The organism is Mucilaginibacter sp. dw_454 (genome assembly GCF_018449775.1).
Classification (GTDB): domain Bacteria; phylum Bacteroidota; class Bacteroidia; order Sphingobacteriales; family Sphingobacteriaceae; genus Mucilaginibacter.
In genome coordinates, this window is the sequence record NZ_JAAVVB010000002.1 from 114,278 (window position 1) to 171,948 (window position 57,671).

The 57,671-nt window shown below is 43.4% G+C and carries 45 protein-coding genes and 1 tRNA gene (2 of these 46 running past the window's edge); 28 read left to right on the forward strand and 18 right to left on the reverse strand.

Going from position 1 to position 57,671, the window contains the following annotated elements; all coding sequences use genetic code 11:
- The 4 genes from HB679_RS07695 to HB679_RS07710 all read right to left on the reverse strand — a co-directional run.
- Window positions 1–2,147, reverse strand: partial view of a DUF5686 and carboxypeptidase regulatory-like domain-containing protein gene (locus HB679_RS07695; RefSeq protein WP_214071382.1) — the 5' portion only. 298 nt of this gene lie to the left of the window's left edge; only the first 2,147 of its 2,445 coding nucleotides appear in the window; its start codon is at window positions 2,145–2,147; the stop codon falls past the left edge of the window.
- 150 nt (window positions 2,148–2,297) lie between these two features.
- Window positions 2,298–3,176 (reverse strand): succinate--CoA ligase subunit alpha, encoded by an 879-nt coding sequence (gene sucD, locus HB679_RS07700; protein WP_214071383.1) that lies wholly within the window; start codon window positions 3,174–3,176, stop codon window positions 2,298–2,300.
- Window positions 3,177–4,008: 832 nt separating this feature from the next.
- Window positions 4,009–5,235 carry a C4-dicarboxylate transporter DctA gene (gene dctA / locus HB679_RS07705; protein WP_214071384.1) on the reverse strand — a complete coding sequence of 409 codons (1,227 nt, stop codon included), beginning with the start codon at window positions 5,233–5,235 and terminating at the stop codon, window positions 4,009–4,011.
- 425 nt (window positions 5,236–5,660) lie between these two features.
- Window positions 5,661–5,963 carry a YXWGXW repeat-containing protein gene (locus tag HB679_RS07710; protein WP_214071385.1) on the reverse strand — a complete coding sequence of 101 codons (303 nt, stop codon included), beginning with the start codon at window positions 5,961–5,963 and terminating at the stop codon, window positions 5,661–5,663.
- A 165-nt stretch (window positions 5,964–6,128) separates the two neighbouring features.
- On the opposite strand from HB679_RS07710, the gene ligA reads away from it, so the two are divergent.
- The 8 genes from ligA (at window position 6,129) to HB679_RS07750 (ending at window position 15,739) form a co-directional block, all read left to right on the forward strand.
- Window positions 6,129–8,144 carry an NAD-dependent DNA ligase LigA gene (gene ligA, locus HB679_RS07715; RefSeq protein WP_214071386.1) on the forward strand — a complete coding sequence of 672 codons (2,016 nt, stop codon included), beginning with the start codon at window positions 6,129–6,131 and terminating at the stop codon, window positions 8,142–8,144.
- Between the two features lie 279 nt (window positions 8,145–8,423).
- Complete coding sequence (locus HB679_RS07720) at window positions 8,424–8,786, forward strand: methionine-R-sulfoxide reductase (protein ID WP_214071387.1); 363 nt, start codon at window positions 8,424–8,426, stop codon at window positions 8,784–8,786.
- A 423-nt stretch (window positions 8,787–9,209) separates the two neighbouring features.
- On the forward strand, window positions 9,210–10,184 hold the full coding sequence (locus tag HB679_RS07725; RefSeq protein WP_214071388.1) for a ribonucleoside-diphosphate reductase small subunit: 975 nt from the start codon (window positions 9,210–9,212) through the stop codon (window positions 10,182–10,184).
- 84 nt (window positions 10,185–10,268) lie between these two features.
- On the forward strand, window positions 10,269–12,647 hold the full coding sequence (locus HB679_RS07730; RefSeq protein WP_214071389.1) for a ribonucleoside-diphosphate reductase subunit alpha: 2,379 nt from the start codon (window positions 10,269–10,271) through the stop codon (window positions 12,645–12,647).
- 211 nt (window positions 12,648–12,858) lie between these two features.
- Window positions 12,859–13,068: a cysteine-rich CWC family protein gene (locus tag HB679_RS07735; protein WP_214071390.1), complete on the forward strand. Its 210-nt coding sequence runs from the start codon at window positions 12,859–12,861 to the stop codon at window positions 13,066–13,068.
- 124 nt (window positions 13,069–13,192) lie between these two features.
- Window positions 13,193–13,594 (forward strand): hypothetical protein, encoded by a 402-nt coding sequence (locus HB679_RS07740; protein ID WP_214071391.1) that lies wholly within the window; start codon window positions 13,193–13,195, stop codon window positions 13,592–13,594.
- 397 nt (window positions 13,595–13,991) lie between these two features.
- A complete protein-coding gene (locus HB679_RS07745) occupies window positions 13,992–14,603 on the forward strand; it encodes an RDD family protein (RefSeq protein WP_214071392.1) in 612 nt (203 codons plus the stop codon).
- A 161-nt stretch (window positions 14,604–14,764) separates the two neighbouring features.
- Window positions 14,765–15,739 (forward strand): glycoside hydrolase family 43 protein, encoded by a 975-nt coding sequence (locus tag HB679_RS07750; RefSeq protein ID WP_214071393.1) that lies wholly within the window; start codon window positions 14,765–14,767, stop codon window positions 15,737–15,739.
- 6 nt (window positions 15,740–15,745) lie between these two features.
- Here HB679_RS07750 and HB679_RS07755 read toward each other — a convergent pair whose 3' ends face one another.
- The 4 genes from HB679_RS07755 to HB679_RS07770 all read right to left on the reverse strand — a co-directional run bounded on the left by HB679_RS07755 (window position 15,746) and on the right by HB679_RS07770 (window position 23,776).
- On the reverse strand, window positions 15,746–16,687 hold the full coding sequence (locus HB679_RS07755) for a TIM barrel protein (protein ID WP_214071394.1): 942 nt from the start codon (window positions 16,685–16,687) through the stop codon (window positions 15,746–15,748).
- A gap of 79 nt (window positions 16,688–16,766) precedes the next feature.
- Complete coding sequence (uvrC, locus tag HB679_RS07760; protein ID WP_214071395.1) at window positions 16,767–18,569, reverse strand: excinuclease ABC subunit UvrC; 1,803 nt, start codon at window positions 18,567–18,569, stop codon at window positions 16,767–16,769.
- Window positions 18,570–18,635: 66 nt separating this feature from the next.
- Window positions 18,636–20,888: a transglycosylase domain-containing protein gene (locus tag HB679_RS07765; RefSeq protein WP_214071396.1), complete on the reverse strand. Its 2,253-nt coding sequence runs from the start codon at window positions 20,886–20,888 to the stop codon at window positions 18,636–18,638.
- Window positions 20,889–20,890: 2 nt separating this feature from the next.
- A complete protein-coding gene (locus HB679_RS07770; RefSeq protein ID WP_214071397.1) occupies window positions 20,891–23,776 on the reverse strand; it encodes a hypothetical protein in 2,886 nt (961 codons plus the stop codon).
- Window positions 23,777–23,847: 71 nt separating this feature from the next.
- Here HB679_RS07770 and HB679_RS07775 point away from each other — a divergent pair, with 71 nt between their 5' ends.
- The 8 genes from HB679_RS07775 (at window position 23,848) to atpG (ending at window position 29,706) form a co-directional block, all read left to right on the forward strand.
- A complete protein-coding gene (locus HB679_RS07775) occupies window positions 23,848–24,066 on the forward strand; it encodes an AtpZ/AtpI family protein (protein ID WP_214071398.1) in 219 nt (72 codons plus the stop codon).
- Window positions 24,063–24,449, forward strand: a complete 387-nt coding sequence (locus HB679_RS07780) for a hypothetical protein (RefSeq protein ID WP_214071399.1) — start codon at window positions 24,063–24,065, stop codon at window positions 24,447–24,449. Before HB679_RS07775 ends, HB679_RS07780 begins: the two co-directional genes overlap by 4 nt.
- Window positions 24,450–24,463: 14 nt before the next feature.
- On the forward strand, window positions 24,464–25,558 hold the full coding sequence (gene atpB, locus HB679_RS07785) for a F0F1 ATP synthase subunit A (RefSeq protein WP_214071400.1): 1,095 nt from the start codon (window positions 24,464–24,466) through the stop codon (window positions 25,556–25,558).
- Window positions 25,559–25,604: 46 nt separating this feature from the next.
- Window positions 25,605–25,814 carry an ATP synthase F0 subunit C gene (gene atpE / locus HB679_RS07790; protein ID WP_214071401.1) on the forward strand — a complete coding sequence of 70 codons (210 nt, stop codon included), beginning with the start codon at window positions 25,605–25,607 and terminating at the stop codon, window positions 25,812–25,814.
- A 98-nt stretch (window positions 25,815–25,912) separates the two neighbouring features.
- Complete coding sequence (locus HB679_RS07795; RefSeq protein WP_214071402.1) at window positions 25,913–26,407, forward strand: F0F1 ATP synthase subunit B; 495 nt, start codon at window positions 25,913–25,915, stop codon at window positions 26,405–26,407.
- Between the two features lie 118 nt (window positions 26,408–26,525).
- Entirely contained in the window at window positions 26,526–27,071 is a 546-nt protein-coding gene (atpH, locus tag HB679_RS07800) for an ATP synthase F1 subunit delta (RefSeq protein WP_214071403.1), read from the forward strand.
- A gap of 35 nt (window positions 27,072–27,106) precedes the next feature.
- Entirely contained in the window at window positions 27,107–28,684 is a 1,578-nt protein-coding gene (gene atpA / locus HB679_RS07805) for a F0F1 ATP synthase subunit alpha (protein WP_214071404.1), read from the forward strand.
- Between the two features lie 134 nt (window positions 28,685–28,818).
- The gene (atpG, locus tag HB679_RS07810) at window positions 28,819–29,706 is read left to right on the forward strand and encodes an ATP synthase F1 subunit gamma (protein WP_214071405.1); all 888 of its coding nucleotides are present in this window, start codon (window positions 28,819–28,821) and stop codon (window positions 29,704–29,706) included.
- Window positions 29,707–29,847: 141 nt separating this feature from the next.
- Here the strand turns inward: atpG and purD are convergent, their stop codons facing one another.
- Window positions 29,848–31,122: a phosphoribosylamine--glycine ligase gene (gene purD, locus HB679_RS07815; protein WP_214071406.1), complete on the reverse strand. Its 1,275-nt coding sequence runs from the start codon at window positions 31,120–31,122 to the stop codon at window positions 29,848–29,850.
- A gap of 222 nt (window positions 31,123–31,344) precedes the next feature.
- Here purD and secA point away from each other — a divergent pair, with 222 nt between their 5' ends.
- From secA to HB679_RS07835, 4 genes are all read left to right on the forward strand, one after another.
- Window positions 31,345–34,659 carry a preprotein translocase subunit SecA gene (secA, locus tag HB679_RS07820; RefSeq protein WP_214071407.1) on the forward strand — a complete coding sequence of 1,105 codons (3,315 nt, stop codon included), beginning with the start codon at window positions 31,345–31,347 and terminating at the stop codon, window positions 34,657–34,659.
- Between the two features lie 101 nt (window positions 34,660–34,760).
- Complete coding sequence (locus HB679_RS07825; RefSeq protein ID WP_214071408.1) at window positions 34,761–35,231, forward strand: SPOR domain-containing protein; 471 nt, start codon at window positions 34,761–34,763, stop codon at window positions 35,229–35,231.
- Window positions 35,224–36,408 (forward strand): amidohydrolase, encoded by a 1,185-nt coding sequence (locus HB679_RS07830; protein ID WP_214071409.1) that lies wholly within the window; start codon window positions 35,224–35,226, stop codon window positions 36,406–36,408. Before HB679_RS07825 ends, HB679_RS07830 begins: the two co-directional genes overlap by 8 nt.
- Window positions 36,409–36,496: 88 nt before the next feature.
- Complete coding sequence (locus HB679_RS07835; protein ID WP_214071410.1) at window positions 36,497–37,417, forward strand: hypothetical protein; 921 nt, start codon at window positions 36,497–36,499, stop codon at window positions 37,415–37,417.
- A gap of 159 nt (window positions 37,418–37,576) precedes the next feature.
- On the opposite strand, the gene HB679_RS07840 is transcribed toward HB679_RS07835, so the two are convergent.
- The 3 genes from HB679_RS07840 to asnS all read right to left on the reverse strand — a co-directional run bounded on the left by HB679_RS07840 (window position 37,577) and on the right by asnS (window position 43,296).
- Window positions 37,577–40,846, reverse strand: a complete 3,270-nt coding sequence (locus HB679_RS07840) for a S41 family peptidase (protein ID WP_214071411.1) — start codon at window positions 40,844–40,846, stop codon at window positions 37,577–37,579.
- A gap of 471 nt (window positions 40,847–41,317) precedes the next feature.
- Window positions 41,318–41,695, reverse strand: coding sequence for a VOC family protein (locus tag HB679_RS07845; RefSeq protein WP_214071412.1), 378 nt, complete (start codon window positions 41,693–41,695; stop codon window positions 41,318–41,320).
- Window positions 41,696–41,859: 164 nt separating this feature from the next.
- Window positions 41,860–43,296, reverse strand: a complete 1,437-nt coding sequence (asnS, locus tag HB679_RS07850; RefSeq protein ID WP_214071413.1) for an asparagine--tRNA ligase — start codon at window positions 43,294–43,296, stop codon at window positions 41,860–41,862.
- Window positions 43,297–43,730: 434 nt separating this feature from the next.
- On the opposite strand from asnS, the gene mtgA reads away from it, so the two are divergent.
- Entirely contained in the window at window positions 43,731–44,420 is a 690-nt protein-coding gene (mtgA, locus tag HB679_RS07855) for a monofunctional biosynthetic peptidoglycan transglycosylase (protein WP_214071414.1), read from the forward strand.
- 270 nt (window positions 44,421–44,690) lie between these two features.
- Here the strand turns inward: mtgA and HB679_RS07860 are convergent, their stop codons facing one another.
- A complete protein-coding gene (locus HB679_RS07860) occupies window positions 44,691–45,176 on the reverse strand; it encodes an ABC transporter ATPase (RefSeq protein WP_214071415.1) in 486 nt (161 codons plus the stop codon).
- 45 nt (window positions 45,177–45,221) lie between these two features.
- On the opposite strand from HB679_RS07860, the gene HB679_RS07865 reads away from it, so the two are divergent.
- Entirely contained in the window at window positions 45,222–45,704 is a 483-nt protein-coding gene (locus HB679_RS07865; RefSeq protein ID WP_214071416.1) for a hypothetical protein, read from the forward strand.
- 86 nt (window positions 45,705–45,790) lie between these two features.
- On the opposite strand, the gene HB679_RS07870 is transcribed toward HB679_RS07865, so the two are convergent.
- The 3 genes from HB679_RS07870 to HB679_RS07880 are packed head-to-tail and all read right to left on the reverse strand — an operon-like array spanning window position 45,791 to window position 48,366.
- On the reverse strand, window positions 45,791–46,579 hold the full coding sequence (locus HB679_RS07870; RefSeq protein ID WP_214071417.1) for a (Fe-S)-binding protein: 789 nt from the start codon (window positions 46,577–46,579) through the stop codon (window positions 45,791–45,793).
- A gap of 19 nt (window positions 46,580–46,598) precedes the next feature.
- Window positions 46,599–47,039, reverse strand: a complete 441-nt coding sequence (locus tag HB679_RS07875) for a DUF2750 domain-containing protein (protein ID WP_214071418.1) — start codon at window positions 47,037–47,039, stop codon at window positions 46,599–46,601.
- Window positions 47,040–47,064: 25 nt separating this feature from the next.
- The gene (locus tag HB679_RS07880; RefSeq protein ID WP_214071419.1) at window positions 47,065–48,366 is read right to left on the reverse strand and encodes a (Fe-S)-binding protein; all 1,302 of its coding nucleotides are present in this window, start codon (window positions 48,364–48,366) and stop codon (window positions 47,065–47,067) included.
- A gap of 201 nt (window positions 48,367–48,567) precedes the next feature.
- Here HB679_RS07880 and HB679_RS07885 point away from each other — a divergent pair.
- Window positions 48,568–48,640, forward strand: a tRNA-Phe gene (locus HB679_RS07885).
- A 106-nt stretch (window positions 48,641–48,746) separates the two neighbouring features.
- Here HB679_RS07885 and HB679_RS07890 read toward each other — a convergent pair.
- Entirely contained in the window at window positions 48,747–49,097 is a 351-nt protein-coding gene (locus HB679_RS07890; RefSeq protein ID WP_214071420.1) for a hypothetical protein, read from the reverse strand.
- A 323-nt stretch (window positions 49,098–49,420) separates the two neighbouring features.
- On the opposite strand from HB679_RS07890, the gene nirB reads away from it, so the two are divergent.
- Together nirB and nirD are read left to right on the forward strand one after the other, a co-directional pair.
- Window positions 49,421–51,913: a nitrite reductase large subunit NirB gene (gene nirB, locus HB679_RS07895; RefSeq protein ID WP_214071421.1), complete on the forward strand. Its 2,493-nt coding sequence runs from the start codon at window positions 49,421–49,423 to the stop codon at window positions 51,911–51,913.
- A 21-nt stretch (window positions 51,914–51,934) separates the two neighbouring features.
- Window positions 51,935–52,279, forward strand: coding sequence for a nitrite reductase small subunit NirD (gene nirD, locus HB679_RS07900; protein WP_214071422.1), 345 nt, complete (start codon window positions 51,935–51,937; stop codon window positions 52,277–52,279).
- Here the strand turns inward: nirD and HB679_RS07905 are convergent.
- Complete coding sequence (locus tag HB679_RS07905; protein ID WP_214071423.1) at window positions 52,276–52,968, reverse strand: Crp/Fnr family transcriptional regulator; 693 nt, start codon at window positions 52,966–52,968, stop codon at window positions 52,276–52,278. The two genes, nirD and HB679_RS07905, sit on opposite strands and share 4 nt — an antisense overlap.
- Window positions 52,969–53,415: 447 nt before the next feature.
- On the opposite strand from HB679_RS07905, the gene HB679_RS07910 reads away from it, so the two are divergent.
- The 3 genes in view from HB679_RS07910 to HB679_RS07920 are tightly spaced (at most 19 nt apart) and all read left to right on the forward strand, a layout consistent with a single transcriptional unit that may run on beyond the window.
- Entirely contained in the window at window positions 53,416–54,957 is a 1,542-nt protein-coding gene (locus HB679_RS07910) for an alginate export family protein (protein WP_214071424.1), read from the forward strand.
- Window positions 54,958–54,969: 12 nt separating this feature from the next.
- On the forward strand, window positions 54,970–56,262 hold the full coding sequence (locus tag HB679_RS07915; RefSeq protein ID WP_214071425.1) for a NarK family nitrate/nitrite MFS transporter: 1,293 nt from the start codon (window positions 54,970–54,972) through the stop codon (window positions 56,260–56,262).
- 19 nt (window positions 56,263–56,281) lie between these two features.
- A protein-coding gene (locus HB679_RS07920) for a nitrate reductase (protein WP_214071426.1) crosses the window boundary here: on the forward strand, window positions 56,282–57,671 show its beginning. 2,135 nt of this gene lie beyond the right edge of the window; 1,390 of the gene's 3,525 nt are visible here — the first part of the coding sequence; its start codon is at window positions 56,282–56,284; its stop codon lies off the right edge, out of view.

Consider the following 57,671-nt stretch of genomic DNA (forward strand, 5'->3'; position numbering starts at 1 on the left):
TGGTAAAACAAAGCCTCATTACCATGAAATTGCGAATAATCCGGGAAGTACAGGCTCTTAGCATTCAGAAATTTACCCGCACCAATATAAAATGACGTCCGGCCGTAAACGCCCATGCTTACATTTGCTTGTTGTATATCTGCCGAGATCCTGTCGTAATCAACATCCGACCCAAACACGCCTTTAACTCCCTTGGTATAATTAAATCCAATGGCAGGATATGGTGAAGGAATGTAATGTTTGCCGTTTGGATAGGTTTCGTACTTGTTGCTGAAATCATAACTGGTACGCAACGTTACTTTAAAAGATTGATTTTCCGGGAACAACACACCACCGGTATTCAACGCTAAGGGATTGTTGTAAGTAAAATTGCGCGAACCATAGAAACTGTAATTGGTTGTATTTTCCAGCCACGTACGGCCGGCAAATTCTGCGCTGGCGCTACCCTGCCATCCGCCGCTTATACGGCCATAAATTGAGGCTGCCACAAATTGCTTCTGATAAAATTTCTCGAAGTTTTGCTTGGCAAATAAGCTGTGAACGGTGTTGGCTAAATAAGATATCGGTTGCAGATCGTTCAGATCTTCAACGTCCGATCCTCCTTTTAGCGACAATGTAAAGCTATCGCCGACAGGCATCATGCCACTGGCTACGGCGTTGAACAGGTGATCAGAAAAGCCATAGCCTACATCCAGCCCAACCCTAAAATAACGGTTATTAATAGAGTCTATTTGTTTGGTGAATGATGCGCCATAGTTTAAGTTGAAGCCCTGCACGGTGTTAAAGCGCACATTGGTAGTTAATGCGTCGAAGTGGTAATATTCTTTTTTATAGCGATTGCCTATGTTAATACCGCCAATCAATAAATTGATGGGTTTGAACTTATTAAATATGTGGTCGATAGAATCCAGATAAGGTTTCGATTCGCGCTTGATGGCCAGTGCCTCTTTCTTTTTATAATCCGTTCGTTCTTCTTCCGTTAGCGGGATAGGACGCTCGCCGGCCCAATAGGTACTGTCTTTTTTGTTGACGCCTTTGGTGATACGCAATACTTCATTAAAATCTTTTTTATTGAATATGGGGTTGAGATCGTAATCCTTATAAACCGAAATAAAATAACCGCCGACTCTGAAGCCAAACAATCCTCCCACAAAATCAAAGCGCAGGGTCGAAGTCATCCAGGCCTTATCATTTACCGGTACAAATTGCTGGTTAATGCGGATGGTATCTACTAAACTGATATTAGCTTTTTTGGTGATGTATAGGTTAACGCCCACTAATCGCCAACTATCATCCTGGATATAGATGAAACCTTCAAAACATGGATCATGCTCGCGGCGTGGGATAACTTTAATTTTATTGATGGTTTTGCCATTTTCCACGGTTTGGCCCAGCCATTTATAATTGTAGTAGAAAAAGGCATTATCCGCCACAGGCGAAATTAAAGGCCGCAAACTGATGCCGCGCCAATCTTCAAAGTTCTCGTAGAAATTAACCTTCAAGTCGCTGGCCCGGTTAAAGCTGAACGCGCGGTTACTGCCCGATACTTTCGAAGAGATCATTTCCTCATGTACGTTATTGGGCGATTGGAAACTGTATTTTGACTCAGACTCCGACAGATAAATAATCCCCCTGCGATTAGAATCCAGGCCGATCTGTTTACCAATCTGGTCGATATTGGCACCGAGGAATTTCTTGGGAGCCTGCAACAGTTTCTGCATCCCTTTGATATAAACCAGCGCACTGTAGGCTTTAACTTCGTTGAGGTAACTTTTTCGCTTTTTAATTGCCTTGCGCATAATAGCATATGCAGGGTCCTTGCCGCCCACGTTAACGGCCTGTAGTTGGTATGATTCTATATTGAGCGTAACGTCAATAGTCCTGTTTTGGGTGGCATCAATTTCTTTGCTTTCCTGCTTATAACCTACAGCCTTGTATTGCAAAGTGTACTTACCCGGTTTCAGCGAGATGGAATATTCACCCTCGCTATTGGCCGACGCACCCCGGGTAGTGTTTTGAGTATAAACGCTGGCGAAGGATACAGGCTTGCCGGCATCGTCGGTGATCTTTCCGCTGATGGTATACTGTTGAGCAAATAAGGGAGAACCGGTTATTAAAACCAGGATAAATAGGAAGGTAAAACGCATGTAAGGCAGATATTTATACTAAGATGTAGTTTAGTGGTCAAACGTTACATAAAGAAGTTTAATTGTCGCTAAATCTAATTAAATGAAAAATCCCAGCCACAAGGCCAGGATTATATGTTAAATAAGCTTTCAAGCTTTGGTCTTTCAGCGTTAAGCTAATTTAGCCAATTCCTCGGCCATTGCAGCGCCAATTTCAGCAGGCGAGGCAACCACGCGGATACCGCACTCGGCCATGATCTTCATTTTTGCAGCAGCAGTATCATCGGCACCGCCAACAATTGCACCTGCGTGGCCCATACGGCGTCCCGGAGGCGCAGTCTGGCCGGCAATGAAGCCAACAACTGGTTTTGTGCCGTTTTCTTTAATCCAACGGGCAGCTTCTGCTTCCATGCCGCCACCAATCTCGCCAATCATGATGATACCGTGTGTGTCAGGGTCATTCATTAATAACTCAACCGCTTCTTTGGTTGGGGTACCAATGATCGGGTCGCCACCAATACCTATGGCCGTAGTAATTCCTAAACCGGCCTTAACCACCTGGTCAACCGCTTCATAAGTCAACGTACCTGATTTTGAAACCACACCTACATTACCTTTTTTAAAGATAAAGCCAGGCATGATACCAATTTTGCTTTCGTCGGCAGTGATAATACCCGGGCAGTTTGGTCCGATTAAACGGGCATCTTTGTCGGTTAAATATTCTTTTACCGCAATCATATCCTTAGTCGGGATACCTTCAGTGATACAAACAATAACTTTTATACCTGCTTCGGCAGCTTCCATGATCGCGTCGGCAGCAAATGCCGGCGGAACGAAGATGATAGAAACATCTGCACCGGTTTCTTTAACAGCATCTGCAACGGTATTAAATACAGGGCGATCAAGATGGGTTTGGCCACCTTTACCCGGCGTAACGCCGCCAACAAGCTGGGTACCATACTCGATCATTTGCGATGCGTGGTAAGTACCTTCATTACCTGTAAAACCCTGAACTATAACTTTAGAATCTTTATTTACGAGAACACTCATTGGTATTTGATTTCTTTTATATCGCAAAGCTAAAATTATTTTTCGCCCGCTAGGGATTTGGTAGATGAATTTTTTGTTTGATGATGAAAAATTTACAAAGCGATTTAGGTTAAGATGTGGTTTTCGCCAACTTTCAAGATTGTCCGCTCTTGGCCGCGGAGGCCCATTACTTTTTTCCTTGATGAAAAAAGTAACAAAAAAATCAAGTCAGGCGCAAGGCTTCTTGCGCTCATGGCCTTTACCCTGCAAAGCGAGTAAAACCTGGGGACCGATACTTTTGCCCCTTTCGCTCTTGGTCACCGCTTCAGGCAAAACTATAAGGCCCCTGCAGCCGCACTTGCCCACCATTGTTTTACCCGCTTTCGCCCGAAGCTCTGCGTCTGACGTTTTGCTTCTGATGTAGATTCTGCAAACTGTGTAAAAACAAAAAAAGCGCGCAATGGCCTGTCAGCAAACCGGGCCTGGGAGTCTGGCCTGTGGGGGGGAAGGTTTTTGCTGACTTGATTTTTTGGTTCTTTTTCATCTAAGGAAAAAGAACTAGGCCTTAGCGGCCATGAGCGTCTAAAAGCGATAAGTGAAGCAATATGTTTTCCTCTGTCAATGTTGAGATGCCGTGAGAAAAGAACAAGCTACTTGTTTATTGCGATTGCAAACTCAATTCCGGTGATTACAATTAATAAAAAGAATATAGAAACAAATGTCCAAATGGCTTTTTTCATTTTTACTTTATCACCACGGATTCCAGGCCAAAAATAAATATTGAAAAATATCATCCCAACTATAACTATGAATGCTTCAAGTATCGTTAAAAATATATACATACAACTATCTTTTATTCTACCCCTGCCACAAACTCTCCCTCACTCTTCGCAATCACAATCGTAGCGACACCATTACCAATCACATTAGTTATGGCCCTGGCTTCCGACATAAACCTGTCGACACCCAGCAATATCGCAACGCCTTCAACCGGGATGACTTTGATGGCTGCAAGGGTGGATGTCAAAACGATAAAGCCACTCCCGGTTACGCCTGCGGCACCTTTAGAAGTTATCATGAGTATGGCAATAATGCCCAGCTGCTGTTCTATAGATAAAGGTACATGAAACACCTGCGCCAAAAATATCACCGACATCGACAGGTAAATAGTCGTTCCATCCAAATTAAAAGAATACCCCGCGGGTATCACCAACCCAACAACTGACCGCGAGCAGCCAAATTTTTCGAGCTTTTCCATCATGCCTGGCAGGGCAGATTCTGAGGATGAGGTACCCAGCACAATCAGGATTTCCTCTTTAATATGTTTCAGATATTTCCACAGGCTGAATTTATAAATACGGCAAATGATGTTGAGCACCACAAAAATAAACAGCGCCATAGTAATATAAACCGATGCCATGAGTAAAGCTAGTGGTTGCAGGGTTTTAATGCCATAAGTACTAATAGTATAGGCCATCCCGCCGAAAGCGCCGATAGGAGCAACCTTCATGACAATGTGCATCATCCCGAAGAACACTTTCGATAGCTTCTCAAACAGATCTATAACCGATTTGCCTGTATCGCCCATACGGCTCAATCCAAAGCCAAACAATATCGCGAAGAAAAGAATCTGTAAAATATCGCCGTCGGCGAAAGCCTTAAAAGCGTTACCAGGAACAATGTGAGCTAAAAAATCCGTCCAATGCATGTCGGCAGCCGCTTTCTGGTATACCAACAGTTTACTCGTGTCGGCCTTAACAGTGGTTACAAAGCCCTCGCCGGGTTTAACCAGGTTGGCTACCGTTACCCCTATAATTAAAGCAAACGTAGTGACGATCTCAAAATACAACAGCGCCTTACCACCCACACGGCCCACCTTTTTCATATCGCTCATACCGGCAATGCCCAGCACAATGGTGAAGAAAATGATCGGCGCTATAAGCATCGTAATCAAACTGATAAAAGTCTTGCTGATCAGTTGAGCAGCAGGTGCGAAGCCCTTAAAATAAAGCCCCACAATAATACCCAGCACAATGGCCACAAGCACCTGGAAGGTAAGGTTGGTATATAATCGTTTCATTATAACAATAATACGATTATTGGTGAGATTTTTAAGCGGATGAATTATGGCGTTTCCCTCCCGATGGTCGGGTCAGGCTGTGCGCTTATACGCCACAAGGCCTTAAGCTCTTGGCCGGTATCCGCTGCCATCCTTAACGCGGGGGTACTCACCCGATCATCGCTTCGCTCGATCACCCTCTCTTCCGCAAGCGGGAAAGAGGGTAAGGGGAATATCGAACATCGAATGTTGAATAATGAATGATGAAGGGAGCTACTTCGATATTCGACATTCAAAATTTATTATTCGATATTAAAAATAACCCTCTTTCCGCCGGAGGCGAAGAGAGGGTCGACCAGCGCAGCGCAGTCGGGGTGAGTCTACACGACAGTTAACCAACAAAAAAGCCCGCCTTAAAAAGCGGACTCTATAATCAGCCTAAAATATTATCTCCAGTAACCAGGTACCCAGGCATAACCGCCGCGGCGGCGATCCCAATGACCTGCAATCCAAACCGCATGCGGGCGTGGTGCTGCTGCCCAATAACCCGGGCGCTCTACATAAGTACGGCCTCTTGGTACCCATTCTCCTTCAATCCATACATGGTTTGCCGATGGGCGCACCGGGCGCACGAAAGCTGGTCCGCGGTGATACAGGCGTGCTCTTACTACAATTTGGGCACTGCTATTAACTGTCGAGAACAGCACTAAAGCTGCTGTTGCAAATAAAATTCTTCTTAACGTTTTCATGATTGTTTGTTTGTTGTTAATTACCATAAAGACAACGCGCCGAAAAAAAAGTTTAATTTATGCCGGTGTTTTTTTTAACGAAATGTTTATAACCGGTTGATTTATTGTTGTTTAAGATTGTTAAAATTTTGGCATCGTGATTGGGCAAATCCTTATCTTCGCTTTATGTCACCCGCAGAAGCAAAACAACAGATTGAGGCGTTATCGGCCGAATTAAAACAACATAGCTACAATTATTACGTGCTGGCCATGCCCGCCATATCCGACTTTGAGTTTGATAAAAAGCTGGAAGCCCTGGCTGCTTTAGAAAAGCAATTCCCCGAGTTTTTGGAACCCGATTCGCCTACGCAAAACGTGGGTGGTTTTATTACCAAAGAGTTTAAACAGGTTAAGCACCGCTGGCCTATGCTGTCGTTAGGCAATACCTATAATGAGCAGGAATTGCTGGATTTCGATCAGCGCATCCGCAAAGCTATAGGCGATAATTTCCAATATGTATGCGAGCTGAAGTTCGATGGTCTTTCGATGAGCCTAACTTACGAGAACGGCAAGCTGCTGCGCGCCGTAACCCGCGGCGACGGCACGCAAGGCGACGAAGTGACCAACAACGTGCGCACCATACAAAGCATCCCCAGGCAATTAAAGGGTGGTGATTACCCGGCCGAGTTCGAAATTCGTGGTGAGGTATTTATGCATTTAAAAGCTTTTGAGCGATTGAACAACGAGCGCGTGGAGAACGGCGAACAGCCTTATGCTAACCCGCGCAACTTTGCATCGGGTACCGTAAAACTGCAAGACTCAAGCGAGGTTGCCAAGCGCCCGTTGGATTGTTTTCTGTACTTTTTATATACCGAGAAGCCGTTGTTCAAGACCCATTGGGAAAGCCTGCAAGCCGTAAAAAGCTGGGGCTTCCATGTTAATGAGCATAGCCGTTTATGTAATGATATAGACGGCGTAATGGCTTTTATTAAAGAGTGGGATAAGCGCCGTTTTGATTTAAGTTATGATATTGACGGTATAGTTATTAAAGTAAACAGCTATGGGCAGCAGGAGGAGCTGGGCTTTACCGCCAAGTCGCCGCGCTGGGCCATCTCCTATAAATTTAAAGCAGAGCAGGTACAAACCGAACTACTGGCGGTTACCTACCAGGTGGGTCGTACGGGTGCAGTTACCCCCGTGGCTAACCTGAAGCCGGTATTATTGGCAGGCACCACGGTAAAACGCGCCACCCTGCATAACGCCAACGAAATGCTGCGCCTCGACCTGCACGAGGGCGACTGGGTGTTTGTTGAAAAAGGCGGCGAGATCATCCCCAAAATCATCAATGTAAACCTGGAGAAAAGAGTAGCCGGCGCACCAACGATAGATTATGTAACAGAATGCCCCGCCTGTGGCACGCCATTAACCCGGGTAGAAGGCGAAGCTGCCTTTTACTGCCCTAACGATGGAGGCTGTCCGCCACAGATCACCGGGAAGATGCAGCACTTTATAGGCCGTAAGGCTATGAATATTGATGGCCTGGGCGATGAAACCATTGAGACATTATATAGTAAGGGTTTTATCCGCCACATCAGTGATCTTTATACCTTAGATCAGCATGCTGATGAGTTGAAGCAGATGGGCCGCTTCGGCGAGAAGTCTATTACTAATATGCTTGATGGTATCGAAAAGTCAAAACAGATGCCGTTTGAGAAAGTGCTGTTTGGTTTGGGCATTCGTTATATCGGCGAGACGGTCGCTAAGAAACTCACCATCCACTTTAAAAATATTGACAATCTCATTGCCGCTACACTGGATGAACTAATCGTAGCCGAGGAGATAGGCGAGCGTATAGCACACAGCCTGATAGAATACTTTGGCATCGGGCAGCATCGCCAGGAAATAGAAAAGCTAAGAGCAGCAGGTTTGCAGTTTGTAAGCGAAGAGAAAGAAGTGGTACTGCAAAGCGAGGCATTGGCCGGCAAGACCTTCATCATATCAGGTACCTTCGAAAAATCTCGCGATGAGTTGAAGGATATTATTGAGCAAAACGGCGGTAAGATACTGAGCAGCATATCGGCCAAACTAAATTACCTGGTAGCGGGAGATAACATGGGTCCGTCAAAACTAGAAAAAGCGCAGAAGTTGAATATCCCTATTATTAGTGATGAAGAGTTAATGGGGATGCTGGGAGCCGTTTAATTCGACTGTGTCCCCATCACGTCATTGCGAACGAGGAACGAGTGTGGCAATCTCCGGTGCGCAACTGGGCGTATAGAGATCGTCACGCTACGCTCACGATGACGTGGAGGCAAATATGCTATTAATCTCTTATCTACGAGAGGCCGGGAGGGGTGTCACCCTCATGTAAACATCCTTTTTAAAAACAATCATCCCGCGTTAATTGTCGTATTTTGTAGTAGACAAACGGTTAAAAACACCAGGTTTTTGATCTTTCATCTGCCACAAAAAAACAACACCATGAACTACAACGAATTAACCCCAGACGAAGAGTGGGTAATACTACATAAAGGTACCGAGCGCCCATTTACAGGCTCTCTTTTAAATAATAATGCAAACGGCGTGTATGTATGCAAACGTTGTGATACCCCGCTTTATACTTCTGATTCTAAATTTGAGTCGCATTGCGGCTGGCCAAGTTTTGATGATGAAATCCCCGGTGCTGTAAAACGCGTTCCCGACGCCGACGGCCGGAGAGTAGAGATAGTTTGCGCAAATTGTGGCGCCCACCTGGGCCACGTTTTCGAGGGCGAATATCTGACCCCAAAAAACGTAAGACATTGCGTTAATTCTGTATCCATGAAATTTGTTCCCGGCACTTAACAAATTATCGCCCAAAAATTTCACATTCCAGTAATGTTTATTTAACAAGCTCTTTTTCAGATAATAAGACTATTAACAAAAAGATTGTTTATAACTTATAGGTGATGTGTAAAACTATCACTAACAAGCAGAAAAATCATCGCCTATCTTTGAATTATAAGTTCTTTAAAACGCTCCGAAATATCGGCGATCCTTGTCGGTAAAGGTTTAAAAAGGGCTTCAATATATCAAATGGCGGTCACGCCAACATACACTGGATAGAAGTAGTTTAGTAGCGATTAGTGCGGGTGATATTAAAGTAGTTTAAGGCGATGATTTTTTCATTATCGCCGGTAAAGATCAACTGCTAGGCGGCATTGTCGACTAAAATTACCAGAGTTTGAAAAAGGTTTAGAATTGAATAAAAAAAGTAAGTAAAAGCGCATGGCAGAAGAAACAGAATTATTATTAAGAGAGAACAAGGATCGTTTTGTTATTCTTCCTATTAAATATCCCGCCATTTGGGAAATGTATAAAAAATGCGAAGCAAGCTTCTGGACCGCCGAAGAAATTGACCTGTCGGATGACATGAAACATTGGGAGGCTTTAAGTGATGGCGAGCGCCATTTCGTATCGCACATCCTGGCGTTTTTTGCTGCCAGCGACGGTATCGTGAATGAAAACCTGGCGGTAAATTTCATGAGCGAAGTGCAATTGCCCGAGGCACGTTGCTTCTACGGTTTCCAGATCATGATGGAGAATATCCACTCTGAAACTTATGCGCTTTTAATCGACACGTACATTAAAGATGCTACCGAAAAAGACCGCTTGTTCCATGCTATTGATACCGTACCGTGTGTAGGTAAAAAAGCAGAGTGGGCGTTACGCTGGATCAATAACGGAAGCTTTGCAGAGCGTTTAATTGCTTTTGCAGCGGTTGAGGGGATTTTCTTCTCAGGTAGTTTTTGCTCTATCTTCTGGTTAAAGAAACGTGGCTTAATGCCGGGTCTGACCTTTAGCAATGAGTTGATCTCTCGCGATGAAGGTATGCACTGCGAATTCGCCTGCCTGCTTTACAGAATGTTAGAGAACAAATTATCAAAAGAAGCTGCAACAGCTATTATTACTGATGCGGTAGAAATTGAAAAAGAATTCATCAGCGATGCACTGCCGGTTAGCTTAATAGGCATGAACGCAAAACTAATGAGCCAATATATTGAGTTTGTAGCCGACAGATGGTTAGGCGAGCTTGGTTATGATAAAGTATACGGCGCCAGCAATCCATTTGATTTTATGGAGATGATATCGCTGCAGGGCAAAACCAACTTCTTCGAAAAACGAGTTGGCGATTACCAGAAAAGCGGCGTATTGAATGCCACGCAGGATAGCAAATCGTTCTCGTTAGATGAGGACTTTTAATCGATAAGTTATAATAAGAATATCCAGTTAATAAATAAGTAGTAACCCGGTTGGGTCCAGTCCCAACCATAAATGCCAGAAATTATGTTTGTAGTAAAAAGAGACGGAAAGCAAGAGTCTGTAAAATTTGATAAAATAACCGCACGTATTGAGAAACTGTGCTATGGTTTAAACCCGCAACTGGTTGACCCGGTTGACGTGGCGAAAAAGGTAATTGAAGGTTTGTTTGACGGTGTTACTACGTCAGAGCTGGATAACCTTGCCGCAGAGACTGCAGCATCGTTAACTACCAAGCACCCGGACTACGCGTTATTGGCATCGCGTATTGCCGTATCAAACTTGCACAAAAACACCATCAAGTCGTTCTCTGAAACTATGGGCTTGTTGTATTACTATATCGACCCTAAAAACGGCAAAAAAGCACCGTTACTGGCCGATGATGTTTACGAGATCATTCAAAAAAATGCTGAAGAACTGGATAGCAGCATTATTTATGACCGCGACTTTGGCTTTGACTACTTCGGCTTTAAAACGCTTGAAAAATCATACCTTTTAAAACTGGATGGCAAAATTGCCGAGCGCCCGCAGCATTTATTTATGCGTGTAGCGGTAGGTATCCACAAAGAGGATATTGCCAGCGCAATTAAAACATACAACCTGATGAGCGAGCGTTGGTTTACACATGGTACGCCAACCTTATTTAACGCAGGCACACCAAAACCACAAATGTCATCATGCTTCCTGTTAACCATGAAGGATGACAGCATCGATGGGATCTATGATACCCTGAAGCAAACTGCTAAAATCTCTCAAAGTGCAGGTGGTATCGGTTTAAGCATCCACAACGTACGTGCTACCGGTTCATACATCAGCGGCACTAACGGTACCAGCAACGGTATTATCCCAATGCTGCGTGTGTTTAATGACACTGCACGTTATGTAGATCAGGGTGGTGGTAAACGTAAAGGCGCTTTCGCTATCTACTTAGAGCCTTGGCATGCAGATATCTTTGAATTTTTGGACCTGCGTAAAAACCACGGTAAAGAAGAGATGCGTGCCCGCGATTTGTTTTACGCACTTTGGGTGAGCGATTTGTTTATGCAACGCGTTGAAGCTAATGAGGACTGGAGCTTATTCTGCCCGCACGAAGCACCGGGCCTGGCAGATTGCTTTGGTAAAGACTTTGAAAAACTATACAAGAAATACGAAAAAGAGGGCCGTGCCCGCAGAACGGTAAAAGCACAAGAACTTTGGTTTGCGGTGTTAGACGCCCAGGTAGAAACCGGCACACCTTACTTGTTATATAAAGATGCTGCCAACAGCAAATCAAACCAGCAAAACCTGGGTACTATCAAAAGCTCAAACTTATGTACCGAGATTTTAGAATACACATCTGCTGATGAGATTGCAGTTTGTAACCTGGCATCGTTAGCGTTACCACGTTATGTACGCGATGGTAAATTTGATCACGATAAATTATACGAAGTAACATACCAGGCAACTTTAAACCTGAACAAAGTTATTGATCATAACTATTACCCGGTTAAAGAGGCCGAGTATTCAAACTTGCGTCACCGCCCGGTTGGTTTAGGTGTACAAGGTTTGGCCGATGCTTTCATTTTATTGCGTATGCCGTTTGAAAGCCCTGAAGCAAAACAATTGAACATAGAGATCTTTGAAACCATTTACTTTGCTGCCATGACGGCTTCTAAAGACCTGGCTATTAAAGAAGGTGCTTACGAAACCTTTAAAGGTTCGCCATTGTCAAAAGGTCAGTTCCAGTTTGATTTATGGAACGTAAAACCAACAAGCGGCCGTTGGGATTGGGAAAACCTGCGTTTAGATGTAATGAACCATGGTGTGCGTAACTCACTGTTAGTAGCGCCAATGCCAACTGCATCAACCTCACAAATTTTAGGTAACAACGAGTGCTTTGAACCATATACCTCAAACATTTACACCCGCCGTGTATTGAGTGGCGAGTTCATCATTGTTAACAAACACTTGCTGCGCGATTTAGTAAACCTTGGTTTATGGGATAACAGCATGAAAGATAAGATCATCACTGCAAACGGATCTGTTCAGGATATTGCTGAGATACCTCAAGATTTGAAAGACCTTTACAAAACCGTTTGGGAGATCAAGATGCGCGACATTATAGATATGGCCGCCGACCGTGGCGCTTACATCTGCCAGTCGCAATCATTGAACTTGTTCATCAACTCGCCAAATGCGTCTAAACTAACTTCAATGCACTTCTACGCATGGAAAAAAGGTTTGAAAACAGGTATGTACTACCTGCGTACACAAGCAGCATCGCAAGCGGTTAAATTTACAGTTGAGAACCAGGGCGGTAAAAACATGGACCCGGTTATACCAGAAGTGGTACAACAAGTGGCTGACGAAATACCAGCAGGCCCAAGCTGCTCAATGGAAGAAGGCTGCGTTACTTGTTCTTCATAGTAATTAGTCGATAGACCATAGACGATAGTCCATGGACCATAGCTTTAACGCTATAGTTCATGGACTTTTTTATTACGATAGATCGCCTCATGGACTATTGACAATGGTCTATGGTTCAAATAATGACATTTCTATTTTACAGACAATAAGGCTATTCGCTAACTTTGCAAGAAATTACCATGGACTATCGACTATGGACCATGGACTAACAATGACCAAACACGAAATAATTCCCTGCGACCGTTGCGGTACCAGCATTGAATGTAAGGCCAACTCTTACAGTAAATGCCAGTGCAGTGTGGTACAGTTAACTATTAACGAGGTGCAATATATCAGCGAGAATTACGAGGGCTGTATGTGTGCTAAGTGTTTGCTGGAATTGCAGGTGGAGTATAGGGAGATGATGGGGATAGGTGGTTAAATTTAATCTCCCCACTTGTCATCCTGAACTTGTTTCAGGATCCCACGATATAGGCCGCGCGTAAACCTAGCACGTGGGATGCCGAAATAAATTCGGCATGACGTAATGGTATAAATGAATTGGTATGTCAACATTTTCCTTACAAGTTTACTGCGAATTTGACCGCCATTACTCCGTAGTAATACAGGATGACGGCCGTGTTGCCTATGCCTATTTATACGAAGACGAGGACATTATTGGTGATGTCTGGTTATACAACCAAGAGCAAGCCCCGGCTATTTCTTTTTGGAGAACTGAGGATATGCCGTTTCTAAACCCAACCGAATATCTTTCGAAAGACGCATCTATAGCGCCAATAAAGGATGAAAGCGAAGTGCGGTGCGAATGGACAGAATCGCCAAATGATGGATTGATAGAAGTCGCGGTTTTTATTTGTGATAAATTTATAGCCTGTGTTGCTTCGGGTTCTAAACCGGGCTGGTCGGTATTGGTGGCAAAGGATGGGCCGCTCGCTTATGTTTATTGAAATTAACCGTCATTATGCGTGATAAAAAGTATTTAAATGATTTTTACTGCTTTTAAAATGAAAAATAGAAAGAGTAATTTCTCCTGCTAATAAAAATGGGTGTCACTCGAGCTCGTCGATGAGTGAGCGCAGGCCCTTACCCGCATGCTTCGACGGGTTCAGCATGACACCTTACCCACCGTTAAACAGTTAGGTCAAGTGAAACAAAAAATGACCTAAAAGTATTTTTCCTTGTTTCATTTTGTTTCACTGTTTTTTGTAAATTATTGATTATAAAATAGTTAATTAAAAATAGTGTTTCACTTGTTTCATTTGTTGCATACGCACGTGAAACAAAACAACACATTAATATAAGGCGCTTTGCCGGGCGGTCGGTTAACGCTATCTTTAACCCCGCATGGCAGCAATTACAAATACCTACATCCTGGTCATTAACGGTAAACCCGAAGGGCCGTTTTCCATCGATGAACTCAAGACCCGCCAAATCAAACCCACCGACTTCGTGAAAACCACCGCCATGGACGACTACAAAGAGGCCCATGAAGTAGCAGAGCTACGCGAGCTCTTCGGCTTCAAACAACAGGTGCTACTGCAATACTATGCCTCGTTCGACCAACGCGCTACCGCTGCTATGGTAGACTGGCTGATAGCCTCGGCGGTGTGTATTCTGCCTTCGTTCGCCATTACGTTCTTCATATCAGATCAACTGATTGGCTTGGGATTGGCATTAAGCATGTTTGCTTTGATCCCGTTGGTTAATTTGGTTTATCACATCGTAATGGAAAGCTCGCCTAAACAAGCCACTTACGGCAAGCAACTGCTCAAGGTCAAGGTATGCGATATGCAGGGTAACCGCTTGACGCTAACGCACGCTGCGGGTAGAAACGTAGCTAAACTATTGTCGGTGCTGACGTTGTTTGTTGGTTACCTGTACGCATTCTTCAACAAACAACAGCAATGCCTGCATGACAGGGTTGCAGAGACGCTGGTGATCAGGGATCGATTGTAGCACATATTCGGGCTGTCACCCTGAGGTCCTCGAAGGGTGAGCGGTGGCCTGTCAAGCGACTATTGGCCTTTGCGCTCATGCTTCGAGAGCCTCAGCATGACACCTCTTAGATAGTTGGCGAATTGAAGCAACTTCATATCTTAGCATCAAATTCCAAACCAATGAGATACCTCTATTTGCTATGCGCATTGCTAACCGCAATGACTGTTAAGGCGCAATCAACCCATAAAGACACCCTGCTATTAGCCGACCCTACTATATTTGCCGAAGACGGTCAGTATTACTTGTACGGCACCGGCAGCGCTGGTGGGTTCCCGGTCTATCAATCATCAGATATGGTGAATTGGAAAGGCGGAGTTGGTAAAGCAGCACATAACTTAGCCTTAGCAAAGGGCGATAGCTATGGTACCAAGGGGTTCTGGGCGCCGCAGATCTTTAAAAACAAAGGCAAATACTATATGGCCTATGCCGCCAATGAAGATGTCGCGATAGCAGAAGGTGACAGCCCGTTGGGGCCGTTCAAACAGCAAGACATCAAAAAGATCTCCGGCCCTACACACCAGATAGACCCGTTTATATTTAAAGACACAGATGGTAAACTGTATTTATACTTTGTACGCTTGCAGAACGGCAACCGGGTATTTGTGGCACCGTTGAAAGACGACCTGTCAGACATAGACACCGCCGCCGCTAAAGAATGCGCAAACTCTAACCTGCCCTGGGAGAACACCGCCAATAGCAAATGGCCGGTTTGCGAAGGACCGACGGTCATCAAACACAACGGCTTGTATTACCTTATGTATTCCAGTAATGACTATCAGAATATCGACTACGCCATTGGTTATGCCACATCCAAATCCCCAATGGGACCATGGACAAAGAATCCGGATAACCCAATTATTAGTCGCCATACTATCGGGATAAATGGTACAGGGCATGGCGATGTGTTTATTGGCAAGGATGGGCAGCTATATTACGTAATGCATACGCACTATAGCAACACCAAAGTGCAACGCCGTAAAACGGCGGTGATCAAACTGGCTTTCAGCAAAGACAAACCGGCCAAACTGGTTGCCGATAAGGATAGCTTTAGATACCTGACAATGGACAGCTACCCAGTGCCTGCCAATAGGTAAATTAGATCAGGCGCCTAATATAGCAGCTGCAAACTCACGGCACTTGGCCACTTCCTTTACATCATCACTACCAGCTGGGATCTTGTATTCCAGCTCGATAGTCGCAGGGAACTTGTAGTGGTTCTTCTTCATTAGCTCCAATACTTCTTTGATTGGCGTATCGCCCTGACCCCACTCGGTGTTAGGCCCGTCATGAAACTTGCGATCCTTGAGGTGCATGCTGGTTATGCGCTCATGATTCTTCTCAATGAACGGGATAGGGCTGGTGCTGGTACCGGCAACATAATGGCCAATATCCAGGTTAACACAGTTGTATTTTGATTGCGACATGGCAGTATCCCAAAGCGTAGGTGTAGCCTGTGTATGAGCATGATAGCCTATGCGCATTGTATGTTTGGTAGCGATGTCGCCTATGCGTTGGGTTTGCGCGTCGCTTGTGGGCATTTCGCAATTGCAATGGTTAGCGCCTAACGCTTTGGCGGCGTTGAAGGCGTAATCTATCTCGGCATCAGTATTGTTTGGTCCGAAGACAACGGGCTTGTAGGCATAGATCTGCACACCGGCATCTTTATACATTTTGCCAATGGCTTTGAATTTATCCATGGAAACACTTGCGCGCCAGTCGGCCATAGCTTTAGCATAATCCGGGCCAGATTGGCCTTGTGCCTTTTTAGGTGCACCGGCAGTGGCTTCGGCAGCATCACCACGTAGTTCAACACCACTGATATTATCTTGCAGGCAATACTGTAACATATGCTCGGCATCAATTACCATGTGAGAATACGAATACGTAGTAACCCCAATCAAAACCCCACCTACAATCGAGTTGGGCTTATCGGCACCGCTGAAAGACCTTGCAAAATTACTTTTAGGTAAAAACAGCATTCCGGCAGCGGCCAATGCACTACTACCAATAAACCCACGGCGAGACAGGTGTTTAGTTTCCATAAATGAAGATTTGTATTATAAATGGTTGCGGTAAGGTAGCAATAATTTATAATCACCTACAAGAATGTACTGTAACAAGTTAGTTAGTGCCGTTGAAATAAGCCAGCATGGCTTTAGCCTGTTTTAGGTTGACAACCTCCAATAAAGTCTCCTCGTTAGCTTCGCGAATCTTCTTAACCGACTTGAAGTATTTGAGTAGCTTCTCTGCCGTAGTTTTGCCAACGCCTTCAATCAGTTCCAACTCGGTAGCCAGAGTTCCTTTGTCACGCTTTTTACGGTGGAAGGTAATGCCGAAGCGGTGAGCTTCATCGCGCAGGTGCTGAATCACTTTTAGTGTTTCTGATTTCTTATCAAGATATAGCGGGTATTGGTCGCCCGGATAGTATAACTCCTCCAAACGCTTGGCAATGCCGATAACAGTTACCTGCTTATCAATGCCTAACAACCTCAAACTTTTCATCGCTGATGACAGCTGACCCTTGCCTCCATCAATCAAGATCAATTGTGGCAACTCGGTATCTTCATCCAGCAAACGGCGATAACGGCGAAATACGGCTTCCTCCATAGTGGCAAAATCGTTCGGACCTTCAACAGTTTTTACATTAAAGTGCCGATAGTCTTTTTTAAATGGCTTCCCATCCCTAAACACCACAATTGCCGACACAGGGTATTTGCCCTGGAAGTTAGAGTTATCAAAACATTCAATGTGTCGCGGTAACTGGTTCATCCGCAAATCCTTCATCATCTGCGTAAGCAAACGCTCGGTGCGGACTTCCGGATTCAGCTTTTCGTATTGATCAATGCGTTCTTTTTTGAAGAACTGTACGTTCTTTTGCGAAAGGTCTAACAGCTTACGTTTCTCGCCTAACTTCGGGATCGTAAACTTAATATCGGAATCATCCAAATCAGGCTTAAACGGAACGATGACCTCTTTAGACGTACTGTTATAGCGGCTTCTAAACTCCACAATAGCCAGCGTCAGTAACTCCTCATCACTTTCATCCAGCTTCTTTTTTAGCTCGATAGTTTGGGTTTGGATAATGGTACCATTCATCACTTTCAGGAAGTTCACAAAAGCAATTTTTTCTTCTGATGCGATGCTGAACACATCCACATCAGTAATCGACGAGTTAACTACAGTCGACTTACTTTGATAGTTCTCCAGTAAATCAAACTTACGTTTCAGGCGATGTGCCAGTTCGTAGTTCATATTAGAGATGGCATTATCCAACTCGGCTTTCATGTTACGAACCACAGAACTGATCTTACCATTTAAAATATCTTTGATCTCTTCGATACTGTTGTCGTAATCGTCCTCGGTCTGGTAGTTCTGGCAAGGGCCTTTACAGTTGCCCAACTGATACTCCAGACAAACCTTGAATTTGCCGGCATCAATATTTTGCCGGGTAAGTGCCAGGTTGCAAGTACGCAGGGGATAGGTTTCCTTGATCAAACCCAAGATGGCATGCATCATACTTACCGAGGCATAGGGGCCAAGGTATTTTGAACCATCTTTTACTATCCTGCGCGTCCAGAATATGCGGGGGTAATTTTCATTCTTGATAATGATCCAGGGATAGGTCTTATCATCTTTGAGCATTACGTTATAACGCGGCTGATGCTTCTTGATCATGCTGTTTTCCAGCAGCCAGGCATCAACCTCAGTATCAACAATAGTAAAGGTTATTTTGCGAATCTTAGATACCAATACCCGCGTCTTAGCATTTACATTAAGATCTTTAACAAAATAAGAACTCACACGATTACGCAGGTCCTTAGCCTTACCTATATAGATAAGCTCGTTATCCTCATTCCAGTATTGGTAAACGCCTGGATTATGGGGGATATTCTTTAAGGCCGCACGGTAATCGAAATGGTTCATTTGTTCAATGGTTCATTAGTTTTGCGGATTGAATAATCCGCACGCGTCATTGCGAGGATGAACTATCTAGAAACTTAATTTCTTATCAACCTCTGTTGTACCTTTTTGCTGCTGGCTGTATACATCGCAATCCAGTACGGTACTCACGCCTCCTTTTGGCGGTTCAAAGTCTAGATTTTGTTTAATGCCTAAAGACTGATTAGCATATACCTTTTTTAAATAATACCCAAAAATAGGCAGTGCTGAGTTCGAACCTTCGCCCATCATGGTTGTGCGGAAGTGAAAGTCGCGGTTCTCACAGCCCGTCCATACGCCCGTAACTAATTTAGGCGTAATACCAATAAACCAACCGTCTGAGTTGTCGTCTGTAGTACCTGTTTTACCGCCAATAGGGTTAGTAAATCCGCCGTAGCCTTTGCGGTATCTCAACCTGTAACCTGTTGCTCCTTCCATATCCACTACGCTCCGCAGCATGTCGACCATTACGTAAGCATTTTGCTCATTCATGACTTGTTTTACCTTTGGCGTGTAGTTATAAATCTCGTTACCGTTTTTGTCTTCAATGCGTAGCAAATAGGTAGGTTCTGTCCAAATGCCGTGATTTACAAATACGCTATAAGCAGCAGTCATGTCCATTACTGTGGCATCAAATACACCTAAGCAAATACTTGGATATGGTGGTACAGCAGTATGTATGCCCATTTTTTTGATTAGTTCCATCACCGGTGTAGGGGTAACCTCATTCATCATATAGGCAGTAACCCAGTTTTGTGAGTGAGCAAGTGCCGTGCGCAGAGTAATCATGCCCGGGACCGTTTCCAGAGGGGATGATCTGGGCGTCCAGTCTGGTGCCCCCGGACTTTTAATAGTGATAGGGACGTTGTTAACCTGGTAACATGGCGAGTAGCCATTATCAATAGCTACTGCATAAGTAAATGGCTTGGCGGTAGAGCCTACCTGGCGCGCGCCTTGTTTTACCTGGTCATATTTAAAATGCTCGAAGTTAATGCCGCCTACCCAGGCTTTTACATAGCCGGTTGTTGGGTCCATGCTCATTACTGCATTGCGTAATAACATTTTACAATATACTATTGAGTCGATAGGCTTCATTACCATATCTGTATCACCTCGCCAGGTAAACATGTCTAAGGTATCGGGCGTGTAGAAATTATGCACTATATCTTCCTCCGACATTCCTTCGCTCTTCAACTCTTTGTACCTGTCAGACTGGTGCATTCCCTGATCTATTAAGAGTTTATAGTTTTTGATCTTCTCAGAAAGTTTAACGCCTTTCCATTGATTGTTGAATTGAACTTGCAGATCGCGCATATATTCACGTTGCGCTTCCTCTGCATACTCCTGCATGGTTGCGTTAATGGTGGTATAGATCTTTAACCCATCGCGATCTATATCATAAGGTGTGCCGTCTGCTTTGGTAACTGTAGACAAAATCCTTTTTACATCGTCTTTCAAAACAGCACGGAAATATGGAGCCAAGCCATCGGTATGGTTAGTTTGATGATAATCAAGACCCAATGGTTTAGCCTTGTACTCGTTCGCCTGGCCTTCGCTGATAAAGCCTTCATCAGCCATACGCTTTAATACGAAGTTACGGTTAGCAATAGCTCTTGCTGGATGCCTAACCGGCGAGTTACGGGTAGTGGATGTAAGCATCTGGATCAAAACAGCCGCTTGGTCCGGTGTCAAATTAGCGGCTGTAGTATTAAAGTAAGTCTGCGCTGCCGACCCGATACCGAATGTATTGGCACCAAAATCCACCGTATTCAAATACATGGTGATGATCTCTTGCTTGGTGTAATGTTTCTCAATACGTACCGCAACAATCAGTTCGCGTAATTTTTGAACAATACGCCTGATAGGGTTGTGGGCAGGTGGTTCGCTTGAAAATAGATTCTTAGCTAGCTGTTGTGTTATGGTACTACCGCCTTGTTTCTTATTGATCAGGTTATAGGGTATGATCGAGAATGTCCGCCAAAAATCAATGCCCGAGTGGCTATAAAAGTGATTATCTTCTTTAGCTACCAATGCATTAATAGCGTTAGGCGATATCTGGCTATAGGTTACGCTTGAGCGATTTTCGAAATAGTACTTGCCCAGAATTTGTTTATCAGATGATATGATTTCTGATGCCTGGTTGCTTTTAGGGTTTTCCAGATCGCGCAGCGATGGCAACTGGCCAAATACCCCGAGAGCGGTCAATCCGATCATGATGACCACCAGGGCAAAACAGCCTATAAAAAACCTCCAGATGTACCAGTTGTATCTCTTAATATCTTGGGGTGATAATTTTTCAGTCATTATTATTTCAATAAAATTTCTTGATAATATTCAACATAATCATCCAACTTATTTCTGTCGGCTAATTTACCCAGATTTTCTTTGGTAGCGATAAAAAAGCTGTATTGATCTGCAGGTACCTTCATGATTTGCGGCATTAAGGGGATAATTGCCCGTGCATAATCTTTAGCTGCATTCAGGCTTCTGAACCTGCCTACATAGATCAATTGATTGTCGCGTCCCACAAATTTTAGCTGGTGGCTAATGGTATTTGCCTGGAAATTGATACGATTATACTGCCCGATACCAAAACGCGATGAGGACAGATCTGTTGTACCCCTATTTACATTTATTACAAAATAATAATTGGTGCTATCGCGCTCATTAAATACCGTCGATATCTTTTTTGGGGCCGATATGGCAATTGGCGGTTTGCCCGCGACGCTATCTGCAGGCTTATTTATTGCAACAGCGGGAGGCGGCGCTACAGCCGCTATTTCTTCTTTTTTCGACTCAACTTTCGGTTTTTCAGCTGGTTTTTCGGCAGGCTTATCAACAACGGCTACAAACTGACGATTGCGATTAAATACCGCATCTTTCTGATACTGCACAGGCGGCGTAAACAGCGCGCCTGTATCGGCGTTCATAATAGCAACAGGTTGCGCAGCAAGTTCAGTCATGTTGTTATCCACGTATGCCATGTGCTCTTTTACTAACGGTGTTATCAACTGGTCGTTAGGATAAGCTGTGGCAATTTGTTGAAGCTCGGCGCGGAACGGCGTTACCTTTTCCAGGTGACCTGAAGCTATTGTCCGCAGGTAATAGATCTGTGAAGCATATTTATTGGCAGGATATTGATTTAATAAGGTATCGGCACTAATAATTACCTGCGCATAGTTTTTGCTTCTATACAGATTATATATTTTATTATAAGCATCGGTTAACTGTGCGTCTTTATCATTCAATTTTTTGCTGTAATCCGGATCGATGATCACTTTGGCATAAACGGTTTCCGGGTATTCTTTTAAGACGCGGTTTTTGTATTCTGCAGATTTAGCAGCATCAAGATCACTATATAAACGATAAAGACTATAATATATAGGTGCCTTGTTTGGATCATTCGGATATTTGGCCAGCAACAACTCGTAATTTTTGATAGCAGCCTTTTTATCATCCAAAATATCACGATAAAAATCGGCGATGTCTAAATAAGCATTGTAGATTCTGGCGTTTGATTGCTCTACACCCGCCGGAGTAAGCGGCAAATCTGCTAATAGTTTTTGGCGATACTTGCCTGCGGGTATCGTGTTGCCACCCTTGCGCAAGTCGGAAGGCAGTGCATCCGGATCGCTTGTTGCTACAGCGGTTGCCGCGTTAGAGCTATTTATAGCATCATTGGCTTTGGTAGCACGGCGCCAGTTGTCTTCCAGCTTACGGTCGCCCCATTTGCGTTTAAAGTCATTATAACCCTGGCTCACGGCACTTGTATTATAAAAGTAAAAACTGCTGCCGGTAGCCGCTTGCCCGCCAGATTGGGCAGCTGTTTTGCCAAATGGATTATTACGTGATCCAGCCGCTGTAGCGCTACCTGTATTGGCAAGAGCCGTGGCAGCCGCGTTTTGTTGTTGCAATATGTGCGCGCTCACTAACGAGTCGATAGCTTTTGTACGGGTGGCTTCATCCATCCTGGCCAAGCGCTGCAGGGTATCCTCGCGGGCTATAATCTGCAATTTATCTACCAATACCTGCAAGTTGTTAGCCTTTTTTTGGATAGCCTGGTAACCTGGATAGTTTGGCGATAAATTAGTTAAAGTACTATCGTAATATTTTTTTGAGTTGACGTAATCTGCGCGGTCATTAAAGTCAATGTCAGCAATGCGCAGGTAAGCCAGGCCTTTTTGATTTTGATTTTTTAAACTGCTACGGGCCGATAGTTTGTAATATTTTAATGCATTGGGAATGTCTTTATTGCCGGCATAGATCTCGCCTACCTGGAAATAAATCTGATCATTAAAATCAACATTGTTATCATCCTTCAATAAGCTCAATAATAAAGCAATACGATTTAATTTGACGCCATTGCGCATTTCTTGAATACGTATGCGATTAAGATTGGCGTTGAAGGCCATCTCAAAAGATGCATTACTTTTAATAATGCGATTATAGTTTGCCAGCGCGTCATCGTTTTCATGATTAAGTTCCTGCAATTGGCCTAATATAAATGTCCAGCGTAATTTCTCGGCAGTAGTGTTGGCGTAGCCGATAGCCTTTTTAGCAGATATCTCGGCATCCGGATAGTTTTTTGTATTGATGTCGTACTGTAGTGCTGCGGCGTAGATCCCGGCGGGCAGGTGCTTTTTAGGTTCGACATCCAAAAAAGCTGAATCTAAAGTAGATTTAGCCTCCTTTTTGTTATTCAAATAAAGTAATGCACGGATTTTCCAGGCATAAGCTTCTTGAGTTACCGGGATTTCTTTCGGGAAAGAACGGATCACATAACTAAACAGCTCCACCGCGTCAAAATACCTGCCATCTAAATATCCCGCCTTGCCCATTAACAGGTAAGCACTGCCAATATATTTGCTTTGTTCTTTTTCATTAATAATGGTGTTGGCTCTAAATATTACAGCATCCAGATCTTTATCGGGCGAGCCGTTGTGCGCCACGGTATCCTGATAGACACTTAGTATATTAGAATACTGGTCGACATAAGTGCCGGCATAGGTTTCTTGTTTTTGACGCAAAATCTCGTTGGCATTATATATTATATTATAATGTGCCGTTACGTTTTGCATAAAACGGTTAAAACCGGTTTCTTTTTCAAAAGAACAAGCCGCCAATAATAAAATCAGCACCGATCCAAAGAAATTAAATGGCTTATTTATAGTAGATATGTAGAAGCGCCTCAAGTTAAAATGGGAATTATAAAAGCATTGCTAATTTAGTAAACATTATGCAATAGGATTTAATAAATTTGCGGATGCCCAAAACTGAACAGGATAACAAAGATATCGCCACCAATTACTCCAAATATATCGGCGTAGCTTTCCAGATGCTCATCATCATCGGCATATTTACTTTTGCCGGTTATAAAATTGATCAAAGTGCAGGCCATGCTACCAAATGGGTTACGGCATTGTTGTCATTAATCGGTGTATTCATTGCATTATTTATCGTCATCAGATCTTTAAAAAATTGAAAATCGTTACCAAAATATTCCCGTTTTTAATATTTAGCCTATTATTGGCTTTAGGGCCTGTATGTTTAACTTATTCCGGATATAACAATTTATTAATACCGCAGTTCTGGTTATTATTTAGTTTTGTGGGCGGGCTTACCCTTTTAGCGCTGATAGCCGTGCTGGCAGCCCAGTCTATAGACCCTGAAATGTATGCCCAGGCGTTTATGGGTGCTACTGTTTTTAAGTTGCTGGCATGCCTTACTTTTATCCTGGTTTTTGTGCTAAAACACAAGGTTGACAAGCCCGTTTTCATGGCCGATTTTTTCTATTTATATTTCTTAAATACGGGCTTTGAAATATATGTTTTGTTGCGTAACTTGCGCAACCAAAATTTAAAGTAAAAAACTTTATTTAGATGTATAAAAGCTCAATTTTGAAATCAAAAATATTTAGAGGTTTACAGATTTTCTGCGTTTTTTTAACGTTGACAGCGTTTTTAAGCCCGGCATTTGGCCAGGATAAACCCACTCAAGAGGTTGAAAAAGGCGTTGAAAAGAAATTCGAGCCCAGCGAAGTAATCTTAGAGCACATTGCCGATTCGCATTACTTCCATTTAGGTGGCGAGGCTTCTTTTCCGTTGCCTGTGATATTATATACTAACAAAGGTTTAGAAGTTTTTTCTTCATCGCAGCTGGAGCATGGTCATACTGATTATGCAGGTAAATATTATACTTATCGTTTAGTAAATGATAAAGTAAATGTAGTTGGCCCGGCTAATAGCTTAACAGAAAGTGCTTCAGTGTTTAAGGGTAGCCCGGTAGTTGATCTATCTATCACCCGCAACGTGGTAAGTATGTTTATGTCTATTATTGTTTTGCTTATTATTTTCATTGCTGTTGCATCTGCATATAAAAAACGCGAGGGTAAAGCGCCAAAAGGCTTGCAGTCTTTCATGGAGCCAATCATCATTTTTGTAAGAGACGATATTGCCCGCCCTAATATCGGTTACAAATACCAAAGGTTTATGCCTTTGTTGTTAACCGTATTTTTCTTTATCTGGATCAACAACTTAATTGGCCTGGTGCCTTTCTTTCCGGGTGGTTCTAACTTAACCGGTAATATCGCGGTAACTTTAGTGTTGTCTGTTATTACCTTGTTAATGGTAAACCTTAACGGTAACAAACATTACTGGAAACACATCTTTATTCCTGCTGATGTACCGGTTTGGATCTGGCCTTTATGGTGGGTTATCGAGCTGGTGGGTATCATCTCTCGTCCATTTGCATTGATGATCCGTTTGTTTGCCAACATCACCGCAGGTCACATTATCGTATTGAGCTTGATCTCATTAATATTTGTTTTCAAATCATTATACATTGCACCGGTATCAGTAGCCTTCGTAGTATTTATGGATGTGCTGGAATTGCTGGTTGCTGCTTTACAGGCGTTCATCTTTACATTGCTTACAGCCTTGTTTATAGGTACAGCAATTGAAGAAGCTCACCACTAATTAGTAAATAACTATAATACATATATTAACTTTTAAATTTAAAACAATGATTGGAAGTATCGCTGCACTTGGTGCAGGTCTATCAGTAATCGGCGCCGGCATTGGTATCGGTCAAATCGGTGGTAAAGCCGTTGAAGGTATCGCACGTCAGCCAGAAGCTGCTGCAAAGATCCAAACTGCAATGATTATCGCTGCTGCCCTTGTTGAGGGTGCTGCTTTATTCGGTGTGGTGGTATCATTCTTAGGTTTGAAATAATTCAAACGCCTAAGGCACAACATTAACCGTACCTGCAGCGGTTGGCAGCAGGTACGGTTATTTAAATTGAATTTTTATTGATATTATATATATAAATAATGAATCCATTAGTAACCCCGGAAATTGGCCTTATATTTTGGACCACCGTATCGTTTGCTGTATTGTTTTTCTTACTTGCCAAATTTGCGTGGAAGCCAATCATGTCGGCTATCGACGAAAGAGAGCGTAGTATAGAAGATTCATTGCTTAAAGCAGAGGCTGCTAAAGAAGAAATGTCTCGTTTAACCAGCGAGAACGAAGCTTTATTAAAACAAGCCCGTGCCGAGCGTGATGTAATTTTACACGAAGCTAAAAAGGTTAAAGACCAAATTATCAGCGAAGCTAAAGAAGCAGCACATACTGAAGGTGCACGCATGATTGAACTGGCCCGTGTTGAAATTAACAACCAGAAAGCTATTGCTATGGCTGATGTTAAAAATCAGGTGGCATCTTTATCACTGGAGATTGCTGAGAAGGTTTTAAAACAACAATTAGCCGATCAGAATAAGCAAGACGAGTTGGTTAGCCAGCTTTTAAAAGAAGTTAAATTGTAAATTTCGGATTTCGGAATTACGATTTCGGAATTAGAAAACTATATAATTAATTAAACGAGTTCGAAGCTAAGACGTAGGTAAATCCGAAATCGAAAACCCGAATTCCGAAATCAAAATTATGTCAGAATTAACGGTAGCAGCCAGGTACGCCAAAGCAATTATTGACCTTTCTCAGGAGCAAAACGCTCTTGAGGCAGTAAATAATGATATGGCGTTTTTCCTGAGAACCTTAAAGGCAAACTCGCAGTTAGCTGCGGTTTTAAGTAATCCTATTATATCACATCAAAAAAAATTAGCTGTACTTACTGCTTTGTTTGCGGACAAGATGAGTAAAGTAACACTCGAGTTTTTTAAACTGATGATAAACAAAGGCCGCGGCGAAGTTTTGTATACTACCGCTCATGAGTTTGTTAACCAGTACGATGTGATTAAACACATTACACAGGCCACCGTAGTATCTGCTACACTGTTATCAGATGCTAACAAAGCTGCGTTATTGGCTGAGGTTAAAGCTGCAGTAGGTGGCGAGGTAACGTTGGATGCTAAAGTAGACGAGTCATTAATTGGTGGTTTTGTTTTAACCGTTGGCGACAGACAGGTAGATACCAGCATTGCAAGTAACTTAAAGAAATTAAAAAAGAACTTTGCCCAAGGCATTGTTTAACATTTACGTAAAAATCTCAAAATTTAAATAAAACTATGGTAGAGGTAAGACCAGACGAAGTATCGGCCATTTTGCGTCAGCAGCTGGCAGGTTTCAAGTCAGAATCTGAATTAGAAGAAGTGGGTACTGTACTCCAGGTGGGTGACGGCATTGCACGTGTCTATGGTTTAACAAAAGTACAATCAGGCGAGTTGGTTGAGTTTGACAATGGCTTACAAGGCATTGTATTGAACTTAGAAGAAGATAATGTTGGTGTTGTATTATTAGGCCAGTCTGACGAAATTAAAGAAGGTGATACTGTAAAACGTACTAAAAAAATTGCCTCTATTAGAGTAGGTGAAGGTATGCTTGGCCGTGTAGTTGACACTTTAGGTGCTCCAATTGACGGTAAAGGCCCAATCACCGGCGAAACTTACGAAATGCCTTTAGAGCGTAAAGCTCCGGGTGTTATCTATCGCCAGCCGGTTACCGAGCCTTTACAAACCGGTATCAAAGCTATTGACGCGATGATCCCTATTGGCCGCGGACAACGTGAGTTGGTTATCGGTGATCGTCAAACAGGTAAAACTGCGGTTTGTATCGATACCATTATCAACCAAAAAGAATTTTATGATGCCGGCAAACCGGTTATCTGTATATATGTAGCTTGTGGCCAAAAAGCTTCAACCGTTGCCAACATTGTTCGCGCGTTAGAAGAGAAAGGTGCAATGCCTTACTCAATCATCGTAGCTGCTAACGCGTCAGATTCTGCAACCATGCAGTTCTTCGCACCATTTGCAGGTGCTGCAATTGGCGAGTACTTCCGCGATACTGGCCGTCCGGCTTTGATCGTTTATGATGACTTGTCAAAACAAGCAGTTGCTTACCGTGAGGTTTCATTGTTGCTACGTCGTCCACCGGGCCGTGAGGCTTATCCTGGTGACGTGTTTTACCTGCACAGCCGTTTATTAGAGCGTGCCGCTAAAATCAACGCTAATGATGCTATTGCGCAAGCAATGAATGATCTTCCTGAATCTATCAGAGGTATCGTTAAAGGTGGTGGTTCATTAACCGCTTTGCCTATTATCGAGACCCAAGCAGGTGACGTATCAGCATATATCCCAACCAACGTAATTTCAATTACTGATGGTCAGATATTCTTAGAGTCTAACTTGTTTAACGCAGGTGTTCGTCCGGCTATTAACGTAGGTATCTCGGTATCACGTGTAGGTGGTAACGCGCAAATCAAATCAATGAAAAAAGTAGCCGGTACTTTAAAATTAGACCAGGCTCAATACCGCGAGTTAGAGGCTTTCTCTAAATTCGGTTCGGATTTGGACGCTTCTACTAAGAACGTATTAGATAAAGGTGCACGTAACGTAGAGATCTTGAAACAAGGTCAATACTCACCAGTGTCGGTTGAAAAACAAGTTGCTATTATTTATTTAGGTACCAAAAACTTAATGCGCAGCGTACCGGTAAACAGAATTCGCGAGTTTGAAAGCGAGTTTACTACGCAATTAGAGCAACGTCATCCTGAAGTGTTGGCAGCTTTAAAAGCAGGTAAATTTGACGATTCTTTAACCAGCGTGTTAGAGACTGTAGCAAAAGAGTTATCAGCAAACTATAACTAAGATATGAGATGTGAGATATGGTATTGAGATTATCAATACTCATATCTTAAAATAAATTTAGACTGAAGTTTTTGAGGATTGGATAATGAGGCTAGCGCCTCAAATCTCAAATCTCAAATCTCAAATCTCCAAGAATGGCTAATTTAAAAGAAGTAAGAAACAGGATATCGTCGGTATCGTCAACTCAGCAAATTACCAAGGCTATGAAAATGGTTTCGGCTGCTAAGTTAAAACGCGCTACTAACGCTATTGTACAATTACGCCCTTACGCAAATAAGCTGAAAGAATTGTTATCAAACTTGTCGTCAAGTTTAGAAGATGGTTCATCACCTTTCTTGCAGCAGCGCGAACCGGTACGTGTATTGATCGTAGTGGTGTCGTCAAACCGTGGTTTGGCCGGTGCCTTCAACGCCAATGCTATTAAAACCGCTAACAACCTGATCTCTGAGAAATACAGCGAGCAGTTTAAAGCCGGTAACGTATCCATCGTTGCTATTGGTAAAAAAGCGCAGGAGTTTTATGAGCGTCGTAAATACACCGTGATTGGTAACAATACCGAGTTATATAACAACCTTAACTTCGCTAATGCATCTTTGATTACCGAGAGCATTATGCAAGGTTTTCTGAAAGGCCAGTATGATCGTGTGGAGATTGTTTACAATCACTTTAAAAATGCGGCAATGCAGTTTTTATTTACCGAGCAATTACTACCGGTACCAAAAACTGAATTGAAAGAAGACGAGAAAAAAGCAAGCCAGGTTGATTACATATTGGAACCATCGCAAGAGGAAATTGTTGCAGAGCTGATCCCTAAAAACATCAAGATCCAATTGTATCGTGCGGTTTTAGATTCGGTAGCTTCTGAGCATGGTGCACGTATGACAGCAATGGATAAAGCAACAGAAAACGCAGGCGACTTGTTGAAAGCCTTAAAACTTTCATACAACCAGGCACGCCAGGCAGCCATCACCACCGAGCTTACAGAGATTGTAAGCGGCGCGGCAGCGTTGTCAGCACAGTAAAATCCCCCTCCCGGCCTCCCAAAAAGGGGAGGAGCTTGGATATAGAGACGTAACAAGAAAGGCTTCACATTTGTGAAGCTTTTCTTGTTTTACTTACTTTATTATTTAAACCTCCTCCCCTTTGGGGAGGCCGGGAGGGGATCATATTAAATCAAACCCAATATCTTTTCTAAAATAACAGCCATCATAATAGATCCGGCTGGCATCGGCGGTTGCTTGCTGCAATGCATCGAACATATTATCCTGTAATGAGGTAATAGCCAATACTCTGCCGCCGGTTGCTAAAATATCTTCGCCGCTTTGAGTAGTTCCTGCCTGGAACACATGCGATCCGCGTACATTTTCTATACCGGTTATCGCTTTATTCTTTAAATACTCGCCGGGATAACCACCGGCTACACATACTACAGTAGCGGCAACTTTATCAGAAATTTTTAGGTCGACCTTGTGGAGATTGCTTTCGGCTACGCCTAATAATAGGTCAACCAGGTCGGTTTCAATACGTGGGAGTACGCTTTCCGTTTCCGGGTCGCCCATGCGGCAGTTGTATTCTATCATGTAAGGGTCGCCGCCACAATTCATCAGACCGATGAAGATAAAACCTTTATAAGGAATGCCTTCTTGTTTCAATCCGTTAACGGTTGGGATGATCACCCGATCCTCAACCTTTTTAATAAAATCAGCATCAGCAAAAGGTACCGGTGAAACCGAACCCATACCGCCGGTATTTAAACCGGTGTCGCCCTCGCCAATGCGTTTATAATCTTTGGCCGATGGCAGTATTTTATAACTGTCGCCATCAGTCAGCACAAACACAGAAAGCTCAATGCCGCTCAAAAATTGTTCTATAACAACCTTTGCACTTGCTGCGCCAAATTTGGCTTCGGTAAGCATTTCTTTTAATTCTTGTTCAGCCTCTTCAAGACTGGCGCAAATTAATACACCTTTACCGGCTGCCAGGCCATCGGCTTTTAATACGATGGGTAGGCCGATGGTTGGCAGATACGCTAAACCTTCCTGCAAAGTATCGGCAGTGAAGGTTTCTGATGCTGCCGCAGGGATGTTATGGCGATTCATAAATTGCTTAGAAAAATCCTTACTGCCTTCCAATTGCGCGCCTTCGCGCTGCGGACCAATAACCGGAATTTTTTTAAGCTGATCATCCGCCAGGAAAAAATCATGAATACCTCTAACCAATGGTTCCTCGGGGCCAACCAATACAAGGTCGATATCGTTAGTTAAAACACATTGTTTAATACCTTCAAAATCATTTACGCCGATATTTACATTGGTGCCGTACTGGCCGGTGCCCGCATTACCAGGCGCAATAAAAAGATGACTGCATTTGTGGCTTTGCGCTAATTTCCAGGCGAAGGCACTTTCCCTTCCGCCTGAGCCGAGGATCAGGATATTCATGCGGGCAAAGATAGAATTTTTTGATGTGCGGATGTGCAAATATGTAAATGTGCAGATTAATAGAACTGTTAGTAATATATCAACTCAAAACGGAAGATTTAACAGTATTTACATAGCTGTACATCCACATATTTGCACATTAATCTTATCTTTGACTGTCATAATGACTTTAAAAATACAATGGCTTAATTATTGAGTTTGAGCCGTTATATAAAACTAAATATGCTAAATTTTATAAGTAAGCTTTTCGGAAGCAAATCAGAACGAGATGTAAAGGCAATTTTGCCTTTAGTTGAGAAAGTAAAGGCAGAGTTTGCCAAGCTTGACCAGATAACTAACGACGAGCTAAGAGCCAGGACCTTAAACTTTAAGCAGACCATTAAGGAAGGCTTAGCGTCAATAGATGAAGAGATACTGACTATCAAAGCGCAAACCGAGAACAATCCCGATATGGATGTTCACGAAAAGGTTGAGCTTTATACCCAGTTAGATAAATTACAAAAAGACAGAGATAAAGAACTGGAAGTTATCTTGTTAGATCTTTTGCCTGAAGCCTTTGCGGTAGTAAAAGAAACTGCCCGCAGGTTTACCAATAACCCAACCATCGAAGTTACAGCTACCGATTTTGACCGCGAACTTGCTGCTAAAAAGAGCAATGTCTTGATCAAAGGCGATAAAGCTATTCACCATAATACCTGGGATGCTGCCGGTACACCGGTTACCTGGAACATGGTTCATTACGATGTTCAGTTAATTGGTGGTATAGTTTTGCACCAGGGCAAAATCTCTGAGATGGCAACTGGTGAAGGTAAAACCCTGGTTGCTACGCTTCCTGCTTATTTAAATGCCATAGCCGGACAAGGTGTACATATTGTAACCGTGAATGACTACCTGGCGCGTCGTGACTCTGAATGGATGGGCCCGCTGTATGAATTCCACGGCTTATCTGTTGATTGTATCGATAAACATGAGCCAAATGGCGAAGAACGTCGCTCTGCTTATTTAGCTGATATTACTTTTGGTACCAACAACGAGTTTGGTTTTGACTATCTGCGTGACAATATGACACGTAGCCCGGAAGAGCTAGTGCAACGCAAACTACACTTTGCCATGGTGGATGAGGTTGACTCGGTTTTAATTGATGATGCCCGTACACCTTTGATCATTTCAGGCCCGGTACCTCGCGGCGATGAGCATGAGTTTTACGAGTTGAAACCGCGTATCGAGCGTTTGGTTAACGCACAGAAAGCTTACATCAACACCATATTAAACGAAGCGAAAAAAGCTTTAGCCGAGGGCAAAACTGGTCCTGATGAAGGCGGTATGTCGTTATTACGTGCTTACCGTGGTTTACCAAAAAGCAAGGCCCTGATCAAATTTTTGAGCGAAGGTGCCAACAAGCAAACTTTGTTAAAATCTGAGAACTATTACATGCAAGATCAGAACAAAGAAATGCATAAGGTTGATGCCGAGCTTTTCTTTGTGATTGACGAAAAGCAAAATTCGGTTGAGCTGGCAGAAAAAGGTATTGAGTTAATCACCGCATCGGGCGAAGATCCTCACTTCTTTGTGATGCCAGACGTAGGTTCGCAAATTGCTGAGATTGAAAAATCTGATTTGACCGACGAAGAAAAGATCGCCAGAAAAGATGAATTGATGCGCGACTTCTCTATCAAGTCTGAGCGTATTCACTCTGTTAATCAATTGTTAAAGGCTTACACCTTATTCGAAAAAGATACCGAGTATATCATCGACGAAGGTAAAGTTAAGATCGTTGACGAGCAGACCGGCCGTGTTTTGGATGGTCGCCGCTACTCTGACGGACTACACCAGGCTATTGAGGCTAAAGAGAATGTGAAAGTAGAAGATGCTTCGCAAACATTTGCAACCATCACGCTGCAAAACTATTTCAGAATGTACCACAAGCTTTGCGGTATGACGGGTACTGCGGTTACAGAAGCAGGTGAGTTCTGGGAAATATATAAACTGGACGTGGTAGAAATACCAACCAATACGCCAACCAGTCGTAAAGACATGGAGGATTTGGTATACCGTACCGTTCGCGAAAAATACAATGCTGTTGCCGATGAGATTGTTAAACTTACCCAAGCCGGTCGTCCGGTGCTGGTTGGTACAACTTCGGTAGAGATCTCAGAATTACTGAGCCGTATGTTGAAGCTGCGCGGCATTAAACATAACGTATTGAACGCTAAATTACACCAAAAAGAGGCGGACATTGTTGCTGAAGCAGGTACAACCGGTACGGTAACGATTGCGACTAACATGGCGGGTCGTGGTACGGATATTAAATTAGGTGCAGGTGTTAAAGAGGTTGGTGGTTTGGCCATTGTAGGTACCGAGCGCCATGAGTCGCGCCGTGTTGACAGACAATTGCGCGGTCGTGCAGGTCGTCAGGGCGACCCGGGTTCATCTCAGTTCTTCGTATCGTTAGAGGATAACCTGATGCGTTTATTCGGGTCAGAGCGTATCTCAAACCTGATGGTGCGTATGGGTATTGAAGAAGGCGAAGTGATTCAGCATTCTATGATCTCAAATTCTATTGAACGTGCTCAGAAGAAAGTAGAAGAAAATAACTTCGGTACCCGTAAGCGTTTGCTGGAGTATGACGACGTTATGAACTCGCAACGTACTGTGGTTTATACTAAACGTAAAAATGCGTTATTCGGTGAGCGTTTAGACGTGGATTTGAACAATACCATTTTTGATGTTGTTGAAGATGTAGTAACTGAATATAAAGACATCAACAACTTTGAAGGTTTCCGTTTGGAAATCATCCGTTTGTTCTCTGTCGATGTAGAAATTACGCATGATGAATTTGTGTCTACTTCATTAAACCCACTGGTTGATAAGACATTTGCTGAGGTAACGGAGTTTTACAAACGTAAATCAGAAGCAATTGCCCAGCAGGCATTTCCTGTAATACAAGACGTTTATAATACGCGTGGTAATGTTATCGAGAGCATAGTTGTTCCATTTACTGACGGTTTACGTGGTTTACAAGTAACTGTCCCGTTGAAAAAGGCAGTTGAGAATAACGGTATAGAGGTAATTAAATCTTTCGAGAAAAACGTCACCCTTGCTTTAATTGACGATGCCTGGAAAGAGCATTTACGCGAAATGGACGAGTTAAAGCAATCGGTACAAAATGCCGTTTACGAGCAGAAAGACCCGCTATTGGTTTACAAGTTCGAAGCATTTAACCTGTTCCGTGCTATGTTAGCTACCGTGAATAAAGAGATTGTTAGCTTCTTATTCAGAGGTGGCATTGCGGTACAGCAGTCTGCCGGCGATGTACAGGAGGCCAAACCCCAGCCAAAAACAGATATGCGTAAAATGCGCACCTCGAAACCAGAATTAGTTGGCGACGGTGGCAGCGGTTTACCTGAATTTGCAGATACCCGCGAACAACAAAAAGCTACGCCGATACGCGTTGAACAAAAAATAGGTAGAAATGACCCTTGCCCTTGCGGTAGCGGTAAAAAATACAAAAGCTGCCATGGCATAGGCCAGGCGTAAACGCTTATTTGTCATTGCGAGCGAGGAACGAGCGTGGCAATCGCGAACTTTTCTTCTTGCGATTGCCACGCTTCGCTCGCAATGACATTAGAAGAACCAATATGAAAAAAGCACCCGATTATAAAGCAAAACTTAGCGCTATAGTCGGGTGCCTTTTTTTTATGGCGATATTTATCCCGGCTATTACCCACGCACAAACCCGTGGCACCGTTGACGTTGTTAAAGATTCCAGGATAGATACGCTGGCCGCACGCCGATCAACGATAAAAGTAACCGGGACGTCCGCGGCTTCTGCGGTATATTCGACATCGGGAAACGGCTATCGGGTACAGATCTACAATGGATCAAGCAGAAAAGAAGCTTACGACGCACAGGCCCGCTTTGTTAACGATCATCAGGGAACACGTACCTACATCAGTTATGCCGAACCGGATTACAAAATAAGAGTAGGAGATTTCAGAACACGCATTGAAGCTGAGAAACTAGTACAAGAATTAAAAGGTAAATTTACCGGACTTTTTATTATACCGGGAAAGATCAACCCGCCAAAAATAACTACAGGAGATGATTAAGCAGAAGATACAAGAACTTTCTAAAAACCTTTTCGATGAAGTAGTGGCCAACCGTCGCCACATTCACAGCCACCCCGAACTTTCTTTTCACGAGATTGAGACATCAGCCTTTGTTGCCAAAAAACTAGACGAACTGGGTATAGGCTGGGAGCGCATGGCCGACAACGGACTGGTAGCCCTGATAAAAGGAGAGAAGCCTTCTGATAAAGTTGTAGCCCTTCGTGCCGATATGGATGCTTTGCCAATCACTGAAGCTAATGACGTGCCTTACAAATCGCAAAACGTAGGTGTGATGCACGCATGTGGACATGATGTGCACACTTCATCTCTATTGGGTACAGCAAAGATCTTGACTGAATTAAAAAGCGATTTTGGTGGTACCGTTAAATTGATTTTTCAACCTGCCGAAGAAAAACTACCCGGCGGCGCAAGCCTGATGATTGCGGAAGGTGTATTGGAAAACCCTAAACCGGATGCAGTATTGGGCCAGCATGTAATGCCTCTGATTGATGCAGGTAAATTTGGTTTCCGTGCCGGTCAATACATGGCTTCAACTGACGAATTATATGTTACCGTAAAAGGGCAGGGAGGTCACGGTGCACAGCCGCAGCAAAATATCGACCCGGTGATCATCACCGCGCATATATTGGTGGCACTGCAAACCATAGTGAGTCGTTCTGCTCATCCGGCAAACCCCACTGTGTTGTCATTTGGTAAAGTAATAGCTAATGGGGCAACCAATGTTATCCCTAATGAGGTGAAGCTGGAAGGCACTTTCCGTGCAATGAATGAAGAATGGCGCGCCGAGGCTCATATCAAAATGAAAAAGATGGCCGAGGGTATTGCTGAAAGTATGGGAGGCAGTTGCGAGTTCAACATTATGAAGGGCTACCCATTTCTGGTTAACGAGCCAAAACTTACTCATACAACCCGTGCTCACGCCGAAGATTACCTGGGTAAAGAAAATGTAGTCGACCTGGACATTTGGATGGCTGCCGAAGATTTTGCCTATTACTCACAGGTATCTGACGCTTGTTTTTACCGCATGGGTACCCGTAACGAAAGTCGAAATATTACCTCGGCAGTACACACACCAACATTTGATATCGAAGAAACTGCATTAGAGCAAAGTATTGGCTTGATGGCTTACCTGGCTGTTAAACAGTTGGGTAATTAGATAGGTTAGCTAATAGTTATGGTTAATAGATCATAGTTATTAATTCGATTTACAATTTACCATGATCTATGAACCATGATCTTTTAATATGATCAAAAAGAGTTTTATTGCTTTCTGCCTTCTGCTTTGCGCTATCAGCTTAAAAGCACAGCAGCGCCGCTTCAATCCGGACACCATCCTGAATGTAGTGATCGACTCGGCAGTGAATATCCATTCGCACCGTTTAAATGCGCAGGATTTTATTGATGCTGTACTAGCGGATACCGGCTTTTATAAAGCTTTCCGCAATATGAAACGCTATGGTTTCCTGGCTGCTAATGACATTTATACATACGATAAAAAGAACAAGATCGACGGCGAGATCCATCGTCGCGTTAAGCATACTATTGTAAACGGTAAACCTAAAACCGAATATCTTTTTAAAGAGGACAAAGGCAATGTCTACAAACACAATGGTAAATACGAGTTGTATACCGTGGAGATGTTTGATTATATATTTAACAATGCTTATAATTCTAACTTCTCTGCATCCGACCCATTAGCTGGTGCTGGTAAGAACGGATCATATAAAGACAAACTCAAAACGCTCATCTTCACACCGGGCCGTAAGGTTACCGGCATCCCATTCATCAGCGGTAAGACAGAGATTTTTGGCAATGATATGCGCCAGTTTTACTACTACGAATTTGCACGTGGCAAATATCTGGATTCGATACCCGTATATCGCTTTAAAGTTATCAAAAAGCCAAGTGTTGCCGATGGCGATGTCATGATCCGCGAGCTGACTACCATATTCGATATGCGCACCTTTAAGATCTTAGGGCGTTATGTAGATATGAAATACAGCAACTTCTTGTTTGATTTCGACGTGAAGATGAATATCGAATTACTTCCTTTTAACGGCGAACTACTCCCCGGCAAGATCAGCTATCAAGGCACCTGGAATGTGCCTTTCCATAAAGAGGAACGGGCCAGTTTCCTGATTGTTCAGAAAGAATATCATAAATAACAACCGTTGTCATGCTGAACTCGTTTCAGCATCCCACATGCTAAGTCTTCCATTATGATGGGATGCCGAAATAAATTCGGCATGACTGGATAAAATAAGAAAAGCCCGACCATTTTAACGGTCAGGCTCTTCTTATGTCGCGTTAGCGAATCTTTAGTCCTACTTATCGCTTACTTCTTTCAGCATTTCTTTAACGGCAGCTTCCAGTTGCTGGTCCTCGCCGGTAAGTACATTATTGTAATCGTTGTTAATGCGGATATCCGGCTCCAGCTCGTGGTTTTCTGTCGGATGGGTTTCGTTGTTACCCCAGCTTGATATCATCGGGATGCCGAAGATAATTGAGTTATCGATCTGATCTTCCCACCATACCGCCGTGCCCGTACCTGCAACCGGCATGCCAATCAGTTTACCGATGCCCAATTCTTTGTATGCATAAGGGAACATAAAGGCATCAGAATAGTTGCCTTCGCTAATTAGTACACAGCTTGGCTTATCCCATTTATTAGCCGACTCACCCCCTAAGGTTTTGTGACCTTGCGGGCGTAGCTCGAAATAACGTTTACCACTCAGGAAGGTAACCAAATCATCATGTAACCAACCACCACCGTTAAAGCGGGTGTCTACAATCAGTGCTTTTTTGTTGATGTTTTTACCTAATACCTTGTCAAAAGTAACGCGGTAGCTGGCTTCATCCATATCGCGAACGTGAACATAGCCCACTTCGCCATGAGATAAGCTGTCTGTCAGGTGCTCCATCTTACGGGTCCAGCGGTTATACAACAAGTTGTTCTCTGTACCTACACCGATAGGTTTAACCGTTTCGCTATAGGTGGCTTTAGTAGCCGGATCATGAAATGTGATCAGCGTGTATTTATCCGCTTTGTTGTTTAACAGTTTAGCCCAGTCCTCATCATCTGTAATAGCAATGCCATCTATCTTGTCAATAACATAACCGCGTTTTAATTGCGTTTTAGCTATGGCAAACGGGCCGCCGGTAATGATATCTTTTACCACTAAGCCGTCGCCGCCCTTGGCGTAATCATAGATCAGGCCCAAAGCCGCGGTACGCTCGCCGTTCGGGTTTGAAACGCCGGTATAAATACCACCGGTATGCGATACGTTAAGCTCGCCTAATAACTCGCTCAATAACACCTGGAAATCATAACCATTGCTAACGTATGGTAAGAACTTTCTGTAGTTCTCGGTATAATAGGCCCAGTCTGCGCCGTTCAGTTTCGGGTCATACAGCTTTTTAGGGATCTCTTTAGCGGCATGCTCGAAAATGTAAGCTCGCTCTGCTGCGGCATCCAACGTAAAGGTTGAGTTGATAGGCACCGGGGTAACCTTACCGTCATCAACACCAATACGCATAATACCGCCGCCCGATAGCAGGAACAATGTCTTACCATCCTTAGTCATTTCTAATGAACCGCCGCCCGAGTTGATCTCGGCCAGTACACGGGTTTCGCGTGTGCGGGTTGATAGCACCCAAAGGTTATAGCCTTTATCAAAGCGGGCCAGGTAGTAAAGCTTCTCGCCGTCTTTAGATAGTTTCGAGTCGCCGATAAATGTAGAAACAGTCGTTAGGCGGGTAGTACGGTCCTCCAGGTTATCCAGGTTTGGCGCAAATTCAGGGATGGCAGGCGGAGTGATCTTTTTCTTTTCGGCTTTGGCAATGCTATCCGCTTTGGCCGCAGCTTTCTTAATGTCTACCGAGTCACGCTTTTCGATTTCGGTTTTGATACCTAAGTCTTCTTTGCTCAGTTGGAACTTATCCCAGGTAGCCTGGTCAAAGAACATCGCAAAGATATCGCCCTGCGCGCCATGGCTCAGGTTCTTCATGCCTTGCTTGTCGCTGGTCCAGTACATCATTTTGTCGTTCATGCCAAACTGCGGGTTGCCATCGTCAAAACCGCTTTGGGTTAAGTTAACGCGGCCTTTTGAGCCATCAGCTTTAATCAAAACAACCTCGCTGCTGCCTAAAGCGTTAGCCTCTGATGACTGTGCCAGGATATACTTACTATCTGCCGACCATACAAAGTTCTGATCACCATCGGCATACGAATAGTTAACCCCTTCAGGTAGGATATCAACGGTCTTCTTGTTGGCGATATCAAATACCTTAATTACGTTACGTTCCTCAAGGTAAGCTATCTTCTTACCATCAGGAGATGGAATAGCCTGGAACTCGTCTTTATCGGTAGCGATAACCGGCTCAGTAGTTAGCGTAGTGGCAGCATAGAAGTAAGGTTCGCTTTTGTTGGCGATAGATACTTTATAGATATCCCATGACTTTGCGTTCTCAACCGAATAGATAATACTGCGGCCATCAGGCGCAAATTTGATCATGCGCTCCTGGTATGGTGTGTTGGTAATTCTCTTTACAATACCACCTTCGGCAGCCGCAGCGAAGATCTCACCACGATACACAAAAGCAATCTCTTTGCCATCCGGCGATATCGTCATTTCAGAAGCACCGCCTCTAACAGTTAAGTTTTGGGTTTGGTCGCTATTGAAATCGGCGTTGATATCAACAGTAACTTTTTGTGGTTTGCTGCCTTCTTTTAAGGTATAGATCTCGCCGTTTTGAATAAAGGCAAAGGTGCCATTCTCTGCACGTGACAGGCCACGTACCGGGTCTTTTTCGAAGGTGGTTAACTGGGTAACCTTGGCTGCATTAGCTTCTGATGAACGATACAGGTTTTGGTTACCATTACGCTCGCTCAAATAGTAGAACGTTCCGTTATCGCCCCAAACCGGCTCGCGGTCCTCGCCTTTATAATCTGATACTTTGGTGTAAGTATTGCTTTTGGTATTGTAGATCCAGATATCGCGGGTTACGCCTGAGGTATGGTGTTTACGATATGGGTTTTCATAGCCTTTACTATCCTGAAAGATGAACTTATCACCAGCTTTGTTAAAGTGAACAAACTCGGTACCGGCCGAATTCACCATGATGCTGCGGCCACCTTTAGCAGGCACCTTGTACAGTTTCATGAAGTATCCGTCTTCCGGGAACCTCACCGAGCTTGCTACGTCATGACGACGGCTGCCGAAATAAATGGTATTGTCATCGGCCGAGAACTCGTTAGGGATGTCGCGGCTTGAATCGAAGGTAAGGCGTTTAGCCATACCGCCATCAGCAGGCATGGTATAAACATCAAAGCTACCGTAACGGTCAGACGCGAAAGCGATGGTTTTGCCATCATGGCTCCAAACCGGGTATCCGTTATATGAACTATTAATGGTTAGCGGTACGGCGCTACCGCCTGCGGCGGCCACCTTAAAGATATTGCCTTTAAACTCGAATGCTATCCATTTGCCGTCAGGCGAAATAGCGGGTTGCTGCATCCACATAGCGTGGGTTTGTGCAGATAAACGGCACGCAGCTATGCCGATCAGCACCATAATCAGGGAGAATCGTTTCATGATAAGTTAATTTCAAGGCGTAAGATAATGAAAAACAGAATAGCTTACAACTGAGGCAGCTAAGCAGATGTTAGAGTACAACACCGGCGTTTTGTTTCACGTGAGTGTGCAACAAATGAAACAAGTGAAACAGTGGGTTTAATTAAAGTGCTGATGATTAAAATTTTATGAAAAATGAGTGAAACAAAATGAAACAGTAAATTGGACTTTTAAGTCATTTTTTTGTTTCACGGTGAAACAGGGTTAATCAAAACTTCCTGATTCTGTAATGGCAGTTAAAGCTTTGTTTTAGCATTTATATTAAACGGGATTTTATTTTTTTTCGTTTAAAAAGCATTTAAAAAGCGTTTAAAACAGTTTGTTTTTTACCTTTTGTCATTGCGCGGCCGGAACGACGAAGCAATCGCAAGCGTTCAGGAAATCGGTAATACTTCCTTGCGATTGCCACGCTACGCTCGCAATGACAAATTGTTATACCTGCGACAATGACAACACATTCCCATCCACATCTTTAAACCAGGCTACTTTGGTGCCGCCGGGAGAGACCCAGATGCCCAGATCATCCTGTTGCATAAAGTCAAGGTTATACTTTTCGCAGAATATGCCTTTGCCGTTTAGCTCGATAATGTCTTCTTCGATATCCGGTACCTCCCAGCCTAATACAGTAAAATTCTGCGGAGTGAATTCAGGCATTTTGCTTAGTCTTAAAGAAATACCATTGGCATCGAACTCGATGCCATAATCATCTTCAGATAATAAAGTAAAGCCTAAAATATCTCCGTAAAAGGTCTTAGCCGCGTCGGGCTTAGCCGTCGGGATGAGTGTTTTGATGATAGCGTTCTGGAACATGCTCTAATTTAGACAGAACCGTCAGATTTTCAAATAAAAAAAGCGCATGGTGCATGCGCTTTCTAAAAGTTTTGTCATTGCGAGCGTAGCGTGGCAATCGCGAATATTGCATCCTTGCGATTGCTTGTCGTTCCGGCCGCGCAATGACAGTTATGTTATTTCTATTAAAACTCCGCGTTCTTCGGGAACCTGGGGAAAGGAATCACATCCCTGATATTACCCATACCGGTAACAAACAGCACCAAGCGCTCAAAGCCTAACCCAAAGCCGGCGTGCGGACAAGAGCCAAAGCGGCGGGTGTCTAAATACCACCACAATTCGTCTTTTGGTATGCCCAACTCGTCCATGCGTTGCTCCAGCTTGTCCAGGCGCTCCTCGCGTTGCGATCCACCTACGATCTCGCCTATACCCGGGAACAGAATGTCCATAGCAGCTACGGTTTTACCATCCTCATTCTGGCGCATGTAGAACGATTTAATTTCTTTTGGATAATCTGTCAGGATCACCGGTTTTTTGAAATGCTTCTCTACCAGGTAACGCTCATGCTCTGATTGTAGGTCGGTACCCCAGCCTTCAACCGGGTATTGAAACTTCTTCTTTTTATTCGGGGTGGATTCTTTCAGGATTTCGATAGCCTCGGTATAAGTCAGGCGCTCAAAGTTGTTATCTAAACAAAATTGCAGTTTCTCGGTGAGGCTCATTTCTGAGCGCTCGTTCTGCGGTTTTTGCTTTTCTTCTTCCTGCAGGCGTTGCGTTAAAAACTCAATATCGTCTTTGTTTTTCTCCAACGCATAGGCAATTACATATTTTAGTAAAGCCTCGGCGGTGTCCATATTGTCGGTAATGTCGGCAAAGGCCATCTCAGGCTCAATCATCCAGAACTCTGCCAAATGGCGGGTAGTGTTTGAGTTTTCTGCACGGAAAGTAGGACCGAAGGTGTAAATGTCGCTCAGCGCCATTGCACCCAATTCGCCCTCTAACTGGCCGGAAACTGTCAGGTTAGTGCTGCGACCAAAGAAATCCTGTTTATAATCAATCTCGCCGTCATCGCCTTTCGGTACGTTGTTCAGGTCGAAATTGGTAACGTGGAAAGTCTCACCTGCACCTTCGGCATCGCTTGCTGTAATTATTGGGGTATGCAAATAAACGAAGCCGCGTTCGTTAAAAAACTGATGGATAGCAAATGCAAGGCTATGGCGCACTCTAAATATCGCCCCAAACGTACTGGTACGGAAACGCAGGTGGGCGTTCTCGCGCAAAAATTCCAGACTGTGTTTTTTTGGCTGAATAGGATATTTTTCCGGATCGCTGTCGCCCAATATCTCTACGGTTTCGGCAATAACCTCAACGGTTTGGCCCTTGCCTTGCGAAGCAATCAATTTACCAGACACGCTAACGGCAGCACCAACGGTAATGCGTTTTAAAAGCGCAGGGTCGGTATTTTCAAAATCAACCACAATTTGTACGTTATTATTGGTCGAGCCATCATTTAAAGCTATGAAACGGTTTTGGCGGAAGGCGCGAACCCAACCCTTAACGATAACATCAATGTCTGTTGGTGTGCTTTCTAATAATGCTTTGATCTTAATGCGCGTACTCATTGTAGTAAAAAATTTAGAGCCGCTAAATTACAATTATTTGCTTTAATGACGATTTATTGGGTGTCTAAATCGCGGGCTTAACTTCAGCTTGATAAAGTTTGGCTAAAGCCAAATCTGGTTTTTCTATTATCCGTTGGCTAAAGCCAACGGCAATGAATAAATATTGGTGGTGTAAAAAATAATTAAATTCATTGCCGTATCATTTATGGAGAGGAGATTTGGACTTGGTAATTAACCCCTCGGTTTGTTAAAGCAAACGGCGATGAAAAAAGACAATAATTTAAAAGATTATTAAATTCATTGCCGTCCCATTTATGGGACGGAGATTGGTCTGCTAACAGGGGCTTTAGCCAAACTCTTTAACACAACTTCAAATAGCTTATTTTGTCAGACAGATTTCCTTCATCCCAAATAAAAGTAATATTTTCGTTGCCATGAAAGGTTTGGGCAAGCTCATCTGGCGATTTGTAAAATTATTCCTGATACTGTTTATCGGAATCACTGTTTTTTGGGTGATTGTTTACCGCTTTGTAAACCCGCCTATTACCTGGCTCATGATAACCCGCGGCTTTGAACGCAAAGCCGACGGCAAAGATTTTAAGATAGACAAACAATGGCGCGACTTTGATGATATATCCGACGGAATGAAACGCGCCGCTGTTGCAGCCGAAGATCAGAGTTTCCTGGAAAATCACGGCTTTGACTTTCATGCCATTGAAAAGGCTATCGAAAAAAACTCAAAAAGTAATAAGCTGATTGGCGGCAGTACCATATCGCAGCAAACAGCTAAGAACGTTTTTTTGTGGCCGGGCCGTTCGTATGTGCGTAAGGGCTTTGAAGCGTATTTTACTTTATTGATAGAAATTTTCTGGAGTAAGCGCCGTATTATGGAGGTATACCTGAATGTGATAGAAATGGGCGACGGTATTTACGGTGCTAACGCCGCTGCGCAAGCTTATTTCCATAAAGATGCTTTTGATTTAACGCGGTCGCAATCGGCAGCTATCGTTTCTATTTTCCCCAGTCCCTTGAAATGGTCGCCAACTAATCCGAGTGAGTATGTGCAACATCGCCAGTATTTGATCTTGAAAAATATGCGGAGATTGGGGCCGTTGGATTTTTAAGGATGATAACTCCACCACGTCATCGCGAACGAGGTACGAGTGTGGCGATCTCCGGATAAGCGGCAAGAGATTGCGACGCTACGCTCGCAATGACGTGATGGTTAGGGATGCACGCTAGCGATTGTGTATAAGATCCTTCGCTATGCTTAGGATAACAAAGCAAAAATGGGTGTCACCCTGAGCCCGTCGAAGGGTGAGCGTAGGCCTTTACCCTCATGCTTCGAGTGCCTCAGCATGACAGCCCGATTTAATGTCTCAATGACAGCGCAGCTAATGACTAACCAGATCCCTGAACAGTTGTATATGCCAGCTATCCTTAAAGGCAACTTCCCACTTGTTATTTAGCTCGGTAAGGTTTTGTACCAGGTTGTTGTATACCGTAGTGTTTTTGTCAATACTGCCTTCCTTTATTTTTTCTTCAAACTGATGGCGGGGCAGAGAAAGCACTTCGTCAGCATCGCGATAGGCCAGGTTAAAACGATCGAATAGGTTCAGGCCGAACTCTTGCTCTAAACGTTTCATGAAATTTACTGATTTATCAATAGAGCAGCCACTGGCACCTGCCTGGGTTTCGTCAACGATCAGAATAAAGAAGCGATTATAGCGGATTTCGGCTTTGGCTTTTAGCTGATTGTTGTGCGCAGTCCATTCGGCCGTGAACACATTTAGGCGCTGTTGTACCTGCTGTACTACGTCGTCTGCCAGCTTTTTGTCAGACTGGTAGATCCATACTCTCGAATTTTCAGAAAATTGCATGTACAAAACTATCAATTTATTAACTTAGAGCGTACTTTTGTTGTCATGGTAAAATCAGTTCTGCCAAAAAATAAAAAGATTGCGTTTATTTTTTCAATTATAGCTGCCGCTGCGGTAAGCTTATGCTTTGTGGCCGGCATGGCCGACCAGGACTGGCTCAATTGGGGAAATAAATGTTTGAGTGAATCATTCGATCCATCATCAGACATTAAAATAAAAAAATGGGAGTTGGTTTTAACCGACGATTCTTTTATCCGCCTGCGCAAAACCTTTCAGAACGGTAAGCAAGAATACTTTTCGCTTTACCTGCAAAAGATGGATGATATGGAATACCTGGGTAATGTCAACAATGGAACGCTGGAACTCAAAGCCAAATCAGACGATATTATTGTGCAAACCTATAACGACCGCCAAGGCAATGTCGACTCGATGGCCAGTGTGCTGAAAATCCCCGTAAAAAATATGGAGCCTGAACGTTTGGACAGCCTGCAGCACGCACTTATTTACTTTAAATCTAAGGGACTATAAATAAACTGTGATTCTTAAGAGCGCTCAGACACACCCCTGCAGCCGCACTGTTAATCGCGCCCCTCTCAAGAGGGGAACTTTTTAATTTATAAACCATTTGCGCGCACAGTAATCTCAGCAATATCCAGGACTTTTATCTCCTGCTCTTTATCATGATTTTTTACACCATCACTTAACATGGTCATGCAGAACGGGCAGGCAGCAGCTACTATTTGCGCGTTGATAGATATCACCTCGTCAATACGCTCCATGTTGATGTCTTTATTACCCTTCTCAGGCTCTTTAAACATTTGCGCGCCACCGGCGCCACAGCACAGGCCGTTGCTTTTACAGCGTTTCATTTCAACCAGTTCGGTATCTAAGATCTCCAGCGCCCTGCGTGGGGCCTCGTAAATACCATTACCCCGGCCCAAATAGCAAGGGTCATGATAGGTAATGCGTTTGCCATTAAAGCTCTCGCCACCCTCGGCTTTTAGCTTGCCTTCATCAATCAATTGTTGAATGAGTTGCGAATGATGGATCACTTCATAATCACCACCCAAGCCGGGATATTCGTTCTTGATAGTATTAAAGCAATGCGGGCAGCCGGTGACAATCTTTTTAACGTTGTAGGCATTTAGTACCTCAATGTTAGTCATGGCTTGCATCTGGAACAAAAACTCGTTACCTGCACGTTTGGCTGGGTCGCCGGTGCAGCTTTCTTCGGTACCTAACACCGCATAGCTGATACCTACGTGTTGCAAAATCTTACAAATATCGCGCGTGATTTTCTGCGCACGCTCGTCAAAACTTCCGGCGCAGCCAACCCAAAACAGAATTTCGGGTTCTTTGCCTTCGGCAAGCATTTGCGCCATGGTTGGTACTGCTAAACTCATCAGTCTTAATTATTAATGATTAATCCAGGGATGCACTCACATCGGCTATAAACTCGTCGAGACTATCAAATTTAGTAAACTTAATAGCCGACTGGATCTCTTTCAGCCTATTCAAAATATCGAGCGCCAAATCCAAACCGCCGGCTTCTTTACCAAACATCTCTGCATCCCAGTTAATGCCGGCCAAAATATCATCATCGGCCATGCCAATGCACCAGCTTTCTAAAAACTCATTTAACGGAATTTCGGTCGCGGTATAATCGCGCCAGTCATCCTTAGCGCTGGCTTTGGCAAGGGCGCGTTCCGACCAAAACGGAACGATGGTAATATCCTCGTTTACATCAGCATGCGAGTTTGCCCAGCCCTTTTTATTTTGCAGGCCCCATACTAATTTTGAAGCAACAACCTGTTCTACAAACAGCTTATAACTTGATTCAATTGAGGCAATATCTTGTGGCATCTTGTCTTGTTTTATGTTTATTATCTTACTCTTTATCCGCCCAGTTAAAGCGGTCGGCATTGCTGTATTTCCAGGGAGCACCGTTATTCTCGACGTTACCAAACATATTGTTGAGGCTTGACGGCGCCTGCGATTCCTCCATTACCACGTACCTGCGCATTTCGGTAATAATTTCCAGCGGATTGATGTTTACCGGGCAGGCCTCTACGCAGGCATTGCAGCTGGTACAGGCCCAAAGTTCCTCACGGGTAATGTAATTATCCAGCAAAGCTTTACCGTCGTTATAATCCTTCCCATGCTGGTCTATGTTGTTGCCTACCTCGGTTATGCGGTCGCGGGTATCCATCATGATCTTACGGGGAGATAACAACTTACCCGTAATATTTGCCGGGCAAACCGACGTACAGCGGCCGCATTCCGTACAGGTGTAGGCTTCCATCAGGTTCTTCCAGGTCAGGTCGGTTACGTCCTTCGCGCCAAAACGGGCCGGAACATCAGAAGTTTCCGGAACAAATGATGGATCGAGCATAGCCTTAACCTCGGTAGTTACCGACGTCATATTGGTGAACTCTCCCTTTGGCTCCAAATTGGAGTACCACACATTAGGGAAAGCCAGTAAAATATGGAAATGCTTAGAATAGGGCAGGTAATTTAAAAACGCCAGTATACCCACAATATGGAACCACCAGCAAGCGCGCTCGGTAATAGCTAGTGTAATTGGATTGTTGGATAGAATAGACGCAATTAAACTACTCACCGGGAAGCTGCCCGCTTTGATGTAATGGTCAAAATGCAGGGCCTGTAATTTATAGTCGGCAGCATTCATGGTCAGGAAAGCGGCCATGAGGCAAATTTCTATGAGTAGGATATAGTTAGCGTCGCTTTTTGGCCAGGCGGTCATCTCTGTGCCGCTAAAGCGTTTTAAACGGGCTATGTTTCGGCGGGCAAGGAAGGTTACGCAGGCTAGTAATACCAATATCGCCAGTATTTCGAAGCCGCCAATAAGTAATCCGTATAAACTGCCTAATGGTTTTGAAAAAATGCGATGCGAGCCGAAGATGCCGTCAATCATAATCTCCAGCACCTCAAGGTTAATAATGATAAAGCCGACGTAGATAAAGAAATGCATTACGGCAGCCAGCGGCCGTTTGGTCATTTTGGTTTGGCCCAGCGCAACCTTAGCCATAATGGCCCAGCGCTCGGCGCGGCGGTCTGAGCGGTCGACAGCCTTCCCTAACAATATATTACGGCGTATTTTCCCTGCGTTTTTTACAAACAGGTAAATGGCCGCTGCCAATAGGAGAATGAAGATCAGTTGAGAAATCATTATGCGTGCATAGTAATTTGATCAAAGATAGTTTTATCTGTCATCTAACAAAATAATACAATGCAAAACGCGGCTTAAAAGTTTGTTTATGAAATTAAGTATTTGATTTACTGATGACTTAATTAGCCGCCGAAAGAAATTTGAAAAAAAAATATCGATAAATAAAAAAAACGCTACATTTGCAGTCCCGAAACGGGCGATGGTATCATAGCTCAGTCGGTAGAGCAAAGGACTGAAAATCCTTGTGTCGCTGGTTCGATCCCAGCTGATACCACACCATTAAAAACCTCTTAGCATTGCTGGGAGGTTTTTTTGTGCTTTAAAGTGTCTCGAGCTACACCAATCTCTCTATAACCTAAATGAACCCTATTTAGCCTATCTTATGATTGTGCCAGCGGGTTAGGATAATTATCGCTTTGATCTTCAGTAACATCATCCAGGCATTTAAAATCTTTTTCTATCAATAAAAATAATTCGCCATGGTTGCCCCGAAAACCAACACGTCCCGTTGCTTCCCATTCTTTAGCCCATGCGGTTGGCATAAGCAGGGTTATTTTGTTGTTGTTGAATATGGCCTCCAGCATATTGCTCTCACTTTTTTGCAAAGCATATATCAATTGTTGATCACCGAAATTGGTTCTTTCTTCCAGGTAGTCATTCTTTAAAAAATTGTCGACATCAGTTTTTGTCAATCTATATCGTAAGGAATTTCCTTTAATTCTAATTTTCATAAATAAATAGTCGATTTGTTTATTTTTTATAGCTATTTAAAGACATTAACTTTAACGTATTGGTAAAAAAGTTAGTTTGTAGGCCAGGGTGTCGGTATTTTTTTTAGTTAAAATTGATTTTTGTATGAAAAATTGAATTTTAAATGATTTATATCACGGTATATGTGCTTTAAATATCAATATTTATATATTTTATATTGCCAAAATAATTAAATAATTTGATTTTTTGACTTTTTTAGTTATAATTGCTCTTGTAAATGCAATTTAGGTCGCTCTTTATTTGTGTTTGCTGAAATAAAAACGCTTTAACAAATAAAAACGTCATGATAAAACCTACTGTAATAGTGGTTGGTAATGGCATGGTTGGGTATAAGTTTTGTGAAAAACTTATATCCAGATCGCCAGAGTTCAACATCGTCGTGTTTGGCGAAGAGCCGCGTCAGGCTTATGACAGAGTACACCTTAGTGAATATTTTAACGGCAAGTCGGCAGGCGATCTTTCTATGTCTACCCGTGATTGGTATGACGAGCGCGGCATCGCGTTGCACTTAGGAGATCCTATACAAGAAATAGACCGTAGCAATAAAACAGTACATTCTTTGCTGGGGTTAAAAATCAATTATGATTACCTGGTATTGGCTACCGGTTCATCCGCTTTTGTGCCTGATATTCCAGGTGTTGAAAAAGACGGTGTGTTTGTTTATCGGACTATTGAAGATCTCGATTTAATTAAAGCTTACGCAGTTAATGCTAAATGTGGTGCGGTAATGGGGGGCGGCCTGCTCGGGCTGGAGGCGGCAAAAGCATTAATCGATCTGGGTATTGAGGATACCCATGTAATTGAATTCGCTCCGCGATTGATGCCGCGGCAAATTGATTCGGCCGGCAGTGCAATGCTTCAATCCAAATTGAAGACGCTTGGCGTTACAATCCATCTAAATAAAAACACTTCGCACGTAGGCGGCGCAAAGAAAATTGATGCGCTGCATTTTAACGACGATACTTTGTTGCCGGTAGATATGTTGGTTATATCGGCAGGGATACGCCCGCGCGATGAGTTGGCTAAACTGTCGGGATTGCAGGTTGGTAGTCGGGGAGGTATTGTTGTTAACGAAAAAATGCAAACCAGCGATGAAAGCATTTTCGCTATTGGTGAATGCGCTCTTTACGAAGGGATGATATACGGACTGGTTGCGCCAGGTTATGAGATGGCTGAGATAGTTGTTTCTCAACTTACCGGCGGCAGTAAGCTATTTTATAGTTACGACATGAGTACCAAGCTTAAATTGATTGGCGTTGATGTGGCCAGCTTCGGCGATGCCTTTGTGACAGAGCCTGATTGCCGGACGATAGTTTTTGAAGATACGCACAAGGGTATTTATAAACGCATCAATATCAGCACAGATGGTCAATATCTTTTAGGTGGTATTTTGATCGGCGATGCGGATGCTTATAATATGTTGCTGCAAACGGTTAATAATAAATTGGTATTGCCTCCTAATCCGGAAGATCTGATCCTGGGGCTAAGAGGTGGTGCCGAAAGTGAAGGTGCTGGCGTAATGAGTTTGCCCGATGATGCGCTGATCTGCTCATGCGAGGCGGTTGACAAAGCAGCAATCTGTTCGTCTGTAACAGAGTTGGGCGTTACAGATATTGATGGTGTAAAAAAATGCACCAGGGCCGGTACCGGTTGCGGCGGGTGTATCCCTTTGGTGAAGGACCTGATTGCCGGCACGATGAATGCCAACGGCCAATATATTAAAGAGGTTATCTGCGAGCATTTTGACTACTCGCGCCAGGAACTATTCGATCTGATCAAGATCAATGAGGTTAAAAACTATGATCTGGTACTTGATCATTTCGGTAAAGGGGATGGCTGTGAAACGTGTAAGCCCGCGGTGGCCAGCATACTTTCAAGTTTGTGGAATGACGTGATTGTAAAACAGGATACCATACAAGACAGTAATGATCGTTTTTTAGCCAACATTCAAAAAGGCGGGACTTATTCTGTAGTGCCACGCATACCCGGAGGTGAAATTACTCCGGATAAACTCATTGTAATTGGGCAGGTGGCTAAGCGCTACGGATTGTATACTAAAATTACGGGTGGCCAGCGCATTGATATGTTCGGCGCGCACTTAAATGACTTGCCGGCAATTTGGGAAGAGTTGATTGAAGCAGGCTTTGAAAGTGGTCATGCTTATGGCAAAGCTTTGCGTACCGTGAAAAGCTGCGTAGGTAGCACCTGGTGCAGATTTGGATTACATGATAGCGTTACTTTTGCTATCGAAATTGAAGATCGATACAAAGGTATCCGCGCGCCTCATAAATTAAAGGGTGGCGTTAGTGGTTGTATAAGAGAATGCGCCGAGGCTAAATCAAAGGATTTTGGTGTAATCGCTACCGAAAAGGGCTGGAATCTATACGTTTGCGGGAACGGTGGCTCAAAACCTCAGCACGCCCAATTATTTGCAAGCGATATAGATAAGGATACCCTGGTAAGGTATCTCGACAGGTTTCTAATGTTCTATATAAAAACAGCCGAGCCTCTATCGCGTACAGCTACCTGGCTTAACAAAATGGATGGCGGTATGGCTTATCTCAAAAATGTGGTGATCAACGATAGTTTGGGTATATGTGGTCAATTGGAAGAAGAAATGCAGGCCCTGGTAAATACTTATCACTGCGAATGGAAAGAAGTTATTGAAGATCCTGCACTTCGCAAGCGTTTTAGCCATTTCGTAAATGCGCCCCAAGAGAAAGATCCAACAGTAACGTTCGAGCCAATGCGCGAACAGGTAAAAGCAAAATGGTAGTAATTAAGTAAAAGATACTAAATGGAAACACTAATAGATAACTGGGTGCTGGCATGTTACACAACCGATATCCCCGAAAACGGCGGTGCTTGCGTAAAGTTAGCCGACGAACAAATAGCAGTTTTTAATTTTACGCGTCGTGGCGAATGGTTTGCAACGCAGAATCTTTGCCCTCACAGGCAACAAATGGTTTTATCAAGAGGAATGATCGGCAGTACAGGAGAAAATTGTGAGCCCAAAGTTGCTTGCCCGTTTCATAAAAACACATTTTCGTTGCTAAGTGGCCGGTGTTTAACTAACGAAGAATTGTCAATTAAAACTTATGAGGTAAGGGTAGAGGATAATAAAGTTTTTATTTGTCTTTAGGCCGCTTCTTCAGTAAGCTTGTTTAATTTATCGTGGTTAATTATCGAAATGCTTTTGCCGGAAAGTTTGAGCAGTTTTTCTTGCACCATTTCATTGATCACCCTAAAAACGGTCTCGTAAGTGGCGCCTGAAAAAGATGCCAGATCTTGCCGGCTTAATTCGATATTAATAAAGCCGTCGGTGGTTAAACCAAATTGGTTTTTCAGACTAATTAAAGCATCTGCTACACGCCCTTTAACTGGCATATGTGCCACATTGCGGGTTTTCTGTTCAGACACCCGCAGGTCGTGAATTAAAAACATGAGTAAATTATAATTGAAATCAGCGTTCACCTTTAAAGTTGTCTCGAAAAAATCAGTGTCTACAAAACTTATTATGCCTGCTTGTACTGCAGTAGCTGATATGGTGTAAATGCCGTCGCCGCCTAATGCCCGGTGGCCAAATATCATCCCCTCGCTAGCGAATCTTAAAATCAATTCTTTTTCGGCTCCCCATCGTTTATGAACCTTTACTATTCCGCTATTTACAAAGAAAATGCCCTTAACTGCATCGCCTTCTTTAAAGATTGACTCGCCTTTTTTGACTTTGTAGTTCTTTTTATGCGCTAAAATTGTCGGAATCCATTCTTTCAGGCAGTTTTTGCATAAAAAACAGGTATCTGTGTCCTCAATTATTGAAACTTTCTTCATTTTGCTTGACTTAATTTACTATTAATGTAATTATAGTTATTTTTTTAACGATTTATATCATATTTTTCTATTGTATTTTGACTTTTATATAGATTTTAAATTGTTTAATCGATAATAAGCAGGCATAAATTGATTTTATTGTAAGTTTTTTATTTTAATTTTTTGTTAAAATCATATTTATATGCTTTTGTGTAATTGCTCTATTGGTTTTTTATTAAAAAAAACGATAATTGATTAGATAAATCATAAAAGTCATCAAATTATTAGACAATAATTCAATTTTTACATTGTATTGAATATATTTACAATATAAAAAGGTCGCAAATTTTAAAAAATCAACTATGACAAGAAACAGACAGGTATAAAATGAAAAAAACCTTGCCGGGAGGTCGCATTTCCAGACAAGGCAGATAGTTTTAATCGCTTTAACAAAAAAAACCAACCCAAATGTACAAAAAGGAATTAAATCCGCGCATAATTGCGGCAATTCTATTGTGTACGTCGTGTTTTGCTGTGAAAAATGCAAATGCACAACTTTCTTTAACGGGGCAAATACGTACCCGTGGAGAGTTACGCGACGGATACGGCACATTAGAGCCTAAAGATGCAAAAGCCGCTGCCCAGATAGCGCAGCGAACGCGGCTCATATTTAACTACAAATCGAGCCGGCTTATTTTTCAAACTTCAATTCAGGACGTAAGATTGTGGGGGCAAGACGCCTCAACAATTACCCCGGCCGACGGCTCAAAATTAGCTGTCCACGAAGCCTGGGCCGAAATTATCCTATCTAACAAAAAAGACACCTCATTTAAAATATCGCCCGTTGATTATTTTGCTATTAAAGTAGGCCGGCAGGAACTTGTATATGATGATGAGCGATTATTTGGCGCGTCTGACTGGCTTACCCAGGCCCGCCGGCATGACGCTATAGTTTTCAAGCTGATGCAGCAAGGCTGGCAGATTGATCTCGGTGGCGCATTTAACCAAAATACCGATGCTATTAATTATAACGGCACCTTTTACACGCCGGCCAATGTGCCCGCTACAGTTAAAGATAGTAAAGGCAACCTCATGAATACGCCAACCGGCTTTATCCCCTTGATTAATGCCGCGGGGATAAGCGCTAAAAATGGCTCGCCCGCATTTTTAAATCCGCCCGGAACTAATGCGCTCATAGCCGATTATAAATCACTACAATATTTATACGCGGCTAAAAAATTTGGTAGTACTAAAGTATCCGGTTTGTTTGTAACCGACGAATTTGGCAAATACATTCTTGACTCGGTTAAAAATACAGCAGGTACGGATGTTGGCTATTTATATGGCCGCCGTTATAATCAGCCTGGCATAAATACGCGAATAACTACCGGCTTGCTGGTAAATCCGGCCTTTGGCGATAAGAATCAATGGGCGGGCACCGCCGGTTATTATTACCAGGGCGGACATGATAAAGATGGTTTAAAACTAAGCGCTTATACTTACACGCTGAGTTTAACTTATAAAGACATTAATTGGGGATATACCGGCGGCCTTGATGTACTATCAGGCAACGATGCTACCTCTACTTCGGCAGTCAACCATCGATTTGACCCGCTATATGGCACACCACATAAATTCTGGGGATCTATGGACTATTTCTATGCCGCCAGCGGATCGCCAACCGGCGGATTGACCGACCCATACCTGAAACTGAAATATATATCCACTAATACGCGGTTCAGTACCGAGCTGGCCGGGCATTATTTTATGTTAGCCGATAACCAAAAAAACACGACGGGCGCTGTAATAGACAAACATCTGGGTACCGAGCTTGATTTGACAACCGCTTATAAGCTCAATAAATTTACCTCGGTTGATGTAGGAATATCTTACATGGCAGCTACACGCAGTATGGAATACGCTAAAGGTATTACGCCTAATACGTCGGCACTAAATCCTGTATGGGCGTATTTACAGCTAAATATCAAACCCGATTTTTTAAACAAGTAAACTCCGGTAGTCATGAAAAATCAACTTCAAAAACTCAACATATTTTCTTTAAAAGGCGTGCAGATGCGCACTTTTCATATCACCTGGTTAATGTTCTTTGTGTGTTTCTTCGGCTGGTTTGGCCTGGCTCCTTTAATGCCTACCATCCGTGCCGAACTACACTTAACCAAAGCACAGGTGGGTAATACAATTATAGCTTCAGTAACAGCCACCATTATTGCCCGCCTCTTAATAGGTAAGCTTTGCGATAACTGGGGTCCGCGTAAAACGGCCATCCGTTTATTGCTTATTGGTTCGATACCGGTTTTTTTGGTTGGCCTGGCGCATGATTATACCAGCTTTATATTATTCCGTTTGGCAATCGGTGTTATTGGTGCCTCATTTGTAATCACACAGTTTCATACATCGATGATGTTTGCGCCTAATATAAAAGGCACGGCAAATGCAGTTACAGGTGGCTGGGGTAACCTGGGAGGGGGCGTAACCAATATGGTAATGCCGTTGATCTTTGCTGCTATTGTAGGTTTTGGCTATACCAAGGCCGAAGCCTGGCGCTATGCCATGATTGTACCGGGGGTAATGATGCTGGTCATCGCTTTCCTTTATTTTAAGTACACCAAGGATACGCCGGAAGGTAATTACGACGAAATAGGGTACACCAAAGCCAACGCAACTAAAACAGATTGGTCCATACTGGCCGACTGGCGTATCTGGGCATTAACCATGGCCTATGCCATGTGTTTTGGCATGGAGCTAACCTTTGATAATGTGGCCTCTTTGCACTTTGTAGATAATTTCCATCTAAGCCAAAGCCAGGCTGGTTTTTGGGCAGGGATATTTGGGTTCATGAACCTATTTGCCCGGGCTTTAGGCGGTATAGCTTCAGACAAAGTTGGCAAAAAATTCGGTATGCGTGGTAAAGGTTTATTGCTTGCCGGTGTGTTGTTATTGGAAGGCTGCGGTCTGATATTGTTTGCGCAAGCGGGGTCGTTAATGATGGCCATTGTTTGTATGCTCACTTTCGCTTTATTCCTGAAAATGTCAAACGGGGCTACCTATGGTATCGTACCGTTTGTTAACGCAAAAAATGTTGGTTTAGTAAGCGGAATTGTTGGCGCCGGCGGCAACCTGGGTGGTATGTTGTTTGGCTTTCTATTTAAGTCATCTACAATTACTTATGTACAGGCGTTTACCTATATCGGCTACACGGTCATTATTGTCTCTATTATAGTGTTTATCACCCGTTTCCAAAAGCAATCTGTGGCTGATGAAGCTATGGACCGTAAGTTAGCAGGCGTAGTATAATCGCTTACAAAAAAATAAAATGGCAAATTCAAGGCACGCCAACACTCAACTAAGTACTACTTGCTGTTATTGCGGAGTTGGATGTGGCGTGCTTTTAAATAAAGAGAAAAACGGCTCTATTAGCCTGGAGGGCAATAAAGACCACCCGGTAAATAAAGGCGCGCTATGCAGCAAGGGCCTGAATCTGCATCATACAATAAATGACAAGTCAGACAGGCTATTGTATCCGCAAATGCGGTATAATAAAAATATGCCCATGCAACGGGTGAGCTGGGATGGCGCACTTGATCGTACTGCTGCAGTATTTAAAACTTTTATCGATAAATATGGGCCGGATTCGGTAGCCTTTTATGCTTCGGGCCAATGCCTTACCGAGGAATATTACGTAGTCAATAAACTCATTAAAGGCTTTATTGGCAGCAATAACATTGATACCAATTCGCGGTTGTGTATGAGCAGTGCGGTAGCGGCTTACAAAATGGCTTTGGGCGAAGATTCTGTCCCGCTTTGCTATGACGATATTGAATTGGCTGACTTATTTTATGTCACCGGAGCTAACCCCGCCTGGTGCCATCCTATTTTATGGCGAAGGGTAGAGGCACATAAAGCCGCCAATCCAAATGTTAAGATCATTGTCGTAGACCCGCGGGCTACCGATACCGTAAGCGTAGCCGATCTGCACCTGCAATTGAATCCCGGTACGGATATAACCCTTAACCATGCTATTGGCAGGGTGCTGATAGAAAACGGCGATATCGATATCGATTTTATAACCAATCACGCCGAAGGTTTTGAAGCCTACAGCAAAGTGGTATTCGAAAAAACTATTACCGAAGCCGCGCAGGTTTGCGGCGTCGACGAGGCTGATATCCGCCTGGCGGCAAAATACATAGGTGAAGCAAAAGGCTTTATTTCTATGTGGACAATGGGACTTAATCAGAGTGCTATTGGCGTAAATAAAAATCTGAGCCTCATTAATTTGAATTTAATTACCGGGCATATTGGTAAGCCAGGGTCGGGGCCGCTATCGCTCACCGGGCAACCCAACGCAATGGGCGGCCGCGAGGTGGGCGGATTAGCTAACCTACTGCCCGCGCACCGCGATCTGAGTAACCCCACGCATCGCGAAGAAGTACAGAAGTTTTGGGGAGGCACTATAATCAGCCCTAAGCCGGGCCTATCCGCCACTGAAATGTTTAAGGCGCTGGATGACGGAAAGTTAAAAGCCATTTGGATTATGTGTACCAACCCACTTACCAGTATGCCTAATGTACGTTTGGTAGAGGAGGCTCTGAAGAAAGCCAAGTTTGTAGTAGTGCAGGAAATTACCAATAAATCTGAATGCCTGAAATATGCCGATGTGATTTTCCCCGCCGCTGCCTGGGCGGAAAAAGAAGGCACCATGACTA

Bases quoted from the DNA above. Each gene is read 5' to 3' on its own strand.
- sucD (WP_214071383.1), bottom strand. From the start codon at position 3,176: ATGAGTGTTCTCGTAAATAAAGATTCTAAAGTTATAGTTCAGGGTTTT.
- dctA (WP_214071384.1), bottom strand. From the start codon at position 5,235: ATGAAACGATTATATACCAACCTTACCTTCCAGGTGCTTGTGGCCATT.
- HB679_RS07710 (WP_214071385.1), bottom strand. From the start codon at position 5,963: ATGAAAACGTTAAGAAGAATTTTATTTGCAACAGCAGCTTTAGTGCTG.
- ligA (WP_214071386.1), top strand. From the start codon at position 6,129: ATGTCACCCGCAGAAGCAAAACAACAGATTGAGGCGTTATCGGCCGAA.
- HB679_RS07720 (WP_214071387.1), top strand. From the start codon at position 8,424: ATGAACTACAACGAATTAACCCCAGACGAAGAGTGGGTAATACTACAT.
- HB679_RS07725 (WP_214071388.1), top strand. From the start codon at position 9,210: ATGGCAGAAGAAACAGAATTATTATTAAGAGAGAACAAGGATCGTTTT.
- HB679_RS07730 (WP_214071389.1), top strand. From the start codon at position 10,269: ATGTTTGTAGTAAAAAGAGACGGAAAGCAAGAGTCTGTAAAATTTGAT.
- HB679_RS07735 (WP_214071390.1), top strand. From the start codon at position 12,859: ATGACCAAACACGAAATAATTCCCTGCGACCGTTGCGGTACCAGCATT.
- HB679_RS07740 (WP_214071391.1), top strand. From the start codon at position 13,193: ATGTCAACATTTTCCTTACAAGTTTACTGCGAATTTGACCGCCATTAC.
- HB679_RS07745 (WP_214071392.1), top strand. From the start codon at position 13,992: ATGGCAGCAATTACAAATACCTACATCCTGGTCATTAACGGTAAACCC.
- HB679_RS07750 (WP_214071393.1), top strand. From the start codon at position 14,765: ATGAGATACCTCTATTTGCTATGCGCATTGCTAACCGCAATGACTGTT.
- HB679_RS07755 (WP_214071394.1), bottom strand. From the start codon at position 16,687: ATGGAAACTAAACACCTGTCTCGCCGTGGGTTTATTGGTAGTAGTGCA.
- uvrC (WP_214071395.1), bottom strand. From the start codon at position 18,569: ATGAACCATTTCGATTACCGTGCGGCCTTAAAGAATATCCCCCATAAT.
- HB679_RS07765 (WP_214071396.1), bottom strand. From the start codon at position 20,888: ATGACTGAAAAATTATCACCCCAAGATATTAAGAGATACAACTGGTAC.
- HB679_RS07775 (WP_214071398.1), top strand. From the start codon at position 23,848: ATGCCCAAAACTGAACAGGATAACAAAGATATCGCCACCAATTACTCC.
- atpB (WP_214071400.1), top strand. From the start codon at position 24,464: ATGTATAAAAGCTCAATTTTGAAATCAAAAATATTTAGAGGTTTACAG.
- atpE (WP_214071401.1), top strand. From the start codon at position 25,605: ATGATTGGAAGTATCGCTGCACTTGGTGCAGGTCTATCAGTAATCGGC.
- HB679_RS07795 (WP_214071402.1), top strand. From the start codon at position 25,913: ATGAATCCATTAGTAACCCCGGAAATTGGCCTTATATTTTGGACCACC.
- atpH (WP_214071403.1), top strand. From the start codon at position 26,526: ATGTCAGAATTAACGGTAGCAGCCAGGTACGCCAAAGCAATTATTGAC.
- atpA (WP_214071404.1), top strand. From the start codon at position 27,107: ATGGTAGAGGTAAGACCAGACGAAGTATCGGCCATTTTGCGTCAGCAG.
- atpG (WP_214071405.1), top strand. From the start codon at position 28,819: ATGGCTAATTTAAAAGAAGTAAGAAACAGGATATCGTCGGTATCGTCA.
- purD (WP_214071406.1), bottom strand. From the start codon at position 31,122: ATGAATATCCTGATCCTCGGCTCAGGCGGAAGGGAAAGTGCCTTCGCC.
- secA (WP_214071407.1), top strand. From the start codon at position 31,345: ATGCTAAATTTTATAAGTAAGCTTTTCGGAAGCAAATCAGAACGAGAT.
- HB679_RS07825 (WP_214071408.1), top strand. From the start codon at position 34,761: ATGAAAAAAGCACCCGATTATAAAGCAAAACTTAGCGCTATAGTCGGG.
- HB679_RS07830 (WP_214071409.1), top strand. From the start codon at position 35,224: ATGATTAAGCAGAAGATACAAGAACTTTCTAAAAACCTTTTCGATGAA.
- HB679_RS07835 (WP_214071410.1), top strand. From the start codon at position 36,497: ATGATCAAAAAGAGTTTTATTGCTTTCTGCCTTCTGCTTTGCGCTATC.
- HB679_RS07840 (WP_214071411.1), bottom strand. From the start codon at position 40,846: ATGAAACGATTCTCCCTGATTATGGTGCTGATCGGCATAGCTGCGTGC.
- HB679_RS07845 (WP_214071412.1), bottom strand. From the start codon at position 41,695: ATGTTCCAGAACGCTATCATCAAAACACTCATCCCGACGGCTAAGCCC.
- asnS (WP_214071413.1), bottom strand. From the start codon at position 43,296: ATGAGTACGCGCATTAAGATCAAAGCATTATTAGAAAGCACACCAACA.
- mtgA (WP_214071414.1), top strand. From the start codon at position 43,731: ATGAAAGGTTTGGGCAAGCTCATCTGGCGATTTGTAAAATTATTCCTG.
- HB679_RS07860 (WP_214071415.1), bottom strand. From the start codon at position 45,176: ATGCAATTTTCTGAAAATTCGAGAGTATGGATCTACCAGTCTGACAAA.
- HB679_RS07865 (WP_214071416.1), top strand. From the start codon at position 45,222: ATGGTAAAATCAGTTCTGCCAAAAAATAAAAAGATTGCGTTTATTTTT.
- HB679_RS07870 (WP_214071417.1), bottom strand. From the start codon at position 46,579: ATGAGTTTAGCAGTACCAACCATGGCGCAAATGCTTGCCGAAGGCAAA.
- HB679_RS07875 (WP_214071418.1), bottom strand. From the start codon at position 47,039: ATGCCACAAGATATTGCCTCAATTGAATCAAGTTATAAGCTGTTTGTA.
- HB679_RS07880 (WP_214071419.1), bottom strand. From the start codon at position 48,366: ATGATTTCTCAACTGATCTTCATTCTCCTATTGGCAGCGGCCATTTAC.
- HB679_RS07890 (WP_214071420.1), bottom strand. From the start codon at position 49,097: ATGAAAATTAGAATTAAAGGAAATTCCTTACGATATAGATTGACAAAA.
- nirB (WP_214071421.1), top strand. From the start codon at position 49,421: ATGATAAAACCTACTGTAATAGTGGTTGGTAATGGCATGGTTGGGTAT.
- nirD (WP_214071422.1), top strand. From the start codon at position 51,935: ATGGAAACACTAATAGATAACTGGGTGCTGGCATGTTACACAACCGAT.
- HB679_RS07905 (WP_214071423.1), bottom strand. From the start codon at position 52,968: ATGAAGAAAGTTTCAATAATTGAGGACACAGATACCTGTTTTTTATGC.
- HB679_RS07910 (WP_214071424.1), top strand. From the start codon at position 53,416: ATGTACAAAAAGGAATTAAATCCGCGCATAATTGCGGCAATTCTATTG.
- HB679_RS07915 (WP_214071425.1), top strand. From the start codon at position 54,970: ATGAAAAATCAACTTCAAAAACTCAACATATTTTCTTTAAAAGGCGTG.